Here is a 57,671-nt window from a genome sequence, read left to right on the forward strand (position 1 = left end):
CAAACGCTGGGGAGCTGATTGGTGAGACGGTGCTGGCCCTGGAAATGGGGGCCGATGCTGAAGATATCGGCTTAACCATACACCCCCACCCAACTCTGAATGAGACCATCTGTTTTGCAGCAGAAATGGCCGAGGGCAGCATTACAGATCTGATGCCACCAAGAAAGCGCTAATTTCTGGAAAACCAGTTTGGACAGGGTGACAGCCGCCGTTCGGGCCTTTTATGAGGCCCATCCCTACCCGTCGGGTAACAAGCCCTTCTGTGACGGTTACCATGGACGGCTGCTGTTGAGCTATATCGAACGACCTCAGGGTATCCCACAATATCTCCATATTCTTGAGGCGGGCTGCGGACGGGGAGTCAACCTTACTGCTGTGGCGGCAAAGGAGAGTCGGGATCAGTTCATTGGCATCGATATCAATCGTGTGGCCATTGAAGAGGCATCAGCAAGGGCAAAAGCTCATCGCCTATCCAATCTCAACTTCCAGGTGGCGGACCTTCTCGATAGCACAACCCTGCCAGAGAAGGGGAGAGGGTTCGATGTCATACTCTCCTATGGCGTCCTGCACCATCTCAACGATCCACTAAAGGGGCTACAGCGGCTCACTGAATATCTGGCACCTCATGGGGTGATAGGGTTTATGGTTGATGGCAGCTACGGTCGACAACCGCTGGATCGCTATCTTCAAGCACTGGATATTATCTCACCAGATGCAGAGAGAGATCGCGATCGCCACGCCAATGCAAAGGCCCTTGCCCAAGTTGCAGAAGAGGGTGTTTTCAAGGGGAACTGCTGGCAAGGAACTGCTTTCGTGGATGAGGTGGAGTTTGCTGATCGCTGTTTGCATGTCCATGAGCAAAGCTATGATATCAATGGCTTATGGGATCTGCTCGAGGCAGCAGGATTGCGCTTTATACGCTGGCATGAGACTTTGGATTGGTCTGTTGCGGCTATGACTGACGATGCGGATCTCTCTACGCAACTGAGAGCACTTGGTCCGAGGGAGCGTTATCAGGTGGTTGAACGGTTGGCTTACCGGCCTAAGTTGACTCTGGTGGCGTCACGTATAGGGGATGAGCCTCGTAAACCACTGAAGAGAGCAGAACTGATGGCAACTAAATTTGCTCTAAACCCTCAGCTGCAACCTACTGAAGATGAGAGTGGAAAGGTGAATTGGTCTCTTCGAGGACGTTCACTGCCGATCAACAATGATCGACTAACGGATCGACTGATTTCGCTGGCGTCAGAATCGGGAGCCACATTCACCTATCAAGAAATTCTGCAACGTCTTGGTGATCAACAAGTCACTGAAGCGCAAGCTCTGGAACTGTTCACTCAGATGTTGGCTTGTGAATGCTTCTACGCTCCCCATGGGATAGATCCAGGATTAGCATGAGTAAAGATCCACTGCTCTACTACAGGGATTTGGGTGATAAAAGCGGACCTGTCCTTTGTCTCATGCATGGCCTGTTCGGTTCATCAAGCAATTGGATGGGCATAGTTCGCAGGCTTCAGAACGACTACAGAATCATTGTGCCTGATCTGCGTAATCATGGCAGATCCCCTCATCGGGATGAGATGAACTATCCAGTGATGGTTGAGGATCTGATGCAGCTGCTCGATACCCTTGAGCTGCCCAGTCTATCCCTGCTGGGTCACAGTATGGGGGGTAAAGTTGCGATGTGGGCAGCCCTCACCCATCCGGAACGGATCGATAGGCTGGTGGTCGCTGATATTGCTCCAGTTGCCTATGGTAACCGTTTTGCCTCTATCTTTAAGGGATTGGATGAGATGCCTCTGCAGCAACTTCAAAATCGTGAGGAGGCAGACAGTCATCTTTCAAAATCTGTTGTGGATCGAGGGGTGCGACAATATCTATTACAAAATCTGCTAAAACAGGAGCAGGATTGGGTCTGGCGGTTTAATCTGCAGGTATTGCAGAGCGCTTTGCCCGCCCTCTCAGGTTTTCCCGTGATTGGAGAAAGTGTCTATCCTGGTGATGTACTATTTATTCATGGTGAAAGATCCGATTATGTAAACAGTGACGCACTAAAAGTGATTCAACACTGTTTTCCTCACAATCGACAACGAATGATACATGGCGCCGGGCATTGGCTTTACGCTGAACAACCTGATCAGTTTGCTCAGGCAGTGAGCAATTTTTTGAAATGAACTGACTATCGATGGTAGGTATCGATTGAATCAGATAATAGCGAATTATTAAAAAATGAATGTAATTGGAGGAAGCATGAAAAAGGTTCTTGGACTCGGTCTGTTGCTATTGCCGTTGCTCAGTGTCAGCGCTGAGCAACAATTCATCAGTATTGGAACAGGTGGTCTTACCGGGGTTTACTATCCCACTGGTGGTGCGATCTGTCGGCTGCTGAACAAAGGCCGGAAAACGCACGGTATTAGATGCTCTGTTGAATCCACTGGGGGTTCGATCTTCAACCTCAATACGATCGCAGCGAAGGAACTCGATTTTGGTGTTGCCCAATCCGATTGGCAATATCATGCCTATAATGGCAGCTCAAAATTTACCAAACAGGGCGAGAATAAGAGTCTGAGAGCGGTTTTTTCCATCCATAGTGAACCCTTTACAGTGATGGCTCGCAAAGAGAGTGGTATCGAGGCGTTTACAGATCTTAAGGATAAAAGGGTCAATATTGGCAATCCAGGATCGGGTCAACGGGGCACAATGGAAGTTTTAATGGAAAAACATGGCTGGAGCAAGCAAGCGTTCAAACTTGCCTCAGAGTTGAAGGCGACCGAGCAGGCCAGAGCCTTATGCGATAATAAGATAGATGCCATGGTCTATGTGGTGGGGCATCCCAATGCCTCGATTAAGGAAGCTGCGACCGCCTGCGATACCCGACTTGTCTCAGTTAAGAGTGAATTAGTTGAAAAGCTGATTGAAACCACACCATATTATGCACCGGCTTCCATACCTGGAGGGATGTATCAAGGGAGTGAATCTGATACCCCCACCTTTGGTGTCAAGGCAACCCTGGTCTCATCTGAGCATGTGGATGATGAGGTGGTCTATCAACTTGTAAAGACGGTGTTTGATAACCTGGATAAATTCCGCAAACTCCATCCGGCTTTTGAGCATCTTCAGGCCGAGGATATGTTGCAGGGTAATAGCGCCCCTTTTCATGATGGCGCAATACGTTATTACAAAGAAAAAGGGTGGTTGTAGTAGAGGGAATCGCAGGGTTAAGGTGACTCTCCTTAAACCTGCTAGCGCGGCAGGGTGCGGCCCTGCCGCACCACACTCATATCTGCCATATCAATGATAGATGATAGGTGAAATCGTTTTTCTCCTGCTCATCACTTGCGCTGCTGTCGTATTCGTTTTTCAATCCGAGCTTAATCGCCAGATTGCGTGCTTCAGACATTTTCATGGCCCAGTTTATTGTTGTCAGGTTTCTGTACTCTCCAGTCTCGTCAAGGTCGGGATAGAAGGCATTTGAAAATTCGAATCTCTCGTGTTCTGAGATGATCCAACCCAGGTCGAGGCCAAGTAACAGTTCTGGTGTAGAGATATCCTCACCGTCACCCCGGCTGATAAAGCCACCCAAACCAGCTCGGCTGGCAATATCCCAGCTTTCATTCTTGATGTGTTGATAGCCGATACCACTGGAGGCTGATATACGATCATCCCAATCCTTGAACTGATTCCAGTCATACCGACCTTGCATGTAGGAGAACCAGGGGATACCAGGCCAGATCCACTCTCTTTTCAGATCTGCAAAGAAGCGATTGGCAGAAACATCTCCATCACTTTTTGCGCGGTCATAAGCTGTTGAAAAGTTCCAGGCTTTTTCCAGATCAGTGTATTCGGTACTAAACCCAAGATGAATATTCATGGTATCGCTGTTTCCAGATGCGCCGTTTAAGCCCATTTCCAGCTGATGTTTCCAGGGCTTGGCGGCTGTTTCATCAGCGATGGCGGTCTGACTCAATACTGAGCTGATTAAGAGTGTTAGAGTAGAAGCAAGTGATTTGAATCGCATTGTTTAGATTAGCTGTGAGTTGCAGAGATATGGTGCAGAAGAATAACCCAAATCAGCTGGAAATGGTCGAGGCTGTTGAATATGGTGGGAGGCGTCCCACAGGATTGACCAAAAAAATAGTCATGGGGACAGCGTTGAGTTGGGCACTGTTTCAGCTTTGGGTTGCCTCCCCCTTGCCTTTCAGTATTGGGTTTGGTGTATTTAATGACACAGAAACCCGCTCAATACATCTGGCATTTGCGATCTTTTTAGCCTATCTCTTTTTTCCCTTCAGACGCCATATCAGCCACGAAATCCCTTTAATTGACTGGTTGCTTGCGATCGCTTCTGCCTTCTGTGCGGCCTATCTGTTCCTCTTCTATGAAGCCTTGGCAGAGCGTGCTGGTGCCCCGTTATCGGTCGATGTCGGGGTTGCTGTGTTGGGTGTGTTACTACTGCTGGAAGCAACTCGTAGGGCCTTGGGTTGGCCATTGATGCTGATCGGAACCTGTTTTCTCGCCTACACCTTTGCTGGCCCCTGGCTGCCTGACCTATTGGCACATAAAGGTGCATCTTTGGAGCGGGTAGCTTCCCACCAATGGCTCTCAACCGAAGGGGTTTTTGGTGTTGCTGTCGGGGTCTCGGCAGGATTTGTCTTTCTTTTTGTCGTATTTGGCAGTCTGTTGGAGCAGGCTGGAGGAGGGCACTATTTTATTCGAGTTGCCTATGCGCTTGTGGGGCACCGAAAAGGGGGGCCGGCCAAAGCAGCGGTTCTGGCTTCCGGTTTAACCGGGATGGTTTCAGGCTCTTCCATTGCAAATGTTGTCACCACGGGCACCTTTACCATTCCTTTGATGAAAAGGATAGGCTTCTCCGCTGAAAAATCCGGGGCAATAGAGGTGGCGGCTTCAACCAATGGACAGATCATGCCTCCAGTGATGGGGGCAGCAGCTTTTCTCATGGTGGAGTATCTCAATCTCTCCTATCTGGAAGTGATCAAACATGCCTTTTTACCCGCCGTGCTGAGTTACATTGCTCTGCTCTACCTGGTCCACCTGGAAGCTGTCAAAGCCGGTATGCCTGCCGGGACTAAAGTGCATCAAGGCGGCATAGGTTCCCGCTTGCTGCGATGGGGGCTTACCCTTTCCGGTGTCGCTATCTTTTTCATGTTTGCCTATTGGCTGATCGGGATGGTTGATCAGCTGTTTGGTGAATATAGTTTCTGGGTAAGCAGTCTATTAATCCTGCTGTTTTATGGGCTGTTGATCTACGGCGAAGTGCGATTTGGATTGCGCCATAAGGATCAGGAATCATTTGAAGGCTTTACTCCAGGTCAGGCAGTGTTGGGTGGATTGCACTTCCTACTGCCTATTCTGGTGTTGGTCTGGTGTTTGATGCTGTTACGTCTCTCGCCCGCTACAGCGGTTTTTTACGCCATATGTTTGATGATGGTGATACAGCTCACTCAGCAAGCTCTGCGAGCACTCTATCGGGGTGGCGCTGTGGTGCAGGGGCTGAGGGAAGGCTCTATTTCACTGATTACCGGATTACAGAACAGTGCTAGAAATATGATTGGCATTGGTGTCGCCACAGCCACTGCAGGTATTGTTGTGGGTACAGTCAGTCTGACCGGCATTGGTCAGGTGCTGGGGGAGTTGGTTGAGGTTCTCTCTCTGGGATCGGTGACACTGATGTTACTACTCACCGCATTGATCTGCATGATTCTCGGCATGGGATTACCGACAACAGCCAACTATATTGTTGTGTCGACTCTAATGGCTCCTGTGATTGTTCAATTGTCTGCTTCCCATGGGCTTGATATTCCACTGGTTGCGGTGCATATGTTTGTCTTCTACTTTGGAATACTGGCAGATGACACGCCACCAGTTGGATTGGCAGCCTATGCCGCTGCAGGTATCTCAGGTGGTGATCCTATCCATACCGGATTACGCTCATTCTTCTACGATATCCGTACCGCCATTCTGCCCTTTATGTTTATTTTCAATACCGAGCTGTTGCTGATTGGTGTGGAAGGTGTTGTGGGTATTGTTATGATCGCTCTGCAGGGGATGATAGCCATACTGCTCTTTGTTTCCGCAACCCAAGGGTGGATGATAGTTCGAAATCGCTGGTGGGAGAGTCTGCTGCTGTTAGTGATTGCGTTCTCTCTGTTCCGCCCCGACTACTGGCAGGGGCAGTTTTTCCCTCAAGCGGTATGGCAACCGGCAAAAGATATTGAGCACTACATTGAAGATCTGCCTCAAGGTGAGAGAGTGAGCCTGCAGGTCGAGATTGAAGAGGAGAGTGGGACGCTTATCTCCAGGGATGTGGTTTTGACTCTACCAGAGCGGGGTGATGAAAGGCCTCTGCAAGCCTTGGGATTTGATACCGAGATTGAGGGTGATAGTCTCAGAGTGGTGGACATAGGTTTTATGAGTCCTGCTGAATCAGCCGGCCTTGAGGCGGGTTACACACATCAAATACAAGGCTTCTATAAACCACAGAAACAACCTGATCGGGCATGGTTCCTGATATTTCCTTTGGTTCTGCTGGCCTTTGTCTGGCTGGGTCAACAGCGGCGAAAAGGGGCTTCTTGATGCAAACCGGACAAGCGATTAAGGTGCCGGATAGACAACAGTAAGGGAAATATAGATGTCATTCAGTTTTTATTGGCATGACTATGAGACCTGGGGTGCTGATCCACGTCGGGACAGGGCCTCTCAGTTTGCCGGAGTACGTACCGATGAGGCGTTCAACCCGATTGGAGAGCCTCTAGTCATCTACTCTAAACCCAGTGATGATATGTTGCCTCAACCGGAGGCATGTATGATCACCGGGATTACGCCTCAATATGCTCAACAGCGGGGCTTGATCGAAGCAGAATTTATCCGCGCCATCCATCATGAGTTGGCGGCGCCGGGTAGCTGTGGCGTCGGCTATAACAGCCTACGTTTTGATGACGAAGTTACCCGGAATACCCTCTATCGGAATCTATACGATCCCTACGCAAGGGAGTGGCAGAATGGCGCTTCCCGCTGGGATATTATCGATATGGTGCGCGTGACCCATGCCTTGCGACCAGAAGGTATTGAGTGGCCGAAAAACGATCAGGGTGTCACCAGTTTTCGTCTTGAGGTGCTTAGTGCTGCGAATGGTATCGAGCATACTTCAGCCCATGATGCGCTGTCCGATGTCTATGCCACCATTGGTATGGCAAAACTGATTAAACAGCGTCAACCTAAGCTCTATGACTACCTGTTTCAGAGTCGTTCCAAGCAGGTGATTGCCGAGCGTTTAAATTTGCAGAGTCGTCAGGCTGTACTGCATGTTTCCTCCATGTACCCGGCAATACAGGGGTGTATTGCAATGGTAATGCCGTTACTGAGACATCCAACCAATCCGAATGGCGTCATTGTCTACGACTTACGCTTCGATCCTGAGCCTCTTCTCGCTCTAAGTGCCGATGAGTTGTATGAGCGTCTCTTCACCCCTAAAGAGCAGCTCCCGGAGGGTGTGGACCGGCTGCCATTAAAAACCATACACATCAATAAATGTCCGGTCGTTGTTCCATTGAATACTTTGACACCAGAGGCGGCTGAGCGCTGGCAGATCGATTTAACCCAAGGGGAGTTGTACAGACAACAACTGCTTATAGCGGATGAGTTAATAAAAAAGATCGAACAGATCCATAGTCGACGTGAGTTCGATCCAATTACAGATCCTGACCTGGCGCTCTACTCCGGTGGATTCTTTTCCAGAGATGACCGACAACGAATGGATAGGATCATCGGCAGTGATCCATCTGAATTGTCCACTTTCCCATTGCTGTTTGATGATCCCAGACTAGAGGAGATGTTGTTTCGCTATCGGGCAAGAAACTGGCCTGAACTACTGAATGAAGAGGAGCGAAGTCGTTGGGATGAGTACCGTCAAGATCGTCTATTGTCGGAGGAGGGAGGGGGTAGCATCATTCTGGAAGAGTATCTGCAGATACTCGACAGACTGGAGTCGGATTCGGAGTTGCCTGCGGATAAAAAGGCACTGGTGCCACAATTGTTGGCCTGGGCTGAGCAGGTTGCTCCACTATAGCCAATGGTCGGATCAGTGAATTGTCGTGGAGTCAGGAGCTGAATATTCCAGTTCACAGCCGTCGACATGTAAAATACCACCACGTCCATGTTCTGTTTTACTTCGATACATCGCTTTGTCGACAGATTCGATCACTGATTCCAGATCTCTGCCATGATCGGGATACTTACCCATTCCGATGGTGATACTGAAGTCGATCTTACTCTTCCTGGCATAGTCATCAATCGCCTGGCGGATACGTTGGGCCACCAGTTCACCACCTTGATTTGTAGTATCTGGAAGCAGCAGCAGGAACTCATCACCGCCATAGCGTGCCACCAAATCTTCGCTACGTAATATGCTTGCAATGCTGTCTGCTACCGCCGCCAGTACTTGATCGCCAATATTGTGACCATGGGTATCGTTGATGGCTTTGAAGCCGTCCAGGTCGGCGAATAAGACAACTACCCCATTCCCAAGCTCATCAGATTGGAATAGAGATGCAGAGCGCTCAATGAGGGCGCGCCTGTTAAGTAGCCCGGTCAAGGCGTCGATGTTGCGTTCGTGGGCAAGTTTGGTACGGGCAACCTCTATCTTTGCTGTCAGCGAGTAGGAGTAGAGCACAATGATCGCAAAGAAGAGAAGAAAAAAGATGGCACTGACTGAAAACAGGTTCACATAGTCAAATAAGCGTAGACTGACCACCACTATTGCCGCACTGAGGCTGCCCACTACAGCTTCACCGAATAGTCTCAGGCCATAGCGCATGCCATTGCCCAGGATGACCATCAGATAGACCAGAAAACCTGGTGAGCTGATCGTGGTGTCAGCCAGAACAGCAAAAGAAGCCATGGCAATATCCACCCACATAGTAAGGCGTTGGCGCCAGGGTGCGTGAGGTTCCCGTGAGGCGTGGTGCATGAAGTAGAGAATCTCCAGGCTAAACAGCCCGAAAACCAGATTGACCACCGTAAGGTTGGTCCAGTCGCGTATCTGCTCCTCGCCGCCAAAATTGAAATAGAGCACCGCCAGGAGACAAAACAGCAGTCGAGTCCAATATTGGGTGCGCTGGTCCTCCCAGGACATCCAGTTTTCAGTATTGCGTCGGTCTATCTGGTCTCTGCGACGCTCAATACCGGAGCGGCGATTATTTGCAGTCTGACCTCTATTAGTCTGGTTCACACCCTTACCTTATATTGCTTCTCCATGCGCTGTGCCACGACTATGAGTTTAGTCGCCATGAAGTGAAAGTCCAAAATAGATGAGGAGTTCAAGATTCTTGCAATCATACATCTACAAAACAGACAACAGAGAAAACCATCAATTCAAGGTGTTACTGTCTGCTACTGTTCTTGGAAAAATGGCTGAATGGCCCCGGATTCCTGATGCATTGGAGGAGGATGTACTCAGTCGCTATTAAGAGCGCCGAACCCACTGAACATCTGTGTGATTATGAGAACTGGCGGAGCTCTTTCATAGATTGCCAAACCGACCTGGGTCCGGTTTGGCAATGGTTGCGTTCTTGAATACTGAATTATCGATAAGTAGGGCGCAGCTGACAGCAGATCGCCCCAATAATCGTCCAGGATCTACGCTTCAGACCACTTTTGCAACGCATCAATAATGCCTTTTGCCTGATCTTTGCTGGAGATATTGAACTTGCTCTTCTGCATATATTCACCGTTACGTTTTTGGTAGCGGCGGATGGTGTATTTATCTGCGCTGTACTTTTCCTTGGCCCGGTCCCAATCTTGAAAACGGAAGATAATCGTGGTCCAAGCTCCTTTGGAGAGTACAACTTTGTCTAACTCTTTAACCACATCGATGCCGTCTTCTGTGTAGTTGATTGTCAGCTCTTCAGGTGTTGATGCCATAGTAGTGCGTAAATCCCATAAGTTATTGAAATAAAATGAATCCGTTAGCGACTCTCAGGGGCGCCAAACTGTTTTAGAATTCTAATGATGTCCTGGTTGTCTCGCTTTATTGCTAATTCCAGAGGCGTCAGTCCATCCTGGTTGGTGATCTCCAGACTAGCTCCTCTGTTGATCAGGTACTTTGCGGTAACCCGCTGTTCATTGAGAATCGCTGAATGGAGCGGAGTATTACCCTTATCATCAAGATTGTCGAGGGATGCACCATGTTTGATTAAAAAACTGATTACCTCCCGATCGGCGCTACCCAGCGCAGCAGTTATATGAAGTGCGTTGTCTGGATCCAGTTTGGCACCGCTCTTCAGCAAATACTCCGCTATGATTGGGTTTCGTGCGATCAGCGCATAGATGAGGGGGGTATGTCCCTGCTCATCAAGTGCTTCCAGGTTGGCCTGATGTTTGACCAGGATTCGACTCATCACCAGGCTGCCTTTTCGGGCGGCAATATGGAGCGGGGTCAAACCATCTGCACCCGCCTGGTTAACATCGGATCCCCAATAGAGATTTCGCTCCAATTGATCGATATCGCCTATATGTACAGCGCGGGAAATATTGATTGTCGGCTCCGGCTGCTTGCTGCAACCGAACAACAGAATCAAACAGAGACTAAAAATAGTTGGGAATTTATATAACATATCTATGGATAGTAAATCCTTCACCACTTAAGCTGCAAGCATCGTGATTATATTCAGTTTGAGATCTGCCATCACTGTACTCACTATCGTTAATCATTTAGGATCGGTTAACAACGTGTTCTGGGTAAGGCTTTTTTAGCCTGATATCCAGAATCGACGACTAACCTGGATCTCTAAAACGACCAATTGCTGAATAGACCATATATATGAATCCCGATTGTGTTTAGCAAGATACTACTGACACTGGCAGTGATAGGCGTGGCGTGGCTTGTGATACGCCAGCGCCAGCAACGAATGTCGGATATTCCTCAGCACTCTCCTCCAGCTCTCATGCCCGGGTCATCGAATAGGCCGATCAAATGGCTGAGCTATGGGGTTTTGGCGCTGATGCTGAGCGCAAGTCTCATATATTTTGGTTTGGATATCCAGCAGGGTTACCGACTTGTAACTGTTAAAGTCATCGATGCTCAATCTGGCAGAAGCGTGAGCTACATTGCGAGACGCAAAGATGTGGACGATCGCTATTTCATAACACAGGATGGTCGCGAGATCCTGGTGGCAGAGGGTGAACGTATTGAGCTTTCGCCCCTTGATGGTGAACACCTTCCCTGACTCTTTGACGCTGCAGTCTCCAGGATTTAGCTTCTCTGCCGATAGATCCAGAGAACAGATTCTTTACCCTTGGTGGAATTTTCAGCGCTTATGTCCTTTGCTCATCAAGTCATAAAATATTGCTATATTCTAGAAGATTCAAGCCGTTATAAAAACCTCAAAAGCGCGGTATTCAATCTTCTGCAGAATCCCAGGGCACCGATTCGCCCCTATTTCGATATTTTTATGATTATGCTGGTTCTGCTGAGTGTCTGGCTGTTGATCTATGAGGTTAAAAACGACCTGGGTAACCTGGGTGACATGATTGAGATCGGGGCGGTCACTATATTCGTCATTGAATATCTGTTGCGATTCTGGATATACAACGACAGCCATCGGGTGATTATCGAACGTTATGAGCGGGCAGAGTTCATCAACGAGCCCTTTCATGTCGGGTCTGCAATTCGGCATGCTGTACTCGGTAAGTTGAGGTACGCCATCCAGCCACTGGCGATTATCGATCTATTGGCGATCATTCCAAGTTATCGTCCCCTCAGATTCCTGAGAATCTTTCTACTGTTCAGATTGTTCAAACTGTTTCGCTACACCCGTAGTATCAGTGAATTCGTAAAGGTTCTGTCTGAAAAACGAATTGAGTTGGTGACCCTATTCATTTTTATGGCGTTCATCACCTTCACCGCCGCTACAGCGATCTTTTTCTTTGAGGCTGATCATGAAGGTACTCAAATCGAGGGCTTTTTTGACAGTGTCTATTGGGCATTGGTTACCATGTCGACTGTGGGGTATGGTGATATCACGCCGCACACCACAGAAGGTCGGGTAATTTCTCTGGTTTTAATCATCGCCGGTCTGGGGGTGATCTCATTTTTTACATCAATCATCGTTTCGGCATTTGGTGAGAAGATTCATGAGATACGGGCTCACCGGGTCTACTCAGAAGTGGAACGGAAGCATGTTGATACCCTGGTCTGTGGTTTTGGCCGTGTGGGACAGGTCGTTGCCGAGCGGCTGGCGGAGGATAAGCGATCCTTTGTGGTTGTGGATCCGCTTGAAGAGAATATCAGACTTGCCAAGCAGCGCGGTTATTTAGCAGTGCTTGGGAATGGAGAGGATAACGATCTTCTATTGAGTGTGGGTATAGATACCCGCATCAAAAGACTCCTCTGCTTAACCGGGGATGATGTTGTGAATGTCTACATTACCCTGATTGCACGACAGGCCAATCCCGAAATTGAGATTGTCTCCCGCTCAAATCACCGGGAAAACGTGAATAAGCTCTATCGCGCAGGGGCAACTCACTGTGTTGCGCCCTATGAGGTCTTTGGTTTGATTGCAGCTGAATATGCAGGTCAACCGGTAGCTTTTGAAGCGGTATATGGGTTACTGACCAGACAGACCAGTGAGGGCATCGAAGCAGTACGCATCAAGCCGACGAGTTCCCTGGTTGGACAACGTATGGATGAGATCGATTTCAAGCAGAGAAAACTTACCCCATTTGGTGTGATTCGCGAGGGTGAGTGTGAGACTGATGAGGCGTTGGGTCATTTCAATTTGAAGGGGCGTGGCTTTTACTTTAATCCTAAAGGTGATTTCACTCTTATGGCTGATGATCTATTGGTATTGATCGGCCATGAATATAGCGTTATTCATCTGCGTGAATGTCTGGAACGGGGGGTCTTGTAGTGGGAAGACGAGATACCTTGATATTCGGTTGCAGTGCTTTGGGTCATGAGGTGGCGATGCAGTTATCCGATCGTGACATAGAGGTCTACCTCTACAGTAATAACCTGGATGAGGTTGGTTCACTGCTGGCGAAAGGATTGCAGGCAGGTGTGATCGACTATACGGATGACGAAAAGCTGTTGGGTATCGGCATTGGGGATTGGGTGAAAACAATTTTTTGTCTCTTTGCCGAAGAACCAAACAACCTATTTTTGACTCTATCGGCTCGGGCACTCGATCCCGATTTGAAGATTGTATCTGTGTCGGAATCTGTTGAATCCAGTAAACGACTATTGGCTGCAGGGGCAACAAAGGTGATAGACCCCTATGAAATCAGTGGCCAGCGGGTGCATGAAATCATTGAGCGACCCTATCTGGTTGAGGTGCTTGAAAACACGCTATTTGGTAAAGCAATCGATATTGCAGAAATTGAGATTCCTGAGAAATCGGTGCTTTCCGGTATGCAGTTGAGCGATTTACAATTGGAGAAACGCTATAACCTGATTGTGCTGGGTGTGGTTGATCTGGAGTTGGGGAATCAGCTGATCTTTTCCAATAGTGGTGTTGACCACCGGCTTGATGCTGGTGATATCCTGGTTGTCATAGGCCATGTGAATGAGATCAGCCGCTTAAGAGAGGGGGTGTTAGGCAATCAGCCGGAACCCTTAAGCGGTTTAGATGATCAATAGGTATGTGGCGAGCAGGTATAGAACTTACCACTAGATCAGGCTGGTGCACTTGCCAGTAGATTAGCTAGCGGCTTGGTAACTTGCGCTAATTGAGCTTCAGCGGCCGATTCTGGTGAACTGGTAATCTGTTGTACCAGCGTATCCAACAGCGAACGTGCCTGCTGTGGTGTGGAGATGGCGGCAGCTGATGCAGTGCGGGATGTTTCCATTTCATAGAGCTGGCGTGCATTGTCGATATCAACGGTGGATCGGCTACTGGTTGAAGCCTGGGTCTCTTGTACGGACTCTCTGCTGCTTCCTACCTGTTCCGATTTTGTCTCGGCACTGGACTGGCTGGATCTATCTGTCGCGGTTTGAATGGTTTTTTCGCTGTTGACAGGGTTTATCATGACTTTTAATCCTCTCGAGACAAAAAATTGACGCTTAATGCTCTGGTTTACTAAGTTATGCACTATTCTGCGAGAAACGTGCCAACAGGGCTTTGTCGAGTATAGTCAATGAGGGGGCGGCAAACACACCAGGGGATGATTCTGCGAATTGAAGCCCTATTTATGACCTTGATACTTTGGGGGACGAGCGCCGTAGTTGGGGCTGCAAGTCAACCTATGCTTGGCGAAAACCTGGAGTACACGCTGAAGTTCCGTGGCCTGATAACTGGCTATGTGGAGCTGGATATCGCCAAAATGACCTTAGAGGTCGAACAGGATATGGGTGAGGTGTTTGATTCTCCAGCCTATATCACTAATCTGCAAGTCACGACTGAACCCTATTCGAAAGCTGAGATGCTCTATCCAGTTCGACTCAAATACCGGAGTTGGTTGGATGCTCATAAACTGCATCCCTTAATCGCAGTCAAAACTCTAAAAGCAAGGGTCGAGCGAGAGGAGTTTTTCTTGTTCGACCGGAAATCGGGACAGGCCTTTCACTATCAGACAGGTGAGGATGAGGTGGTTGAGCCGGAAATTCCCCCGCTACAACTGCGACCGGTAACCACACTCACTCAAACAGAGTGGAGCGCCCTGACACAGACTCAAGCCATCGAGATGAAGGGAGAAGATGCTTTAGACTACATGGGATTGATACATCGTTTGCGAGGCATGCCACTTGAGAGTGGGAGTCCAATAGAGTTTTCCACATACAACGGCAAGGAGATCGAGTGGTTCCGAATTGATGTGAGTCGTGAACGTCTACTGCGGGCGGGTTGGGATCGAGAGACCTTCAAGCTTAAGTTAAGGGAGATCGACCCGGAAAATGGGGATCTAGGTGAGGCGGTGCACCTTTGGATGAGTGATGATGATCAACGCCTGCTGTTGCGTTTTTATGCTGAGCGAACCTTTGGCGCCATGGAGGGTATCCTGGAAACAGGTCGTCCTGTGGATCAACAGCAGTCCGAAGGGCTCTCCGATGCTACCAAGTCATCAATGGAGACCTATCTGGATTTCTGAGCCGATGGCTAGTCTTCTGATATCTTAAATTGTGCCTTTCCCTGGCTCTCTTTCTCATCCCCTTCGATAATCTTCAGATGATCCAGATTGGGTATAGGGGCAGCCTCCACTGGGGTTTGGCAATCCTCCAGGCTACCCTGATTGGCGGCTGAGAGTGAGAGATCGTTGGTGTCGATGATTGGCGGCTCAGGCGGTGTCTGGTCGTCCAGATTGTCATCTGAGCTATCCAGTTCCAGGGCAGTTGTGTCTATTTCGAGGGGTTCTGGCTCCTCTGTTTCATCCAGTAGAGCGCCTGGCTTGGTCAGGTCGAGAGCGCTGATATCGGGTATCTTCTGGGGGGCGGTCTCGGTTGTACAATCTGACAGGTCGAAACCCTCATTTGAGGAGAGGGGGTAGTCCGGAGCAATGATCTCCCTATGAGGGGGCTCTTCAGGAACCTCAAGCGGGCCATCTGCCAGGGTGAGTGTCTCCGTTGTAGCTGCAGTGGGGGCGGTCTGAGTCTGCTGAGGACGAGCAGCTGCTGGCGGTTTAGGGAGTGGTGCAGGTTGACCTGCGGGTACGATATCCACGAGTCCTCCAGCATCCCGGAAGGCAACACGGAATTTTATTGCCCGATCCATGTCGACGCCCCGTTTAATCGGCATAGGCTTACCGCTGAAAAGACGCTCCAACCGATCCCCTTCCAGTTTGAACATGGCGCCGATCTTGCGCTTGACCTTTTCTGGATCACTGTCTTTGAGCAGTGCACCCGAAAAGTAGACGTCATAGGTCTCTAAACTCACTGACTATCTCCTTGGTTTGGCCAGGATCTATCTTGAATATTATACTCGTCACTTCCCTGGTGATCCTTTAGAAAAGGTAGTCTCAGCATACCAGGCAATTTTGTGATCAGGTTTGGGTTCTGCAAAGATCCAACCCCGATTTTCATCTGTTGATGACCAAGCTGAGGCTGCGCGATATAGGTGCCCATGAGTCGATCCCAGATAGATAGGTTAAATCCAAAATTGCTGTTGGTCTCCTTTGGGATAACCGAGTGGTGAACTCTATGCATATCCGGTGTCACAACCAGCCAGCGTAAGATCCGGTCGAGTCGTGCTGGAAGGGATACATTGCCATGGTTGAACATCGCCATACTGTTTAAAACCACTTCAAAGATCAACACCGCTATCACAGAAGGGCCCAGCGCTGCGATGGTGGTGATTTTGATCAACATTGAGAGCACTATTTCAATTGGGTGAAAACGGGCGCCTGTCGTCAGATCGTAGTCTGGATCGGCATGGTGTACTCGATGTAGACGCCACAAAGCGGGAATGGCGTGCACCATCACATGTTGCAGATAGATCACCAGATCCATCAGAATAACTGCAATCACCACACTCAGCCAGAGCGGAAGGTTGACCTCATTCAGCAGTCCCCAGCCCTTTTCCTCGATGAATGCGGCAAACCCTACCGCAGCAGCAGGAAAGAGAAGACGCAGTAAAAGAGTGTTGAGGATAACAATGCCGAGGTTTGAGCTCCAGCGGCGGCTTCGGGTAAAGATAAGCTGGCGACAGGGTATGAAAAACTCCCAAACTGCCATGGCTGCAAAGATAGCAACAAAGATACTCAGGCGAATTGTCAGTTCATACTCGAGAATGAAGTCAGTCATGGTCTATTAATTATATATGAGACATTAGCAGTGAATGACTGTAGTAGAAAATCAGGCATTGCCTTTATCCTTCATACCGATACCTTGTTGAGCTGCGAAGTCGAGCATGCGTTGTATGGGGATGACAGCCTGTTCACGTAGCTCAGGATCTATCTCAATCTGATTTGCACCAGAGTCCAGAACCCGATTGAGGTTCTGTAGTGCATTCATGCCCATCCAGGGGCAGTGTGCACAGCTGACACAGGTCGCTCCTTCACCGGCGGTTGGTGCTTCGATGAGCGTCTTCTCCGGAGCCATCTGCTGCATTTTGTAGAAGATGCCCCCGTCAGTGGCAACGATGAACTCCTTGTTATCCATATCGGATACCGCTTTGATCAGAGCTGTCGTCGAACCGATCACATCGGCTTGTTGAATTACATTTTCCGGAGATTCCGGATGCACCAATACAGCAGCATCGGGATGCAGACGCCGAATACGTTCCAATGCAACAGCCTTGAACTCTTCATGTACAACACAGGAGCCTGGCCACATCAGCATATCTGCACCTGAAACACGCTGCACATAGCTACCCAGATGGCGATCAGGGCCCCAGAGAATCTTTTTGCCCTGGGATGCCAGATGCTTGACGATTGGCATTGCTATACCAGAGGTAACCACCCAGTCGGAGCGAGCCTTGACCTCTGCGCTGGTATTGGCGTAAACCACCACGGTATGTTCGGGGTGAGCATCGCAGAAGGCACTGAACTGATCTGCAGGGCAGCCTTCATCCAGTGAACAGGTTGCATTCAAGTCGGGCATGATAACCCGCTTTTCCGGATTGAGTATCTTGGAGGTCTCACCCATGAAGCGAACCCCGCAGACGACCAATGTTTCCGCATCCTGGGCTGCACCGAACCGGGCCATTTCCAGAGAGTCGGCGACACAACCTCCACTCTCTTCGGCTAGCGCCTGAAGGTCAGCATCGGTGTAGTAGTGCGCAACCAGAACCGCATTTTGCTGGCTCAGTTTCTCTTTAATCTGAGCTTTGAGCTGCAGTTTTTCCTGCTCTGTCAGAGTTGGCCACTGAGGGTGTTCAGGGACCTTGATATCAGGCAGTTTCAAAGATTCAACATTCATGAAAATCTCGTTATCTATTTGATGATCTCAACCTGTGTCGGGTTGATGACTTGGTAGTTTTTTGCAGGACGATGATTTCCCAGGCGGGAATATTCACCTGTCTCACGGATAATGTTACGGGCAAGAATGCCTTTACGAAAATTTCGTTTATCCAGGTTTTCGTTCAACAGGACTTCATAGACAGACTGCAGCTGGCTCAGTGTAAAGCTATCCGGGAGCATCTGAAATGCAATCGTAGTGTAGCCCAGCTTGGCAATCAGGCGTTTTCTTGCCCTATCGATAATGTCAGCGTGATCAAATGCCAGGTCAGGTAGCTTGTTGATGGGGAACCATGCGGTTTTGGCTGCATCGCTGGATGCCTTAGGGCTCAGATGATCTGAAGGAGTTAGGGCAAAGTAGGTAACGCTGATTACTCTTTCCCGTGGATCTCTAAGCGGGGCACCGAAAGTACCGAGCTGCTCCAGGTAGACGCCTTCAATACCGGTCTCCTCGTTTAACTCACGTTTAGCACAAGCTTCCAGGTCTTCGTCGATATCAAGAAAGCCACCCGGTAGGGCCCACATACCCTGAAAGGGGGGGTTTTTCCTCTCTATCAGCAGTACAGACAGGATATTCATCTGGATGGTGAATAGTACAACATCAGTAGTCACTGCTGGATGTGGGTAATCGTAGTTGTATCTCTTCTGCAGATTCATCTCAAAACTGTGTCGCGAAAAAATTGACCTTGCTCTGTTTTAGGTCAGATAAGGAGTCTCACAAAGGGGGCTGATATGGAGAAATGGTACACTTGTTAGTGTATTAAGTACACCATCACAGAATTGAAAGCCTTAGTTAAATAGAGGGTTAAAGATCAAGCTTTTGTCGCCGCTAGAAGTGTAAGGATGAAACGACTACTTCAACCCTGACTATTACTATAAATCTATGCAAACGGCCCAACAAGCGAAAGAACAGATTCTAAAGCTGCAGCATCTGCCACCACTTTCAGCGACTGCTACTCGCCTGCTTACTCTATTGAGTGAAGAGGATCTGGCGCTGAATAAGCTGGCCGAGGTCATCAATCAGGATCCGGGATTGGCTGCCAGGATTCTGGGGCTTGCAAACTCTGCCTATTTTGGACAGCAAAATCCTGTGCTCAAGGTTGAGGATGCCATAATCCGCGTATTGGGGCTGAACATGGTAAAAAGTCTATCTTTCAGCATTGCGGTGAGCGGCGCCTTCGATATTTCCGGCTGTCACCATTTTGATTTAAAACGCTACTGGCGTGATTCCCTCTATTTGGCCACCCTTGCCAGGCAGCTCTCACTCAAGAGCACTATGGATGATCGTTCAGACCCGGATGCAGTCTACTTGGCAGGACTACTATTAAATATTGGTGTTTTGGTGCTGGTACACGTTTTTCCTGAGCTATATGGCAAAGTCATACAGATTTCGCGTCAGCAAGGTAGTGATGCAGATATTATTGCGCTGGAAAATGAACATATAGGCATCAATCACTGTGAGGCTGGTGCCTGGTTAGCTGATAGATGGCATTTGCCAAGTCTGATTGTGGCTGTGATTTCACAGATGAGTCAACAGGTTAGGGATGAACATAGTAAAGAGGTTATCCTGGTCGGCGCTGTCTCCTGCTGGCTAAACCACACTGATGAAGATGGAGCACTGGTTAAGCAGTGTAGATCAATACTATCTGATTGTTGTGGATTGTCAGCAGAATCGCTAGACCATATCAAGGCAGGTTTTTTGGACAAGGAAGATGAGATCAAATTAATTGCCAATTTGTTGGCGAGTTGACAGGAGCGTCAGATGGATCTTTCGTTTAACCAGACCTCGATGGACTTAAGAGAGCGCTTCTTCAGCTTACTGGATTCCCTATCTGCCCTGAGGGCACTTTCTCAAATAAATATTGAACGAGTCACTGAAGACGAGTTGCTGGCTAAGGCCTTGGATGAGCTGGTGCGGTACCAGAATATCGACAACTGCTCAGTATTTCGATTGGAAGATGGGGTGCTGAATTGTGTGGTCGGGCGAAGCATGGTTGAGTCCCATGCTGAGATCATCGGCACAGCGAATGCTAAATCTCAGCAACAAACTATGCAGTTCAAGTCGGGTGAGGGCATAGTTGGGGTAGCTTATGCCACAGGGCAATTGCAATACTGCAGGGATTGTGGCCAGAGTCATGATTTTATAGCTCACAGACATCAGGGATCTGAAATGCCCGGCTCATTGATCAGTGCGCCGATAAAGATGGGGGAGTTGGTTCTTGGTGTGCTCAATGCTTCACATCCGATGCCGGAGTATTTTGAACCTTGGCAGCAGCATACTTTAAGTCTGTTTAGTAGCTGCTTGGGGCAGATTATATACAACCACCGTATGCTGCATGAGCTGGAGTTGCTGGTTGATCAGCGAACAGATGATCTTGCTAAGGCTCTCGATGAGGCCAACAGACTGCGCAAGCGTTATCAGCAGCTTTCAATGGTTGATGAGTTGACCGGTTTAAATAACCGACGCTACTTCTTTAATGAAGCTGAAGCGCAATTGTCACGGGCTATTCGCTCGGAGCAACCTTGTAGTCTGATGCTGATAGATGTCGACCACTTTAAGCGAGTCAATGATCAGTGGGGGCATTTGGTTGGTGATCAGGTTTTGGCTGCTATATCGAGGATATTGTTAGAGGAGGCTCGAGGTGGTGATCTGGTTGCCAGGGTTGGTGGTGAAGAGTTTGTGATCCTTTTGCCAGAGGCAGGGATCGAAGGCGCAGATCTGATGGCGCAGCGAATTCAAGAGCGCTTGACTAACCTTGAGACCGGTGGCGTTCGCCCTAATGTTAATTTAACGGTCAGTATCGGTATCACAGGGTTGCCGAAAGATCCTGATCAAGCATTAACCCCTGGCCAACTGGTAGACCAACTCTACTCTCAGGCGGATCAAGCCATGTATGACTGCAAGCGTGATGGACGTAACCAGAGAAAGCGCTTTCAGGGTTGATATTACTGATTCAGCGATGATAGCGAACCGAAGATGATACCCTCACTGGTGTCATAGTGTGTTTCGGTTGGCCCTAAAAAGAGAATCCAGGTGGCACCCTTATTGTTGCCGCCACTATCATCCAAACGGGCACCCACTGCCAGATCCGTATGGTCATCACCATTGAGATCACCAAGATTGGCTAAAGCACCGCCAAACTGATCCCCATCATTGAGGCTACCATCAAAATCCCCTTCAGTGTCTGAGATTTTCGATGCAGAGACAATTTCACCGTCGCCTTGCATGAACAGTACCCATGCAGCGCCGCGATCACTTCCACCATCGTCACTCTGTTTTGCGCCGACGATAAGATCATCGTAGTTATCATTGTTGAGGTCACCGATGTTCACCAGGGCACTGCCAAATTGATCGCCGTTACTGAGTTGATCCTCAAAGCCCCCGCGGTTATGCGAAATTCTTTTTAATGAATCGACAGTACCATCGCTGTTCAAGAGGAGAATCCATACTGCACCGCGATCACTGCCACCATCATCGTTTCCACTGATACCAACTGCAAGGTCTGTCACGCCGTCACCATCGAGGTCACCGATGGCAGAAACAGCACTGCCAAAATGGTCCCCATCCTCTGGATCCCGCTCGAGGTTTCCTTCTTCTGAAGAGATTTTCTGGGTTGCACTGACAGTGCCGTCGCTATTCATGAAGAGAATCCACACCGCGCCCCGGTCAGTGCCGCCATCGTCATCATTGGGTACGCCGACAGCGAGATCATCTATGCCATCATTGTTGAGATCTCCGATATTGGCCAGTGCGTGACCGAATTGGTCATCGGTATCAAGATTTCCTGTGAATTGACCTGCATCTTCTGAGATCTTCTGATGGGATTCCACGCTACCGTCGTCTTTCAGAAACAGCACCCATAGCGCACCATGGTTTGTGCCGCCATCGTCGTCCATAGGGGCGCTGACAACAATATCTTTGAAACCATCATTATTCAGATCGCCAACTGCCGCAATAGCGCTGCCGAACTGATCATTATCATCCAGGTCGCCATCAAAATCCCCCTTGTCACTGGAGATCTTTTGCTGGTAATCGACTTGACCATCATCGTCCAGAAAAAGCACCCAGACAGCACCGCGATCTTGGCCATCGTCATCATCGTAGGGGGCGCCAACAGCGAGATCGATGACGCCATCGCTCTCCAGGTCACCAATATTGGCGACAGCAGCTCCGAATTGATCTCCATCATCGAGATCCCCAGAGAATTGACCGCTGCGATCAGAAATTTTCTGATCAGATTCGACTTCCTTGGTATATGTCTCTTTGCAACCGGAAAGGATTATTATCAACCCAAGGGCCATAGCAAAGAGGGTAGGTAGAGGATATTGTTTCATATCGTTCAGAAGCCATTCAGTTCCATTGTAGTTTCATCATAGACTCTATCACGATGAGCGCAGTTCGTAAGCAATATAAGAACTGTGCGAAGCGTCACGATTATAGATGAGAGGGTTGCAGCTCCATCGTAACGAACACAGACAAAGCTACCAACACAAAGGGTGTCCGGGCTACACCCTTTGCATGGCATGAAAAGAGATCTGTCAGGCAGAGCCCGTTGGGTTCTCTTGTGGTGTTTCACTCGCAGTCATTGTCTCTTCCTGGGACTCTGCAGCAAGGAGCTTCTCACTGCCTGAAGGATTGGTAAATTGATCATTCAGGGTCTGGATATAGGTATCGGTTGTCTGCACTACATCTTGCAACTGTTTGCGGGATTTTCTTCCCCAGCCAGCTGGCTTTTTACTGAAAATAGAACGCCAGGGTTTTGTGCTACGAATAAAAGCGCCGACCGGATTACTCTTTAAACCCAGCTGAGATGCCTTAGCCCGAAGACCCTTCAGTAGCGATCGAGATGCAAGGCCACGAATGGTGAAATGGATTGCGCCTAAAGCAATCACCAGCAAAGCCAGGAGTGCCCAGGGGAGGATTTTATTGGCGTCAGCAGCGAGCCAGGGTGGCTGAAAACTGAAGCCCTGCCAATACCCAGCATTGATCGAGTAGATCAGCAGCGCAAAAAATAGGCCGCCCATGATAACTGCATCACCGATAAGAACCCTTTTTCTCCATTTGTCGAGTGTGGCGGAGATCAGGGGTACACATCGTTCTTCAATATCTCTGGCGGTCTTCTCAAGTGCGCCTACAATACGATAGGCGCGTTCGATCTCAACCTCCTCCATGCGGCTGTGGATTTCACTCAGATCGATATCCCGTTTTGTCTCATATCGTTGACGAAGTGCTTCGTCTTCAATAGGCACAGCAGCATCAGGATTATAGACAGCATAGAAGCGGCCGGCAGTCAGGCCTCGCTCGCCAAGCGCCCTTTGCCAGGCGGCAATTACATCCTCAGGATTGTTCTCCCTTGCGGTGGTATCTATCTGATTCAGTATATAGAGGAATTTCCCCGTATCATTACGATGAATGGTTCGCTCTATGAGATGGCTCAGGGTGTCTTGCATAGCCCCCGGTTCAGGGTGGCGGGCATCAAAAAAGACCAGCACCAAGTCAGATAAGTCGATGATATGGTCGGTGATACGCAGCGTGGATGTACGCTGGGCATCTGCATCGAATCCGGGGGAATCGATCAGTATTTTGCCCCGAAGTTTCTGACTGGGGCAGGTTTTGAGCTGTAGATAGGCATCAATTCTATCCCCTTCACCTTTGGCAACCTTTTCTATCTCATCCGACATCTGATAGAAGGGAAATCTTGGATCAGAATCCAGGGCAACGCCAGGCAGTGCGTGTGCCGTGGCCTCTTTGCTGTAACAGATGACTGTGAACTTGTCATCCACGGCCTGGTTCCCTGATCGCTGAATCTTGTCGCCAATATAGTGATTGATAAAAGTTGATTTTCCCGCCGAAAAGGTTCCGAGGATCGAAATCAGAGGCCACCAGGGGATCTGGGTTGCAAAAGAGCTGTCACCCTCCATAAGCCCCATACGGAAAGCGACTGCGTCGAGTACTCTAAAGCTTTGCACTGTGCTGAGGAGAATAGGGTTTTCCTGTTCCAGGTGGGTTTCAAGGTGTTTGAGACGTGCCTCTATGACCTGTCCTGCTGGATGCATGTTTTTCTTGCTCCTCTATAACGAATGTAGATTTTATCCGGCAACATCAATTGTTTCGATCAGCAATAATCTGTCAGAAACCAGAGAATTATTCTCTATTCAATACTATCAAAATGTCAGCTGCTTCAAGAATATAGTTACTTTGCAATATGTGGATAGACAAGAATAGCCGGTAGTGGCGGCATATTCTTTACCGACAACATTCGTGAAGCCTTACTAATCAGACCTTGTGAATATTGTCCGAGCCTATGAAACGTCGAATAGTATAAAACACAACACCAGCTTAGACTAAGTTGACTTTCCTGGTGAGGATATCTTAAGGCTGATATCGACAGATGTATGATTATTCTCCCGAGATGCTTGTTGTTTAAATCTGCCGGCTCTAAAGAATTAATACTATTGAAAAGATGTCTCTCTAGAATAGTGACAAATTAGTTAAATTTAGGGCTGATAGAAGCATGATATCTCGTTGATTTGAAATGGTATATAATCAAATTCTAATATATTTAACCAAATGATATATAGGGCTTTCTTACTAAAATCCCCGGTTGCATTGCCCGATCCCTTCAGAGATACTGGGAGGTTCTCAAATAGGGTTAGGTTTCGCCCATAACATAAAAAAATAAGTCAGAGAAATTTGTGGAGGTTGTAATGGCTGAATTGTTCTCGGATGGTTGGATGAGTGAGTTTGCGACCCATTGGAATGCTGAGCCGGATTTATCCGATGCTTTGTCTCAAATCGGTTTCAGCAGTGTCATTGGGTATGGATTTGATGGTGATGGTGAACCCAAAGGTGTGTTGACCATTGAAAATGGGAAAGCAGTTTCTGGTGAAGCATTCAACGGACAGACTCTAAACTGGGATATACGTGCTACTGAAGATCAGTGGCGCAAGTGGATGGCTAAGCCACCAGGAATGATGGGCTTGGGTATGGCATTTACCTCCAGAAAAATGAAATTCGTTATTGGCGACTACTCGTCAATGATTAAAGATCCACGCATGGCTGGCCCCTTCATCAAGAGTTTCTCTGTGATGGGGCGTGTCTGAAAACTGTTATAAATGTCAATCTTCCTTCCTTTCGCGTGTAACAACACTAGGTAGTAGTGAAATATGGGCTTTAAAATTAAGGCGATGTTACTGACAGTGGGTTTGTCTGCTTGCTTGGCTGCGGGGGGTGTTCAGTCCCAGCCAAATATGGCTGACAGCGCTTTCTTTGTTGTACAGCAGACTCAAGGGGTTCCCCATGTCTCATTGGGGGGTACAGTAGTCCCTTACAAAGAGGTGACCCTCTCCGCTCAATTGCCTGGCCGGGTCAACTACCTGGCAGGTATTGAGGGGGATACGTTTAAGGAAGAGGATCGACTGGTTGAACTGGATGTTAATGAGCTAGAAGCAAAGCGTGAAGCTGCTCAAGCCCAATTGGCGAATGCTGATGCACAGCTGCGTAATGCGGGCGTACAGTATAACCGGGAGCTCTGGTCACCTAAGTCGAAATCTTCGATGGGTGGTATGGGTATGCCTAACCTGTTCGATCAGATGTTCACCAGGCCGATGGAAGATACTTTCGGAGATAGGGATCAAGGCGCAGAGCGTAGTGCGGATATTTTCTCATCACGTACCAATATTCAACAGGCTCAGAACACCATATATCGGGTGCAGGCTGAGATCCGCGCAATTGATGCAAAGATACGGGATGCTAAAAGTGTTGCGCCGTTCAATGGTGTAATCATGAAAAAATTCGTCGAGGTCGGGGATACAGTTCAGCCTGGTCAGCCGCTACTCAAATTTGCAGATGTCGAATACCTTCAGATTGTGGTCGACGTGCCCGGTCGACTCCGTCCAGGGTTGAATGAGGGAATGATGTTGCGCGCCGAGCTTGATGTGGGTGACCGGGAAGTGCCAGTTCGGGTCGCGCAGATATTTCCTATGGCAGATGCTCAGCGCCATACAGTGACTATTAAGTTTGATCTGCCCCAGGGGGTATCGGCACCTGGAATGTATGCCAAGGTTCTAGTGCCAGATTTTAATGCGCCGGCGAGATCCAATCCGATCATCCCCAATTCGGCTATTCGTTACAATGGCAGTCTGCCCGGGGTCTATGTGGAAGGTGAGGACGGGAAGCCAGCGTTGAGGTTGATCCGTGTTGGCGAGAAGTTGCCAGGCGGTGGTTTCACAACCGTATTGTCCGGACTTCAAGCCGGAGAGCGGATATTGAGAAACCCGCCGTTGGATATCAGTACGGGTTGGACGACGCCGCAGCAATAGAATAAATCAGGAAGAGCTGAATCGTGCTGGTCAGGTTGGTGGGGGATCAGTACAGACTCTTCCGAGTAAATCTTTCTTCTTTAGGGTTAAGGTCAAGTGTGGTGTTTCACTGCTCTAGCCTAGGCCTGGTACTACAATTTCGGGATCAAATATGAGCCAGAACGACGACAAACTCGATCAGCTCCACTCAATGGACCCAAATTATGAGGCTCACCTGGGGATAGCCGGAAGAACCGCAAGGTTCTTTATTGAATCTCCTCTATCGCCACTCTTTTTCCTGGCTATGATGCTAATGGGGCTGCTTGGCCTGATTATCACGCCACGTCAGGAAGATCCTCAGATTTCTGTGCCGATGGTGGATATATTTGTCCAATATCCTGGTGCAGCCGCTGACCAGGTAGCCGCACTGGCGATCGAGCCCCTCGAACGGATCATGTCTGAAATTCCCGATGTCAAACATGTCTACTCCGCCTCTCAACGGAGTGGTGGTGTGGTGACCATCGAGTTTGAGGTAGGTGAAGAGATGGGGCCGTCGTTGGTCAAGGTCAACGATAAAATCGATTCCAATATGGATCTGATCCCCCCCGGCGTGATGCCACCTCTGGTAAAGGCTAAAGGCATAGATGATGTGCCGGTGGTTACCCTGACCCTCTGGTCCAAGGATCTTGACCGGGATGGTAGACCCGATGTGGATGATGGTCAGCTGCGAATGCTGGGCCACGATGTGCTGCAGACGCTGAAAGAGCTGCCAGACACGGGTAATGGTTTCGTCGTTGGTGGTCGCCGTGAACAGGTTACTATCGAAGTATTTCCTGAGCGACTTGCTGGTTACGGTATAAGTCTTGATCAGGTGGCCAATACCATTCGTACTGCCAATGCAGAGCAGTTGGCGGGGGGCGTTGAGGCCGGCAGCACTCACTTTTCGGTTGTCACCGGATCCTTTCTGAAGAATGTCGAGGATATTAATCGCCTGGTTGTGGGTACCCACAACGAAGTTCCTGTCTATGTGCATGATATTGCCCGGGTGAAACAGGGCCCTGAAGATGCGCAGCATTTGGTGGGGTTCTATACCGGTGCTGCCAGTGATCTGGATATTAAAGCTGACGGGGTACCAGCTATCACCCTGGCAATTGCTAAAAAAGAGGGCTCGAATGGTGTTACGGTAGCTAACTCAATCAAGGAGCGGATTGAAGTTATCAAAGGCACCCTGATTCCAGAGAACGTAGTGGTCTCTGTTACCAGGAACTATGGTAAAACGGCTGACGACAAGGTCAGTGAACTGATCTTCAAGCTGTTTGTCGCAACAGGCTTTGTGTTCCTGCTGGTGCTTGCGGCATTCCGTGCATTCCGGCCCGCGATAGTTGTGGTATTGGTTATCCCGGTGGTACTGCTGATGACCATCTTCAGCGCCTGGGTGATGGGCTACACCATCGACCGGGTGAGTCTCTTCGCCTTGATCTTCTCCATCGGTATCCTTGTGGATGACGCCATTGTTGTAGTTGAGAATATCTACCGGCGATGGTTGGAAGAGGGCTCCACCGATATTGTCACTGCCGTGGATGCGGTTCGTGAGGTCGGTAACCCAACCATATTGGCGACATTTACCGTTATCGCCGCCCTGCTGCCGATGGGATTCGTGACCGGTATGATGGGTCCTTACATGGAGCCCATTCCTGCTCTGGGTTCAGTGGCAATGTTAATCTCGCTGTTTGCCGCTTTTGTATTTACCCCTTATCTGACCGTCTCACGCTGGTTGAGACCCTCCATGCGCTATCTGGAGGTTGCGGGAGAGAGGGAGCACAAAGAGGCCGAGTGGCTTGAAGGTCTGTTCAAGGGCGCACTTATGCCATTGATCGAATCTCCCAGAAAGGCAAGGATATTCAAGCTGGTTATGTGGGGTAGCTTCCTCGTGGCCTGCTCGTTTTTCTACTTCAAGTGGGTGGCAGTGAAGATGCTGCCACTGGACAACAAGCCTGAGTTTGCGGTTGTGCTGGACATGCCTGAAGGTACAGCGCTGCCTGTGACTGCCAACCTGGCCCATCGGATGGCAGAAAAGGTCCGGGTGATGCCTGAAGTGACCGCTGTTCAGGTCTATGCAGGCACTGCAAGGCCCTTTGATTTCAATGGCATGGTACGCCACTACTATCTACGAAGTGATCCCTGGCAGGCAGAGGTGCAGGTGCAGCTGTTGGATAAAACCGAGCGTAAACGCACCAGTCATGAGATTGCAGTTCAGACCAGAGAGATGCTGGCAAAGCTTACCGAAGGTAGTGGCGCCAAGGTGGCAGTTGTAGAGATGCCACCAGGTCCGCCTGTGTTGCAATCGGTGGTCGCTGAGGTGCATGGTCCGAGTAGTGAAGTCAGGAGAAAAGTGGCTCAGGATCTGACCAATATCTTCAGTCAGACTGAGAGTCTGCGCGATGTGGACAACTATATGCGCGACCCTTATCAGTATTGGCGATTTACTGTGGATACTGAAAAGTCAGTTCGCAGAGGCATCTCTGTAGACACAATCAATCGCAATCTTGGCATGGCCCTCGGTGGCTCCCCACTGGGTGACGTCAAACAACGTGCAGGTCATGAATCGGTCAATATCGTTATGCAGGTGCCGATGGCGGAACGCTCTGAGATTACCCGTCTCGGGGATCTTCCGATTCAATCCAGCACTGGTGTGACAATTCCTCTGCGTGAGTTGGGTCGTTTTGAACAGGTTTTGGAAGACCCGATCATCTACCACAAAGATCTGCGTGATGTGGAGTATGTGGTAGCCGAGGTTGGTGGGAAACTGGCAGCACCGGTCTATGGCATGATGCAGGTACAGGATCTGCTGGATAATGAGGTCTATGTCGCCCCTGACAATGTACCGATTGATGCACATTGGCTGGGTGCCCCAAAGAACGATACTCGTACAGCCATCGAATGGGCGGGAGAGTGGACAGTCACCTTCGAAACCTTTCGTGATATGGGTGCCGCCTTTGCAGTGGCGTTGGTGCTGATCTACATACTGGTGGTTTGGGAATTTGGCAATTTCAGAATTCCTGCGCTTATTATGGCGCCGATTCCGCTTACGCTTTTAGGTATCATTCCTGCCCATTTTATCTTCTTTCAAGCAGGATGGGGTGGTGAATTTACCGCTACTTCAATGATTGGCTGGATTGCACTGGCGGGTATTATCGTACGTAACTCCATACTTCTGGTGGACTTTTCCATCCATCAAGTGCAGCAGGGGGTTTCAGTCGTCGATTCTGTCATCATGGCGTGTAAAACCAGAACCCGTCCGATCATGATCACTGCCTTTGCCTTGGTTTGTGGTTCATCGGTTATCTTTTTCGATCCCATCTTTCAGGGGATGGCGATCTCCCTGGCATCCGGTGTGATGGTCTCAACAGTTCTGACCCTGATCGTTATTCCGCTGGGGTGTATTACTGCCAGTAAGGATATCCTCGAGGTGGCCGCTGCAACGGCTCCGGAAGGTAGTAAGCTGCTGACGCAGGAGTCTGATAGTTCACCTCAGGAGATTGAGCCAGAGCCTGTTGCTGCTGTAGAGAAGCCTGAGTCTGAGGGTGATCAGAAGCGCTCTTTGGGGATGGTGGTTTGGGCCAAGATTGTTGCTCTCTTTACCATGATCTTCTATCTGTTCAAGGGGATATTTTTACTCCTTGGACAACTCTTCAAGGGTTTGAGGAAAAAAGGTAAAGAGTCGACACCCACAGCAGAGAAGCCAGACTCCGCTGGAGGAGGCTCTTCAGGCAGTGATCCTGATACAGGAGGATTCGTGCCGGATAGTGGGACGCCAACATCCGGAGCGACAGAACCACCAATTGCAGCAGCACCTGCGACAGAAGAGAAGCAGCCTGCGGTAGCAGCAGAAGCATCGACACAATCCGATGCTCTCTTGGAAGAGACGAAGCTATCAGAGACCAGTCAGACCTCTTCTGTAGCTGAAGCCGAGGGATCTGAAAAAGAACCCAAGCAAAGCGCTGAAGGATCGCAAGCAGCAGCAGGTGAAGCAGCGGCTAAGAAGCCTCAGGCGAGGCAGGAGAAGGCTGCTCAAAAACCTGAAGCTGTTCATGCCAAGCCGAAAAAGCGTCCTTCAACTTTGAAAAAGCAGGTTTCCAAGAAAAAGGCGGCTGTAGCGGCTAAAAAGGGGAATGGAGAGAGTAAGGCTCAATCTTCCACAACGGAGCCCCGTAAGAAGGCTGTTTCCAATGTGGCCAACTTTCCTCTAAGAAAGAAGGCGGCTCGTCGAGGTATACGGCTTAAGTAGCAAGGATTGAGCACTGTAATCTGCTGTTTGAGATGTTTGGATTGATAAGGTGATTCTGAAGTTACTGGCCTGAGGTGCACCTGCTTAATGGTCTATAATGACCTATTCGGATGCACTGGTTAGTAACTATTCAGGGTCTGGAGTCTGGTTACCTTCTCTAGTGGGCCGCGCGGTAAGTTTGGTAACTCTCTGCCGGTCCACATGCGATCTTTTCGTCAGGTAATTGTTAGAGATCCGAGAGCTACGCCAAGCTTGTCGTGGAGTGAGCAGGTTTGCAATTCAAAATGTTATTTCGGCTGTTCTGGCTCATCTCCCTGTTGGGGCCGACAACTCTGCTGGCTGAGCAGCAGATTTATCCGTTTTCACCCTCCTATTCTAAAACTCCCCAGAGCAATTTTGAACGCCAGCACTACTACTGGCGACCCTTGAATCAAGAGGATGAGTATAGAGTTATACCTGGGAATAACTGGCAGGCACCTGTCGAACAGGAAACCCTGGGAGTTAGAGACGAGTCAGATAGCTCTTTCTCCAATTGGAGCCACTGGCAGATACCCCAAACTCAAGGAGCCATACCCTATGGCCGAGGGTTTAGGTTTCGTCCTCTGAATGAGAGAGAGCAGGATCGTCACCAGCGCCGAAACAGTTCAGACCAATCAATTCAATTTCGTCCCTCAAATTCAGCAACAGATAGGGCTTTCGGTTTCTCGATGGAAAACCAATATCGATTTCGTCCCGATAGCCGCCTTGAGAGGGATTCCAGGAGTGCCCCGCGACGCTACTCCCTGGAACCGCCGTTGCATATGCTCTACCCGACACCATAGTGGGAGAATCCTAGGGCCAGTTAAGGGTAAAAGTCTGTAGAGTTTGAATAAATCCCTTCTTGTTCATCTACTGAAAGCGATAAGAGAAGGCATGGAAATATTAGATTTTGAAGAGAAAAATATCTTAAACAGTTTTTTAGAGGCCTATTTACCGCTAAACTGTCGTGACATAGCTCAATTCTATTTTTTAGGTTTGAGTTATCGAGCTATACAATAGGGCTTTTTCTGATATTCGGGTGCAACTTTCAAGTTGCAAATTAGTTTCGGTAAATATCAGAACGATATTTGTTCGTACCATAATCCGTTGGGTGGGTATCCCAATCTTACGAGATTAAAATAAGGAAACAGGTAACCTGATGAAAATTGCAGCGTTCGCTTTACTGCTTTCTGGCGTCATTACAACAACCATGGTTCCGTTTGCCTCTGCAACGGCAGGGGGTAACTATGCTCCCGGACAGAATCAGGGGTATTGGCCTGCTTATGGTGGGACATTAAGTTACAAACCTAGCCGATACGCACCCAACCAAAGAGTTGGGCAGGGTCAGATGGGGCAAGGCTGGCCTGCTTCGGGTACGCCTTCTAACTATCGATTCCGGCCCTGGTCTGGTAAGACTCAGCCGGCTTGGAGGGCGCCAGCGAATCCAGCATGGAGACAGCCCCCTGTAGCGGTGAATCATCCTGCTGCACAAATCAGCCCGGCAAGGTATGCACACTCACCGCAGATGCGAACCCCAAACAGGTATCGCTTCCGACCCTTGCCTCAAGGTGGTCAGCAGCCTCAATTTGCTGCGACAGAGGTGGCTTATCGTCCATCCAATATCAAAATACCAGATCACTATGTCTATCGGCCTCTCAATCCGGTGAAAAAGGTTCAGCGACATCCGTCTCCTCATCACTACACCCCGACCTATTCACCAGCGCCTGCTTACGGTTTTCCCCCGCCTGCGCCGATGAGATTTAGTGCACCAGTTCCCAACCGCTCTGTTCCAATAGCTCGATCTCTACCTGGGCCCCGCTATGCCTATCGTGGACAGCCATATCCTGATTTCAGGTTTCGACCAACTACAAGCGCTTATGGGCCTCCCGGGTACCCTATGGCTGGTTCGTATATGAACCGAGCACCTCGGTATGCGGCTCGCTGGCCCGAACGGCCGAGATTTAGGCCTGCTCCCCGGTTCCGAGCTCCAGTTCCCGCATATGTCGATCCATTTTATGGCTATCCACCAGGCTATGCTCACCCTGCAATGGCCTATAACTGGCCAAGTGAGAGGTGGGGAAGATATAGGCCATCCTATCCACAGCCCAATCCATCATCATGGCAAGCTGCGCCTGATACCTATGATGATATTGCCGATAGGAGAGTCGATTGGTACGACGGTCGTGCTGATGGAGAGGGGGCATGGTATAAACTCACACAGCAACAGGATTGGCCTCGCGTGTCTCACAACTGGAGAGAGGAGAGCAACCACTACTCAAGGCCTTCAGAGTAGCGTGAAAATTGGCTTGTGATGGATGAAATGACCCGGTCTTAGAACAAAGGCGCTAGTGAATTGACGTGTGGTGTGCACCTGATTCAATGCTTGTTTTATGTGCCTAAATTCTCAGGCCAAACCAAAATAATAAAGGGGAGTTTATGATAACGGTAATCGGTAGTCTGAAAGGAGGGTCCGGTAAAAGCACGGTAACCTTCAATCTGGCTGTTTGGTTGGAGATGGCAGAGGCTGAAGTACTGGTCATTGATGCAGATCCGCAGGCAACATTGAGTGATGTTTCTGAAGTACGAACAGAGGAGGGTTTCGAGCCCTTTCTGAACATAAAGAGTGGCTCAGCCCTCACACGTAAAAAACTGGCTGGTTATGATGAAGTTCTGATCGATGTGGGTGCTTCAGATATTGAATCGATGAAGCAGGCACTGGCACTGGCTGATCGGGTTATCATACCGGTTCCACCTTCCCAGGCTGATATCTGGTCGACGCAAAGGTTTTTGAATTTTCTTGATCAAGCCGTTGATGGAGAAAGACCAGAGCTGTTGGCGTTTATCAACCGTGCAGATACACACCATGCTATCCGGGAGTCCGATGAGGCTGCAGCGGCACTTGTCTCCTTACCGGATGTGCGATTTATTAAACACCGTCTCTGTCAGAGAACGGTTTTTCGCCGCTCTTTCAGTGAAGGTTTGGCGGTTTACGAGCTCGACCCAAGAGGGAAGGGGAGTAAAGAGTTCTATGCGCTGACTGCGGCTCTTTATCCAAAATATGTCTCACAGTGAATCACCCAATAGTCCATTTGCATTGATCCCAATAGGGCTGAGGCTGTGATGCAACTTACTGTTTGTTAGGAAATTTATACCAGATTGAGCCGGTTTTTACAGGTTCAATCAGTGCTAGTGGGCCGCTCGGCAAGTCAGTCACTGAGCGACCAGTTTAAAAAAGATAATTTGATTGTTGGAGAGAGAGATGGGGATGTTAAGAAATCTGTTTGCATTGATTGGATTACTGGTGGTGATTGGTGCCGTAGCCTTCTATGCAAAATTCAATAGTGCAGTGGATGGATTCGATCCTGGTGCGGGAAAAGTTTTTAAGGAGTTTGCTCAGTCGCTGGTCGAAACAAAGAGTGCCGCTGAAGCGAGTATCTGGAAGATTCCTGTAGAGGATGGATTGACGGCTGAAGAGGTTGAAGAGACCATGAAGTTCGTCGCAAATGAACACAATATGTCTAATGTTGGTGAGCTGCCCCTTTCTCTCGATATTGAGGCAAAGATGGGTAGTGAATACCGCTTTGTAAAGATCTACCTCTTCTGTAACTCGTTGACTGCTGCGGAGATGCTCGATTATTCCGATGCCTATGCAGCCTATCTACCCTGTCGGATCACTCTTATCGAGGATAAAGCGGGTAAATTATGGCTGATCACTCTGAACATGGATATGATGATCTATGGCGGCGAGCCACTCCCACCTGCGCTCAAGGAGGAGGCGATCAAGGTTAAAGAGTATATTCTCGACATCATGAATCGTGGAGCAACTGGCGACTTCTAGTGGAGTCAGATTAAATCTCCAGTAATTCCATATAATATTTGTGGTATCTCCGGGGCTGTTGCAGAAACAGACCCCGGGTCATTTACCCACTCGATTCGATTTCGCAGACCTATCAGGGTGTTTATTAATAACCCTTTGTATTTTAATGGTTATTTGCGTGATTCTATTTTGATCAATGGTCTAAAACGGCTTTGCCCCGATCTTAATATCCCTGATCGTTAAGTGCTTACCACCAGCAGAAAATAGAATTTTCTCGAAAAAGTCTATTAGCATATAAAGAGACTTTTATTGTGATAAATAATTGTTATGCTAAAATTTCAAGACTACGTAATGGGTAGGTAACAGTCAGGTTCATTGAAGCATGACAGATAAAAATGACGATAAATTACTAAACGATCGTTCAGGAGAAGCAGATATCGGCCAGGAAGTCAGGGATGGTCAATCCTCCATGGATCGTCTTTCTCAAGCATTTGAGACAAGTGCAAGACGTTGGGAACTCATTGTTTACCCATCTCTGTTTGCGTTTATTCTACTTGCGGCCTACGGGTTTTATTTGATTTTCAGCCTCGCAAAGGATGTTCATTTTCTTGCGTTGAGTGTTGATTCCAATATGAATGTCATGTCGAGTAACCTTATGACAATGACAGATAGTGTTGGTCAACTTTCAGCTAATGTTCGTACTATGGCTGTTAGTGTGGAGTCTATGGCGCAGGATGTCAGAGCGTTGGAACCCATGTTGACCAGTATGGACTCCATGAATGAGTCGATGAAAAATATTACCCACTCTACCTACAGCATGCAGCGCGGAATGCACAGCATGAATAACAACATGCATGATGTCTCCCGACCGATGACATTCTGGAACTCTTTCATGCCCTGGTAAATTGGCTAGCAGACCAATATGACGAGGTTTCAGGGGATGCTGATTTCAACCGGAAGAGTTTTACCCAAACTGAATCGTTCTGATTCACCGGTTCGCTACTTAAGCCAGTAGCATTTTAAGCAGTTATTAGTGGTGCCCTTAAGGTATCAATCGCTATTGAAGTCATAGTCGATGGATACAGATGGCTCCTGGATAAAATACCCACGTATGTAGTTGACTCCGATAGACCAGAGTATTGCCAGGCTTCCTGCCTCTTCAACACCCGAGGCGATGGTTTTGATATCTTCAGCCTGAACCAGTTCATTCAAATGGTTCAACTTGTCCTGTTTATCCTGATTTTCAGACAAATCACTCAGGAATGAGCTGTGGAACTGAATAAAGTCCAGGGGGAAACTGCTGAGGATGGCTTCCGGCATTTTTGCCAGGCCAAAATGGTCGATGCAGGTTTTACATTTGATCTTTTTCAAACCTTCAGCAAATTTCTGCAGTTTTTGCAGATGGGTTCTGGCATCGGTGTCATCGAATTGAAATGTTACCCATGATCCCTTGGCTTCGTAATCCCTTAGGCAGTCGCAGACAAATAGTAGTAAGGTATCATCATCCAGCGACGAGCCAGATATGTTGATCAGGAAGGTGATCTTTTTGCCCTTTTTTCGCTGCTTGGCCAGCTCCTCTATCGCATGCCGGATTACCCATCGATCCATCTCGGGTGTCCTACCCATCTCTTCTATTTGACTCAGGAAATGGTCTGGGTGAATCTCCTCTTTTTTCTCATCAAGCAGGCGTATGGTGACGGCATAGTTTTCGCGTGTATCACCATGCAGGCTGACGATAGGTTGATAAGCCAACTGAAATGTATCGTTATCAAAGGCATATCTAATCAAGGCTGACAGATTGGCCTCACCAGAAGTGCCTGTTTCTGACGCTGGTACAGTTGCATCAGCAATATAGTAGCTGTTGCCACCTTGAGATCTTGCCTGCTCACACGCTTGATACGCATGGGTGATATAGTCATTCCCACTGGAGAAATTCTCTGATGAGAATGCAACGCCGATGCTGCAGGTCGCCTGGATCTCCTGGTCGTTATTCTCTATTGCGCTACAGATCTGTTTGGCAGTCTTTTCTGCATTTTTCCGCTCTTTTTCACTAGTCAGTATGGTGAAGGTATGATCCCCGAAACGGGCCAGAACCTCCTGATTCGATACCGTGCTGCGCAGCAGGCCGGCGATTTGAAGCAGTAGTGCGTCACTCGTTTTTATTCCTGTCTGGCTGCGGATTCCGGTAAAGTTATCGAGGGTGATATAGAACAAGGTACTACGTTTGCCTCCAGAAGCGCTGTAGCGTTTAACCTCCTCCTCCAGCTGGGTGATAAAGTACTGCCGGTTGTAGAGTCCAGTCTGGACATCTTGTGTACTGAGCAGACGTAGTTTCTCTTCAACCTCTCGAGTGATCGATTGATCACGAAAAACCACTTGTGTGCAGGGCTCGCCATCGATGCTGGCCGGAGTAAAGTGAAGCTCAGCACTGAATTCAGTTTCATCGCTGCGTACACAGGTGGTCTTCATCTCACTGGAGTGTTCACTATCAGCACTCAGTTTCCGCAGTAGCTTTTTAAATCCAGCATGTTCGGAAGAGGCGATCATATCCATGATTGGAAGTCCCTCGATCTCTTCCTCACTGGCCAGGCCAAACAGCTCTAGATAGGCGCGGTTGGCGGTGACATGCATGCCTTCATGGACATAGGCTATTGCATCACGAGAGCTTTCAGTCAGTGCGTCACAGCGCTCTTCAGCCTCTTCAAGTTGATGTTCAATATGCTGAAGGCGACGTGAGGTTTTGAGGTTTTTATACTCTCTCAGGATGACCTGTACTAAGTGGTCGAAGTTTTTTCGCTCCACAAGGTCGGTAACACCCTGTCGCATCAGATCGATTCGCATCTCATCACTGGGCTCTTCGTCGACAGCAATGACAGGGGTTGATGGACTGATAGCGACAAGCAAAGCGAGTAGTTGATTGATCTCCAGAGCGTCGTTGTCCAGAGTGTAAATCAGTAGATCCAGGGGGTGCTTTTTCTTCAGTTCCGCGCCCAGCTGATCAGCATCGTGATCGATTCGTATAGCGTGAGCCGCTGTACCGCTATTGCGGAGGGTGTCCAGGCATGTTTCTACTTCAGGGGTTGTATTTCCTAAAACCAGTAACTCAATCGCTTCTTCGGGCATGCCGTACTATCCTGTTACACTTGCTTAGTATTGCTTCTTATCATTGGTTATAGCTGCCAATCAAAACCTTTCAATCCTTGATAAGCGATTAACCTTCAGCATGCTCAAGTAATTAAACGGCATTTTTTCGTCTCAGCCTTACCGCTTCCGCCAAGGTTTCCAGCAGCGGTACGCTGTCATCCCAGCCAATGCAGGCATCAGTAATACTCTGTCCGTAGGTAAGGGTCTCGCCTTCAACTCTATCCTGCCTTCCGGCAGTGAGGAAGCTTTCGATCATCGCACCCATGATGCGATCATCACCTCTGGCGATCTGGCTTGCAACATCCCGTCCAACCAGCAGCTGGCGAGGATGCTGTTTTCTGCTGTTGGCGTGGCTGAAATCGACCATCATACGAGGTTTGAGTCCATTGCTTTCCATCTCATCTGAAGCAATGTTGATACTTTCAGAATCATAGTTTGGGCGACTGCCACCTCTGAGAATCACATGGCAATCGGGATTGCCATGGGTGGAGAAGATGGCTGAATTGCCCTCTTTGGTCACCGATAGGAAGTGGTGCGGGCGTGATGAGGAGCGTATCGCATCCAGCGCCACCCTCATGCTTCCATTGGTCGCATTCTTGAATCCAACAGGGCAGGAGAGACCAGAGGCGAGTTCGCGGTGAGCCTGGCTCTCAGTGGTGCGTGCACCGATCGCACCCCAGCTGATCAGGTCGGCGATATATTGCGGACTGATCAGATCAAGATACTCGGTACCAGCCGGTATGCCCATGTCATTGATATCAAGCAGCAGCTTGCGCGCAAGGCGAAGCCCGCTATTGATCTCGAATCGATCGTCCAGAGTTGGGTCATTGATCAATCCTTTCCAGCCTACCGTTGTGCGTGGTTTTTCGAAATAGACCCGCATCACGATCTCAAGGTCATCTTTCAGGGACTCTCTTACCAGTTGAAGTCGTTGGGCATAGTCCAGAGCGGCCTCAGGATCATGTACTGAACAGGGGCCGATAATCACCAGTAGACGGTCATCTTCACCATGCAGAATTTGGTGTATCTGCTGACGGGTGTTAAAAACTGTATTTGAGGCCTTTTCAGTAAGGGGCAGTTCCTGATGGATTTGAGCCGGGGGAGTAAGTTCCTTGATGGCCTTGATACGAAGATCGTCAGTTTGTTTCATTGCGCTGGAAGCCGGTATCTTATTGAGTCGAAAAACAAATGATTATACATGCATAAGTTGAATCGGTGATATCTGTTTTATTCTGTTTTTTTGGGAATCCAGTAGAAGGTTATTATTACCGAAACGGATAAATATTATGGGGTGTGCTGAGTCAACCGGTGCAGAGGCATGCAGCCAAGAAGAGCAGTAGGAGAAGGCGCTTTGATACTTTGCCCCTCCCTTCGCTATATGCAGATGTTATCTGGTCAGGGCCATAAACAGTTTTGGAAGCTGTTCCGGTAACCGTTCTACCCGATCGATAACCGTATATTGACGTCCGAAGATATCCCGGACGTAGCTATCTGCATTGGGATCCAGGTTGATGCAGTAGGTATAGATGCCATCCTGATCGGCTTCCTGTACCGCTTTGCGGCTGTCCTCTATGAGCAAACGGTCGTCGTGCACATCGATATCAGCCGGCTCGCCGTCTGTTAGAATCAATAACAGCTTTTTATCAGCAGGCCTTGCCCCCAGATAGTGGGCGGAGTGACGAATTGCCGCCCCCATTCGGGTCGACCAGCCAGCCTGCATGCTTGCCAGACGTCCCTTCACCTCATCGTTCCAGCGCTCACCGTACCCCTTGATATGTTGATAGCGTACCTCATGCCTGGTATTCGATGAGAAACCGGCAATAGCAAAGCTGTCACCTAGTTGTTCAATAGCCCATCCCAACAGGGATACTGCTTCCTGGCTGAGTTGCAGAATGGATTGCTGGCAGCCTTCAGGGATTTGATCCACCGATTCTGAGAGATCAATCAGCAACATTACAGCAATATCACGGCCATCGTTTCGATGACTCATGTTGATTCTGGGGTCGGGATTAGTACCGCTTTTGAATTCGATCAGCGACCGAATGGCTACATCCAGGTCGAGTTCACTACCCTCTTCCTGATAACGAATACGCACATAGTGTTGCGGTTTTAGAAGATCCAGCATGCGTTTCAACTGCTTTGCCAAGGCCTGGTGCTTATGTAGCAGTGCATCGATGAAGCCAGGGTCTCCCTGGGGGTGTAAGCTCTCATAGAGGCTGACCCAGTCTGGGTTATAAGTCTTGCTCTGATAGTCCCATTCAGGATAGTGGCGAGGGGGTAGTCCCTGAACCTCTTCTTCCAGTTGTTTCTGCTTCTGCTCAGAGTTGAACATCTCTTCTTCATCGCCCTCTTCGATGAAGACCCACATATGCCGGTTATCGTCACGGTAGCTTACTTCAGTATCAGTGAAGTAGACATTTGCTGAGAGATCAGCCTGTCTGCGGGTACGGGCAATGTAGGATATTGCCAGGCTGGCCATCTCCTGAGTGGTTGATAAACCTGCCTGCAATGCGTCATGGAAACGTCCCAGAAACTCCAGTAGGTCCGGATTGGTATAGCCATGGTTCGGGTTCAGGGTAGCGTAGGAGAACATCGCCAGGCGATGGCGTATGCATGACTCTTTTTCCGGGTCACAATCCTCTTCTCGAGGAGCGGGGTGCAGCTTTAACAAGGTTGAACGCAAGCCAGGGTATTTGCGGATGGCAAGCAGATCGATACGGGCATCTTCGAAGATTTCGATAGCTACCCGCTGAAAAGGGCTGTAGTTATCAGCCACAATAGGGGTGGTCCAGCTTTGATGGGCTGCGATATGGGCCAGCAGTATTCGATAGCGGTCGATACCTGAAACACTATGTTGGTCGTCATAAACATCCGGTACCCGAATGCCCAGGGAGTCAAAGTAGGGCATGGGTTTACGCATCTCATCAAACCCTTCTGAATAGGGCACGAAATGGGCTTTACTGCGCCACATGGATTTCAGATAGAGATCGAGTTTACGTTCGTTGTCGGCGAACAGGGTGCCGTGGCGTTCCCTCTGGAGAATGGCGCGACTATCAGCAGATTGCAGGCTGAAATAGTCGATCTGCCGTTGTGGATGAGTACGGTAGTTACGAACTCCGTAGTCGATCCAGTTGTTCAAACCTTCAAAAGAGAGCTGACTCAACAGATAGGGAAGTTTATGCAACAGGTCAGGGAGCGATGGGCTGGGTATGGTGGAGTGGAATCCATGAATCGAGCCAGAGGTCTGCGCCATCATATCCAGTATCATCTGGATGAAATGCTCCATGAGATCCGTACTACTGAGTCTGCGGCTTGCTTCAGGCAACATCTGCAAGAAAGGGAGAATCGCCTTGCCGTTGGGGCTACGGGATATATTCCACACTGTCTGGGAAACTAGTGGTATGACCTGTTCACCTACCCGGGTTGCCATTTCAGGCATCTCTTCGAGAAACACGATTACAGGTTCCACGCCCCGACCAATCTTGCAGGTGAGGGATGCCCCTGCCAGTAGTGCTTCAACCCCGCTGGGCGTCAGTAACTGTTCTGCCTGCTCCATACAATCAGGAAAGATCGGGTCGATCTGTTCAAAACCGCAACTGAGTGTTTCCCGGTAGGCTGTTAATTGCGAATCATTCATTGTGCCAATGGCGTCATCTGCTACGGGTTAACCAAAAACTGCTTCGATAGCGTGATCCAGGGTGGCAACAATATCCTGATCGTCAGTGATGGGCCTGACCAGAGCCATACGACAGGCCGCTCTGGGGCTGATGCCACGATTGATCAATCTTGCTGCATAGACCAAGAGGCGGGTGGAGATACCTTCATCCAAACCATGTCCCTTAAGGTTTCGGGCGGTTTCACCAATCTTAACCAGCTTAGTGGCGTTCTCCTCATCGATGCCTGTCTCTTTAGCGATGATTGCTGATTCCAGTGCGGTTGGTGCGTAGTCGAAGTCGAGCGCTGAGAAGCGTTGTTTGGTGGATTGCTTTAGATCTTTCATCAGGCTCTGGTAACCAGGGTTGTAGGAGATCACCAGTTGGAAGTCGTCGTGTGCATTGACTACTTCGCCTTTTTTATCCAACGGCAGAGTACGTCGATGGTCGGTTAGGGGATGGATTACCACGGTGGTATCCTGACGCGCCTCAACCACTTCATCCAGATAGCAGATTGCGCCGATACGGGCAGCAATGGTCAATGGGCCATCCAGCCACCGGGTTCCTTCTGCATCGAGAAGATATCTTCCCACCAGGTCTGATGCGGTCATGTCTTCATTGCAGGCGACAGTAATCAGCGGTTTGCCCAGTCGCCAGGCCATATGTTCGACGAAACGGGATTTGCCACATCCCGTTGGCCCCTTGATCATGACGGGTAATCTCTCGGCGTAGGCTGCCATATAGAGTTCGACTTCGTCTTCCTGAGGTTGATAGTAAGGCTCCTGGCTGATCAGGTACTGGTCGATCTCGCTACTCATTACGGACTCCAAATATGATGCTCACTACTTCAGGCTCGGTGAGTCATAGATGACACGTCCAATGAACCTGTTCCTTCCGCCCTATGGTATCGGATGTTGTCTGGCTAATACACTACAACAGAAATAATAGGGTTATATCCTCAATCCAGAGCAAGATGCAGCGACTCATAGTGCTCTGCCTCTCCAGTCAGCAATTATTTGTTGCTGTCTGTTTGCAATCGATTGTATTTATAACATTTATTTGGAGTCGGGAGAGGTCAATGCAAGGACTTGGGAATAGCTTGAAAGTGGAGTATCGTAGCGGTCTGTATAGTCGGATACATGAGTATGTTCCTGATTGATCCCTCTACCTGGGCCAGTTGAGGTAAGGGCTTTTTCTGCATGGAAATATCCATTTTTTAACAAGAGCGCGCACCCTATGCGACTGATAAAGACGACCATAAAAAATACCATTGCCTACTTTTTATACTATTCAGGGCTGTTGTCACTTGTTAAAAACAGAAAGCTCCGTAATAAAGCTTTTGTACTTGCCTACCATCGTATTTTGCCAGAGAAGATGCTGGAAAAAATAAACTCGACTGCCGGGATTATTACCGATAGCGATCTTTTTCGCAGGCAGTTGAGTTGGTTGAAAAGTGAATTTCATATTATTGGTATTGATGAGGTACAGGATCTCTTGCTTAATGGCAGAGAGATGGTTTCGAATGGCTGTCTGGTGACTTTCGATGATGGTTGGCAGGATAATTATGAATATGCCAAAGCGCCATTAGCAGAAGAGGGGGTTCCAGCAACCATATTCCTTCCTTATAACTATATCGGTGAAGAACAGGTATTTTGGCAGGAAGAGATGCTGGCCCGGTTTTCCCAATTGAATAGCAGTGAGGATGATGCGGATAGAGCGCTTCTCAAACAACTTACCGGAATTGAAGCGGTGTCGGACACACATACCTTGCGCAGTGCAGTTACCGCGATGAAAAGCAGGGATTATGCAGAAATTTACGATACCTTGGATAGATTGAGAGAGCACCAGAAAGAGAAGTTGGTTAATCTGAAATATGACACCTATATGACTTGGCTGCAGGTAGAGAAGATGGCTGCGTCGAACATCAACTTTGGCTCACATGCATTGAGTCACCGGATTCTTACTCAGATTGAGCCTGATGATGCCCGATATGAAATCTCAGAGTCGAAAAAACTTATCGAAGAGAAGATTGGTACTGAAGTCAATGCAATTGCCTATCCAAACGGAAATTGTGACACTACCATCGAGAAAATTGTCGCTGAGTCCGGTTTCCAGATGGGATTCATCATGGGAGGAGGGTATGTTTCGCAAGACTCGAATCCGATGGCGCTGCCGAGAATTAATGTCCATACCAATAATTCCCGCAACAAGCCTGTTTTTTTATGTACCATCCTGAATATTTTCTAAGCATCTTCTGAATAGGCCATGGATCGATACCTCATCACTAGATGCTGTTTCTGCATTGTGGATCTTCACAATGGTGGAGCGTTGTATGGGGTTCGTGCCTCGAATGAAGAGCCCATGGGGTGTGGCTTTAATCGACGTTTTAGGGTCGACAATCTATTTGGTCAAGAGTTGCTCAGAGGTTCCTTGAGATGAATGTTCTTGTAACAGACGGGTATGCCCGGGCTGCGCTTGCGGTTACCCGATCCCTTGGATCCACAGGACATAAGATTTTTGTTGCTTCCGAATCTGAAACCTCATTGGCTTCCTCCTCTAAGTATTGCTATCAGGGGCTGGCCTACCCCAGTCCAAGAGAAGCCCCAGAAGCCTTTTTGGATTTTCTGGTTCAGGTGGTAGAGGAGCAACAGATTCAGGTATTGATGCCTGTGACTGACGTCTGTCTGTTGCTGGTTTCGAAGCATAGGCATAGGTTTCCTGAGAGTTGTGTAATACCGATAGCAGATGACTCAGCAATCAATGCGGCAGCAGATAAAAACCATATATTGGAACTGGCAAAATCCATTGGTATGCCAGTACCCGCCTCTTTGGTTATATCCGCCAAAGAGGAAATAGAAGAGAAGCTGGCGGGAGATGAACTGAGCTACCCTGTAGTACTGAAGCCGGTGCGCTCGAGAGTCAAGTCAGGTAATCGATGGGTCTCCACCGCCGTCGACTACGCCAAAGATAGAGTGGAGCTTGAATCGAAATTGATGAGTTATGTGGCAGAAGTCTATCCGATAATATTACAGGAACGAGTTTCCGGTGTCGGTTATGGGGCGTTCTACTGCTTTGATTCAGGTAAGTGTATCGCTAAGTTCGCCCACTCTCGTATTCGGGAAAAACCACCATCAGGTGGGGTGAGCGTGTTGCGTGAAAGCAAGCATATAGATCCGGTAGTTGATGATTACAGTCAGAAGTTGTTGAGCGCTTTGGGTTGGCATGGTGTGGCTATGGTCGAGTTCAAATATGATGAACAGAGCGGCAATGCCTATATTATGGAGATCAATGGTCGTTTCTGGGGATCTCTGCAATTGGCAATTGATGCTGGTGTGGATTTCCCACAAATTTTGCTCTCCCTTGCTTCAGATGAGAGTCGATCTGAGCCTCCCGAGTATAAAGCGGGTGTTAAAACAAGATGGTTTTGGGGCGATATCGATCTACTTCTGATCTATCTTCTGAAAAAAGGAGAGGTATTGAAACTACCGAAAGGACACCCTGGGAGATTGAAGTCGATACTCTCCATTCTGTTACCCTGGAGCAGGGGGCAGAGATTCGAGATATTGCGCCTATCTGATATAGGGCCGTGGTTTTATGAAACAAAAAAGTGGTTGAATGCCAATATCCTCAATAGAGGGGCCTGAAGGCAGACTGCTCAGCCAGGCTTATAGCCAATTTAAGTTGTGTAAGTTTCAGAATTTTCGAACCTTTTTTACTGGGACAGCCTCCAGGGGCTCCACTGCCTCTGCCACTTCACGCGATACCATTCTGTGCATACCAATGGTCAGGCCCATAAGCAGAAAGAGATGTGGGTAGAGATAGCCGGTCAGGAAGGCGGCGCAAACACTCCAGGCGAGTGTGGACCAGATCAGGCTTTGTGGCCATATTGGTGTGATATCTATTCTATCCTGGTTTTGCCGGATTAAACTCAAACTGTTCATGTTGACTTTAATGGTATGCCAGATAGTCAGTAAGTAGATGATTAGGCCAGGAAATCCATACTCTGCGATAACCTTGAAATAGACGCTGTGTGTCGATATCCATCTGACGGGGTCATCAGGTTTTCTATATATTCTGCCATATGCAGAGTTAAAACTACCCGCACCCACACCAAGAATAGGATGATCTATCGCCATCTCTGTAGCAGTACCCCAGGCTTTGATTCTGCCCATTGCAGAAGTATCCTCTTCGTAGTTGGCCAGGGTGCCCATCCTCGAGAAATAGTCGGCTGGTGAAAATAGTAGAACACCAAGGACAATAAGGCCTAACAGCGAGAAACCAGCGAGCTTTTTGCTGGAGATAAAGATGAGGTAGTAGAGAAGCCCTGTTCCAAGAGCCAGGGAGGAACCCCGTGACTGGGTACCAATAATGCCTATTACAATGATACCGGCCAAGCCAAAGTAGAGGTATTTATAGAGGGTGCTTTTGGTGGTTGAGGCAAGATGTAGGGCGAGTGGGAAGGCCAAATTCATCGACCAGCCGAAGTCATTTCCATCCCCCAGGAAAAAGCCTGCCAGGTAGTGTCCAACCCGTTCGGCACCCAGCTTATCCACATTGATGATGACCAGCGCTGCATGGGCGATAGTAAATACCAGAGTGAAGGTTCTAAAGCTCTTTTTATCACTGATCAGGTAGGCACAGATTATGGTGTAGATGAAATAGCCAATTTGAACCTTAAATGGCTCAACAGCACTGCTTCTTACAAAGCCATGAAACATGGCAAACCCGGTCAATAAGACGAAAACCAGGGTATAACTGGCAGGTTTATATTTGAAAAAATCGGAAATTTTGTTTTTGCTGACAACGGCCAACAGTAGCAGTGCTGCCAATCCCAGTGTAATAGGAAGCTTGCTGTAGATCGGCAAGTAGTGGCCGATTCCAACATATTCGCTTGTAATCAAAAATAGAAAAATAAAAAAAAGCATGGTGTTGCTGACTGCTCGACTCGGGTGAGTTGCAACTGCTGCAACTGATGATTGGCTGGAGAACGCATTGTGCTTTCAGCCAGTCATTATATTTCCTAGGGTTACTCTGATCAATTCGTGATTTGGTGCAGCTTGACAGAAAGGCTCAAGCTCTGCATGAAAAGCTTCAAGGAGTGGGGGGATTAAGTGCGTTTTTGGCATTGAATCTGGGTTTTATCTCACTACACACTCGATTCAGAACCAATCAAAGCTTGTTTCTCGAAAAGTGATTAAATCATGAGTGTAGTGATTAAGTCAGCTATCCATCTGGAGAACGGGACGATTGGGCCATTTTTCTACAGGGGGGTAACGCTATGGGTAGGCAACTCTGGTAATATGAGTTCTATGTAAGAGAGCGCGCTTCAGGCGATAAGCGGCACGGTAGTGTCATATTCACTTGACATGAAGAGGGTGAAATAGCTCAACTGGATCTGGTCTGGGTTGATCCAGTAGAGTGGGTAGTGATGACACTTAAGGGATACTTCCGTAGTAATATCGGCGGATACAAAATTTTTCGGATCAGGTGAAATGTCAGATATTAAGTTATTGTCGAGTACATTGGAAAGCAGGCAGATATGGAATGACTATCTGAACAGGGCCACCGAAGCCAATTTTTACCAGAGATTTGAATGGCAGGAGTTGAATGAAACCCATTTTGGGCATCAGGTCTATTCGATAGCGTCGCAAGATAGTAAACAGGTAGATGGGGTGCTGCCCCTGGTTTTGATAGAGAGCCGACTTTTTGGCAAGATTTTGTGTTCCATGCCCTTTGTTAACTTTGGCGGCGCCTGCGCAGACTCAATCGAAACCGAAAAAGCGTTGATAGAACATGCAATTTCACTCGCTGACCAGCATCAGGTGGATTATCTGGAATTGAGGACGACGAAGAGTTCACCTCTGGGACTGCCTGAATCGACTAAAAAAGTCTCCATGTCGATCAAGCTGGAAGATGATCATGAAAAGCTCTGGTCGGCTTTCAAATCGAAGCATCGAACCAATATTAGAAGGGTCTATAAGAATGACATTCGTGTGGTTTCAGGCCATGCCGAATTACTGGAAGACTTCTACCAGGTAATGAGTCATTCCTGGCGAGACCTCGGTACGCCATTCTATAAAAAAGGCTACTTTCAGAAACTGCTCGATCTTTTCTCAAAAGATGATATCAAGATCTTTGTTACCTATCTGGGAGACAAGCCGATCTGTGTGGCGTTGAATGGCTACTACAAAAAGACGGTTGAGGGGATGTGGATGGGTACTGTACAGGAGTTCCGCAAACTTCAGCCAACCTACGCCTTATACTGGGAGATGATCAAGGACAGCTGTGAGATGGGATGTGTTGATTACCATCTTGGCAGATCTACAGCCGATTCAACAGGTGAGGCATTCAAAAAGAAATGGAATGCTGAAATGAAGCAGCTCTACTGGCAATACCACATGCCACAGGGCGGTGAGATGCCTCAGCTGAATGTGGATAATAGAAAATATAAGATAGCCATTGATGTGTGGAAAAAACTGCCACTACCTGTCGTAAGTATGATCGGCCCCCTTATCTCTAAGAGTATTCCCTAGAACCTCATATGTTGAAACACCTCTCTCCTACTGGCTCACCAATTAAACTATTTGAACTGGTTAGCTGGTTCTATTCTGCACTCAGTGGTTCTGGAGATAGGGCCAAGCTCCAGAATATGGTCAAGAGGTTGCTGAATAGGGAGTACAGTTTTCTCTATTCGACAGGTCGAGGCGCGATGACTGAGCTGCTTTCAGTTGTCAAGGCGCTTCACGGTAAGCATGGAGAGCGAAATGAGGTCATCCTGCCGGCATATACCTGCTACTCTGTGGCAAGCTCAGCCATAAACGCAGGGTTAAAAATCAGGCTGTGTGATATCGATCCGCAGACACTCTCCTATGACCTGCAAAAGCTGCGTGAAATAGATTTTTCAAGGGTAGCTGCAATTGTTAGTGCCAATCTATACGGCCTGCCGAATGATTTGGGGGCGCTTGAGAGAGTTGCTATGGAACATGGGGTGCTATTGATTGACGATGCTGCGCAATCACTCAATTCAAAGATAGATGGGCGCCATGTGGGGACTTATGGATATGCGGGTATACTGAGTTTAGACAAGGGCAAGAATGTCACCTCAATGCAGGGTGGATTGATTGTGACGAATGATAGTGAGCTTGCTGAATATCTGGATAAGGCCTCAGAGCAGCTTTCCGATCTGAGCAGCAAAAGCAAATTTATAGAGTTTGTGAAAGTCTTTGTCTATTTTCTGTTTCTCAATCCTTATGCTTACAAAATACCTGCAAATATCAGTTTTTCCGGGCTGGGTGAGACAAGGTTTGAAACTGAGGTTGAAGTCAAGGCCTATCCAGAGTTTCTCTCATCCTTGGCGATTGCTCAATTTGACAGAGTGGAGCTGATTACTGAATCACGTGTTTCACGCGGCGAATTCTACGAACAGACCCTTAATCCGGGTAGCGGCGTATCTAAAATAGCCAAACTGGAATCCACAGAGCCAGTTTATCTTAGATATCCAATACTGGTTCATGATGGTGATCTGCGTTCAGATTTGTTAACACAGTATCGTCAGTATGGTATATCAGCCTCATATCCGGAACCTTTGAATCTCTTATCCGAAATAGAGGCGCATCTGGTAACCAGAGAGGCATGTCCAGGTGCTGAACGTGTGGCACGAGAGATCGTAACACTACCTACCCATGCCTTTGTCACAGACAATGATGCAAAGCGTATTTGTGAGATTGTGAATAAGCTGTAGTTATAAACGGCTCATTGGATTTAAAATGGAAAAGAGCAGGATAATAAAAAACCTATTCTCGAATTGGTCCGGTCTATTAATCTCAATAGTCGTCTCTTTCTTTCTTGCACCTTTCGTTGTGCACAATTTAGGCAATGAATTATATGGTGTGTGGACCATTATCAATCAGTTTACAGGCTATATGTATCTGTTTGATTTTGGTGTTCGTGAATCGGTCATTCGATATACATCTCATTCAATAGCCAAGAAAGACCCTAAGATATTGGAAGAGGTGTTGAGTGTCTCTTTTATTATCTACTTTTTCATATCCATTGGAACAATTCTTGTCTCAATAGTGCTGTCACTCTATTTTTCTGAGATTTTTGGTGTTGATGAATCTATAGCAAAAGTGGCATCGATCACCGTTTTATTGGTTGGAGCGACAATCGCACAATTCTTTATCTTCAATATTTTTTCAGGGGTATTGATGGGGTTGCAGCGTTATGACATTTTCAATGTTGTAAATATTCTGACAACACTCGCGAAAGCGGCAGCTTTTGTGATACTGCTGAAGCTTGGGTATACGATTGTGGCAATGGCAGCCAGTCAAATGATCCTCGGCTTTTTGGGTGGGCTCTATCTGCTCCACTCTGCAAAATCTGCTGCCAGCAAGCATGATGTGCAATTTAAACTCAGATTCAGACTTGATGCAGGATTACGCAAAGTTGCCAGGAAGGTGGTGAATTATAGCGCTTTTGTCTTGATCAATAATCTGGGCCAGAAAATTGTATTTATGACTGACGCTATCGTTATTGGTATTTTTATGCCGGTTGCCTCAGTCACCTTTTATGCAATCGCCGGGACTTTAATCGAATATTTGAGAAAGCTGGTTGTCGTTACAGCTCAGGTACTGATGCCTATGGTAGCCCACTATAGTGCATTGGATGACCAGGAGCGTATTAAGAAGACTGTTGTCGACGGCTCTAAACTGACCCTGTTTATCTCATTTCCTGTTGCCTTGGTATTCATCGTGCTCGGTGGTGAATTCATCGCACTTTGGATGGGTGAAGAGTTTAGAGAGTTGTCTGGATTGGTGTTAATGATACTTGCTGTGTCACAAATATTTTCCGCACCCCACCAAACACTCTCCAGCGTTTTGTATGGGATGGATAAACACAAAATGCTTGCATTTTTTAGAATTGGTGAAGCTATAACCAATCTGATTCTGAGTATTGTACTTTTGCAGATCTACGGTATTGCGGGTGTAGCATTGGGTACAACCATTCCACATATAATATTAACAGCCATTATATTGCCTATTTACACGACTAGAGTGATAGGTATGGATCTGCTGAAATATTACCTATTGGGCTATATCAGGCCAATCATTGCTGCAATACCTTTCTTGGGAATGGTTTTGTATGTTAAACATTATCTTCAATTTGACAGTTTGGCTGTTTTCTTTGCAGTTGTCGCAGGGGCATCATTGATCTATTTGGCTATCTCCTTCTGGATTATATTTACTGCCAGTGAAAGGCAGGGTATATACGATAAAATCAAACCGTTACTGAAGAGAGTGCAAAATTGAAAAAGACAAAAATAGTCTATTTGGAACATTGCATTGATCATACTATCGGTGGATCACACTACTGTTTACTGGAAATATGTCGTGCGCTTGATAAAGAGCGTTATGATGCCACTGTGGTTTTCTACGAAGAGAATGATCTGGTTTCAGAGTTCAGGGATACAGGGTTTAAGGTAAGAATTGAAAAGCCGTTCCAGGCTTCTCAGTTTGGCGAGAATTTGCCTGCGCCACTTCGAAGAGTTTTTAGACTGCCAGTGAACTATTTCAATATGATGGTATTGAGAGTATTCAAATGGCGAAAAATTCTGCAGCAGGAAAATGCAGATATATTGCATCTGAATAATACATTTTCCACAGATCATGACGCTTTGATAGCAGCGAAATCTTTAAAAATTGCTGTGGTTTCACATGTGCGTGGTATTGAACCAAGAATCAATAAGCTCGGGCTTCTGTTCAGTCGCTCGCTAGATAGAATCATTGCAATATCAAAAGCGGTAAAACAGAACCTGCTTAATCAAGGTGTTTCAGATGAAAATATAACGCTGATTTACGATGGAATTAATGAAAACAGAATTACAGATGGGGTTAAAGAGAACTATCTGAACTCCAAGTATGATCTAAAACAAGAGCAGACGATATTTGGTGTTGTTGGAAATATCAAACCCTGGAAGGGTCAAAAACTGCTGGTTGAGGCAGTCGCTTTGCTGAAGGAAAAACATGAAGATTTCAGCTGTTTTCTAATTGGATCCATCACAGATTCATCCTATCGGGATGAAATAGAGCGATTGATTGAAAAGCATCAGTTACAAAATCATATTGTCATAACCGGGTATCAAAAAAATGTACCTGATTACGTTAACTCATTTGATATTTTTGTCCATACTTCGGTGGAGCCGGAACCTTTCGGAATCGTCATCATTGAGGCACTCGCTTTAAAGAAGGCGGTCATTGTTTCGAATATCGGTGCGCCACAGGAGATTATTGTAGATGGTGAATCCGGGTTGTTGTTTGATATAGAGTCGGTCGAGGATTTGGCCGCAAAATTAGATTCTCTGATTCGGGATGATGTGCGCAGAAAAATGCTCGGTGAGGCAGGCTACACGAGGTTCCGGGATAATTTTACAATTCATATAAATGTTGATGGTATCTGTGGCGTCTATGATGAGGTCATTAAATCGTAGATTTACAAAATCGTCGTAAGGGTTAAAATGAAAGGACGGATTTAAACAACTAAGTTATTCTTTGTGGGAATAAAATTCGGGAAGAATGTGCAAATAATGCAAGATAAAGTTGTTGTACTGGATATTAGAGATTCTCCCTGGTGTGATGGTCCAGGGAGGACAATAATTGAAGTAGCACGGGGTTTAAAGGAACAAGGGATCGAGATCAAAATTGCAAGTTTTGTCTCAGATAATCGTCGTGAGTCAGATTACCTTGATAAGGCAAGAGAAGATGGTCTCGACTGTCTGGAGATAGAGGAGTCCAAAACCCTGGATTTCACCATCATCGGTCAGATTCTTGAATATAATAAGCAGACCCCGATCGACATTATTCATACTCATGATCTGAGATCGAATCTGTATGGGTTGTTTGCTGCAAAAAAATTAAAAGTGCCCATTATCACAACTGCTCATGGATGGGTTGCCAATACCTTATTGCGAAAAATTGAAATATTTGCCGATAAGCTCCTGTTGTCCTATTTTTTCGACACGGTGATTACTGTTTCCGACCAGACACAGAAAAAACTAAGAAAATTTCGTCCGAACAGTACTCGCCTGGTTACTGTTCATAACACACTTGAAACTCAAAACTATCATATTGAAGATTCCGGTAAGATCAGGAAATCTTTGAATATTACGAACAAAACGCCACTGATTGCGAAGATTGGCAGGTTAAGTCCAGAAAAGCGCCAGGAGCTGCTGTTAGCAGCTGTCAAACAACTTGTCGATGAGGGGTATGACTTTCGTTTGCTTCTGATCGGTATTGGTCCAGATGAGAATCATCTCAGAAAGCTGACAGAGTCACTGGGGTTGGGTAATGTGGTAGAATTTAAAGGGTTTATTCGGGATATGCTGCCTGTTTACAGTGAGCTCGATTTGGTGATTCAAACCTCATCAACTGAGGGTATGCCAAATGTTGTTCTCGAATCGATGCTGATGCGGGTACCTGTAATAGCTACAGATGTGGGAGGTACCGCTGAGATAATCAACAGTCAGGATGTGGGTACCTTGATCGAAGCCGATAACAAGTCGCAGCTTGTCGATGAGTTAAGATCATTTCTGGATAATCCTATGAAATATCAGCAAAAAGTAGATATGGGTGAGCAGCGTATCAGAGAAAAATTTGACTCTTCGGTACGTTTGGAAAAGATGGCCTCTATCTACAACAAGATGGTCTGAAACAGCTTCCAATTAGAGTTTGAATAAAACCTTAAATATCGAGATGCTCCTGCCTAGGAAGTAGAAGTAGAATATTATACTGTTGATCAGGATCAGTTTAGGTTTAGGGCCAAACTTGTAGAGTGCAGATGCAAGCAGTAGTAAAACGATGGATATGAGGATGACAACTGAGAGCAGACTCAGTTGCATACTGGCAGTGAAGATTAAGCTGAGATGTAAGATCAGAAAAATATTGGTTGCGAATTGAACATTCGAGCAGCAGATTACATCGAAAAACTTTCTGGTTCTTGTACCATGCCAAGCCTCCCTCTTAACAAAGGTATAGAGGTCATTCGGATAGCCGTGGTGTAAGACCTTCAATTTCTGGTTATTGATGATTCTGGCGTTTTGAGTGGTTTTTGCTCTTATTGAAAGATCTGTATCTTCCCCTGTAACCAGGTCAGGATTGAACCCATTTATGTTGTCAAAGAGTTCCTTGTGAATGATAAGGTGACCACTATTGATGTAGTTTCCTGACTCTCCCTGACTGGAGGAGAACCAATATTTTTCAAGAAAGTTCTCTTCGTTTGCAATACTGCATTTTGATCCGGTGATAATATTTCTATCCTCTTCGAGCATCTTGCGTGTTACAGGAAACTCTTCAGACCACTCCTGAGTTAACTCTACATCGCCATCAAGAAAGATATAGATAGTTCCACTGCTATTAGTGGCGCCTGCATTCCGAAGGCCGGCGATGTTCAATTCTGGCTCGAACAAAACAGTGGCGCCTTTTTCTTCGGCTATTGACCTGGTTCTATCAGTTGATCCGTTGTCCACAACTATCACTTCGTGAGCAATATGCTTGTTGTGTAGATGGATTGAGTCTATCAGTCGCCCGATATTCTCCTCTTCATTCATTGTGGGGATAATGAACGAAAGCGCTATATTCTTATCGTGAGAGTCGGCAGTGGATTCCATGATTGATATTATAACTTTGGCTCAGGTTAAATCGCTCTTCTACCGAGCAAGGTATAAGCTGCACGAGGCTTAGGTGGTGCCGTGTAAGCTATTCTATTACTGATCTCCTATTTGAGGCAAATTACCTGCAACGCAGATGGGATTACTTAAAGTGAGATTGAGAGCAGGTCAGGTTCTACCTGATTACTGCTAAGGGAGATAACTGCTGCAGTATACGTCGCCCAATCAGGTGATTGTTCAAGCTTCTCCAGATAGCAAAAGGTTATTACATAATGAGCTTAGAAATGTCATAATCGCCAAGACAATATAAACTTTTTATATATACAGAGTTATTATGGAATTTGTGCTTTGGGGCTCATTCTTCGTGGTTTTCTATGCCTATTTTGGGTACCCGATTCTGTTGTCCTTAGTCAATGCTTTGAGTAGTAAAATTGACTATAAATCCCTTGATTATCCAGCAGATATATCTGTTTCTCTGATTATTCCTGTGCATAATGAACAGGCGGTTATCTCGCGAAAGCTCGATAATACGCGAGAGTTGGATTTTTCTGGTGATTTGCAGGTGGTGATCATCTCCGATGGATCAACGGACGATACGGCGAAGATCGTGCATGGCTATGAAGGGCTAAAGAAGATAACCTTCATTGAACTGGAGGAGAGAAAAGGCAAAGCGAATGGACTGAATGCAGGATTGGAAGCGGCTACTGGAGATGTTGTTGTCTTTTCAGATGCCTCTATCATGCTAGATTCAAGGGCGATTACCGAACTGGTACGACCTTTTGCTGTAGCAGAAATCGGCTGTGTTTCTGGAGAGGATATCATCGAAGGAGATAGCGGTGAGGGGTTGTATGGCAAATATGAACTGTTCCTGCGAAGACAGGAGTCTGCGACAGGTTCTATTGTTGGGGCCAGTGGATCTCTCTATGCCCAGAGACGAGAGATAGTCACGCCATTTATAGAGGGTGTGGCCCCCGATTTTTATTCGGTTCTCAATACTGTGGAACAAGACTACAGGGCAATTTCAATATCCGAATCATTTGGGTATATGAAAGCTGCAAAATCACAGAAAGATGAGTTTAACCGTAAGGTACGTACCTTCATAAGGGGCATTACTGCTCTTTTCAAAAAAGCCAATCTGTTAAACCCCTTTAGATATCCCCGTTTCTCCCTATATCTGATATCCCATAAACTGATCAGATGGCTGGTACCCTTTTTCCTGATTTCCTTGTTGGTCAGCAATATCTTTCTGCTAGGCGATGGTTTTTATGGGTTTCTGTTTATCCTGCAGATTGCTTTCTATGGGATCGCTGCGGTAGCAGCAATGAATGAGTCAGTTTTAAAGGCACTACCGATAACCAAGGTTCCACTCTTTTTTGTCTCAGTGAACATATCGATACTGACAGCCTGGGTAAAGTATCTCTCTGGAACCCGGCAAGAGATTTGGGCGCCAACCAAGCGCTCTTAAAGCTGGATAATCGAAGTCTCAATAGATCCTAGGGTTTATCAGATGAAATATGTTGGTGCGCACGTCAGTGCATCCGGGGGAGTTCAGAATGCACCCCTCAATGCTCAGTCGATAGGTGCCAGAGCTTTTGCTCTATTTACAAAAAATCAGCGCCAATGGAGAGCAAAGCCATTGAGCGAAGAGTCGATAGAGGCGTTCAACACGAACCTTAAGCGTGTCGGTATATTAAGCCGGCATGTGCTTCCACATGATAGTTATTTAATCAATCTAGGGCATCCTGAAAAGGAGGGGCTGGAGAAATCCAGATCTGCTTTTCTGGAAGAGATGCAGCGATGTGAGCAGTTGGGGCTGCCACTGCTCAATTTTCACCCTGGGGCAACCTTAAGAAAAATTAGTGAGCAGGAGAGTTTGCAACGGGTTGCCGATTCGATCAATTGGTGTCTGGATCAGACTCATGGGGTGACGGCAGTTATTGAAAACACAGCTGGTCAGGGTAGCACTTTAGGTTATGATTTCGGGCACCTCGCGACCATTATTGATGGGATTGAGGATAAGAGCCGAATTGGTGTCTGTCTCGATACCTGTCATACCTTTGTGGCAGGCTATGATCTACGTACGGCTGCAGCCTGTGAAAAGACATTTAAGGAATTTGACCTTACCGTCGGGTTTAAATACCTGTGTGGTATGCATCTCAATGACAGCAAGCCGGAGTTGGGGGCACGAGTAGACCGTCACCATAGTCTTGGAGCGGGGAAGATTGGTTGGGAACTGTTCCGTTATATTATGCAGGATGAGCGTTTTGACGATATTCCTTTGATCCTGGAGACCATAGATGACACGCTATGGGCGGATGAGATTGCAACCCTCTATGGATTTCAGAATTAGATTCTTAATAATTTAATTTGGTTTGTGAGGTGGTTTCTCGATAGAATATGCGCTACAGAAGAACCTTGGAATAGGGAAGTTAGAGGACTCTGCCATGTCACTTTTGGAAAAATTAAAAGAGGAAGCCCGCAAACAGCAAGAAGCTGAGGGCGCCAATTGCGAAGCGACCAGACTTGAAGAGCTCTACCAGTCGCGTTTCAAATCCCCAATGCGATCCATCATGAAGTATCTCTCCGAGCTGACCGATCAGTTGAAGATACTTGAACATGAGGTGAGGCACGATTACTCCCTGCCCGGGCTAGGTCAGGTAACAGGTTTACTGAATTCCGACTATGTCGTGAATGCAGATAGTTCAGAGAATACAAGGGTTGTTCGATTACGATTCAATTGTATTTCTGACAATGAACTGACTTTTGCGATTACACCCAAATCGAAGGCGGATGAGGCTTGCGCTTTTCTGGATGCCCAGACAATGCGTTATACTGAGTGGCCAATACGTGATCATGAACAGCGGGTTGTTGGTCTGAATTTACAACTGAGTGTAAAGGTCAAGGTGAACTTTCTGTTTCAGGCCGATCCTGAGTTGGGTTCCATACGAATGTTCGTCTCCAATTTCAATGGTTTTAAGGTGGAGAAGAGTCTCATTCAGCCGGAAAAGGTGGATGAAGCCTGGCTCGATACTCTGGGTAATTATCTTCTGCGCAATCGCGCAAATATGGTTGACCTGGAGATAGATGAGTCTCAAAGAAACTCCATTCGTCAACGCCTGGAGGAGGCTAAACTTCAGCGTGAAGCCGAGTTGCAGGAAGCCTTGATTCGTGAGCAAATTGAGCGTGAGCAGATTCACGAAAAATCGTTGATCGGTAAGTTGAAATCGTTAACAGATCGACGTTGACGCGATTGACCCGGTGAGCAAATAGTTTGTTACAGGGTTTCCTGCATACCAATCGGCAGCTTTGCTGAACTGTGGTGACAATCCCAGGCAGTTGTACACTTTGGCATCTCGCCACTATCAATAAGTGGCTGATAGCTTGTCAGAATCAGCTTTTTCACATACTCTCAGTGAATGACCATTTTCGGTGATTCATTCCGCTACCTGTTTTTCTTTGGGTTACTATCGCTACAGTTATGCTGCTCTTCACTGGTATATGCCGATACTGTCCGTATCGGTGTGCTTAGCCATCGAGGGGATCAGGCGACGCTGAGGATGTGGGGTCCAACAGCAGAGTATCTAAGTGCCAGCATTCCCTTACACGATTTTATTATCAGGCCCTTGAAATTTGATGAGGTCAATCCTGTTGTCGCTGCTGGGGAGGTGGACTTTGTTCTGGTCAATCCAGGGATATATGTCAATCTTGAAGTGAAATACAGGGTGTCGCGTATTGCCACGCTCTACAATCGACGAAACGATGTGCCCTACAAGATTTTTGGGGGGGTAATCTTCACCCGCCATGATCACTCTGAAATCAATACCCTTGATGATATTCGCGGACATACCATGATGGCAGTCTATACCACCTCACTGGGTGGATTTCAGA

Annotated in this window: 50 protein-coding genes (2 of these 50 cut by a window edge); 32 read left to right on the plus strand and 18 right to left on the minus strand. The window is 47.7% G+C overall.

Going from position 1 to position 57,671, the window contains the following annotated elements; all coding sequences use genetic code 11:
* The 4 genes in view from lpdA to AC4IFB_RS15975 are tightly spaced (at most 55 nt apart) and all read left to right on the plus strand, a layout consistent with a single transcriptional unit that may run on beyond the window.
* Positions 1 to 173, plus strand: partial view of a dihydrolipoyl dehydrogenase gene (lpdA, locus tag AC4IFB_RS15960; protein WP_490780695.1) — the final stretch only. Its footprint begins 1,552 nt before the window's first position; only the last 173 of its 1,725 coding nucleotides appear in the window; its start codon lies beyond the left edge, outside the window; it ends in the stop codon at positions 171 to 173.
* A 25-nt stretch (positions 174 to 198) separates the two neighbouring features.
* Complete coding sequence (locus AC4IFB_RS15965) at positions 199 to 1,398, plus strand: class I SAM-dependent methyltransferase (protein WP_490780726.1); 1,200 nt, start codon at positions 199 to 201, stop codon at positions 1,396 to 1,398.
* On the plus strand, positions 1,395 to 2,174 hold the full coding sequence (locus AC4IFB_RS15970; protein WP_490780696.1) for an alpha/beta fold hydrolase: 780 nt from the start codon (positions 1,395 to 1,397) through the stop codon (positions 2,172 to 2,174). Before AC4IFB_RS15965 ends, AC4IFB_RS15970 begins: the two co-directional genes overlap by 4 nt.
* A 55-nt stretch (positions 2,175 to 2,229) precedes the next feature.
* Positions 2,230 to 3,201 (plus strand): TAXI family TRAP transporter solute-binding subunit, encoded by a 972-nt coding sequence (locus AC4IFB_RS15975; protein ID WP_490776606.1) that lies wholly within the window; start codon positions 2,230 to 2,232, stop codon positions 3,199 to 3,201.
* 76 nt (positions 3,202 to 3,277) lie between these two features.
* Here AC4IFB_RS15975 and AC4IFB_RS15980 read toward each other — a convergent pair whose 3' ends face one another.
* Positions 3,278 to 4,018, minus strand: a complete 741-nt coding sequence (locus AC4IFB_RS15980; RefSeq protein ID WP_490780697.1) for a DUF481 domain-containing protein — start codon at positions 4,016 to 4,018, stop codon at positions 3,278 to 3,280.
* Between the two features lie 14 nt (positions 4,019 to 4,032).
* Between AC4IFB_RS15980 and AC4IFB_RS15985 the strand changes: the two genes are divergently transcribed.
* Together AC4IFB_RS15985 and sbcB are read left to right on the plus strand one after the other, a co-directional pair.
* Entirely contained in the window at positions 4,033 to 6,594 is a 2,562-nt protein-coding gene (locus AC4IFB_RS15985; protein ID WP_490780698.1) for a TRAP transporter permease, read from the plus strand.
* 55 nt (positions 6,595 to 6,649) lie between these two features.
* Entirely contained in the window at positions 6,650 to 8,086 is a 1,437-nt protein-coding gene (sbcB, locus tag AC4IFB_RS15990) for an exodeoxyribonuclease I (protein WP_490776609.1), read from the plus strand.
* Positions 8,087 to 8,098: 12 nt separating this feature from the next.
* Here sbcB and AC4IFB_RS15995 read toward each other — a convergent pair whose 3' ends face one another.
* A complete protein-coding gene (locus tag AC4IFB_RS15995) occupies positions 8,099 to 9,247 on the minus strand; it encodes a GGDEF domain-containing protein (protein ID WP_490776610.1) in 1,149 nt (382 codons plus the stop codon).
* Between the two features lie 97 nt (positions 9,248 to 9,344).
* Between AC4IFB_RS15995 and AC4IFB_RS16000 the strand changes: the two genes are divergently transcribed.
* Positions 9,345 to 9,485 carry a hypothetical protein gene (locus tag AC4IFB_RS16000; RefSeq protein WP_490776611.1) on the plus strand — a complete coding sequence of 47 codons (141 nt, stop codon included), beginning with the start codon at positions 9,345 to 9,347 and terminating at the stop codon, positions 9,483 to 9,485.
* A gap of 169 nt (positions 9,486 to 9,654) precedes the next feature.
* Here AC4IFB_RS16000 and AC4IFB_RS16005 read toward each other — a convergent pair whose 3' ends face one another.
* Complete coding sequence (locus tag AC4IFB_RS16005) at positions 9,655 to 9,939, minus strand: hypothetical protein (RefSeq protein WP_490776612.1); 285 nt, start codon at positions 9,937 to 9,939, stop codon at positions 9,655 to 9,657.
* Between the two features lie 44 nt (positions 9,940 to 9,983).
* Positions 9,984 to 10,631, minus strand: coding sequence for an ankyrin repeat domain-containing protein (locus tag AC4IFB_RS16010; protein WP_490776613.1), 648 nt, complete (start codon positions 10,629 to 10,631; stop codon positions 9,984 to 9,986).
* A 219-nt stretch (positions 10,632 to 10,850) separates the two neighbouring features.
* Here AC4IFB_RS16010 and AC4IFB_RS16015 point away from each other — a divergent pair, with 219 nt between their 5' ends.
* From AC4IFB_RS16015 to AC4IFB_RS16025, 3 genes are all read left to right on the plus strand, one after another.
* Positions 10,851 to 11,243, plus strand: a complete 393-nt coding sequence (locus AC4IFB_RS16015; RefSeq protein ID WP_490776614.1) for a hypothetical protein — start codon at positions 10,851 to 10,853, stop codon at positions 11,241 to 11,243.
* A gap of 90 nt (positions 11,244 to 11,333) precedes the next feature.
* Positions 11,334 to 12,926: an NAD-binding protein gene (locus AC4IFB_RS16020; protein WP_490776615.1), complete on the plus strand. Its 1,593-nt coding sequence runs from the start codon at positions 11,334 to 11,336 to the stop codon at positions 12,924 to 12,926.
* On the plus strand, positions 12,926 to 13,654 hold the full coding sequence (locus tag AC4IFB_RS16025; RefSeq protein ID WP_490780699.1) for a potassium channel family protein: 729 nt from the start codon (positions 12,926 to 12,928) through the stop codon (positions 13,652 to 13,654). The genes AC4IFB_RS16020 and AC4IFB_RS16025 overlap by 1 nt, the downstream gene beginning before the upstream one ends.
* Positions 13,655 to 13,689: 35 nt before the next feature.
* Here the strand turns inward: AC4IFB_RS16025 and AC4IFB_RS16030 are convergent, their stop codons facing one another.
* On the minus strand, positions 13,690 to 14,043 hold the full coding sequence (locus AC4IFB_RS16030; RefSeq protein WP_490776617.1) for a hypothetical protein: 354 nt from the start codon (positions 14,041 to 14,043) through the stop codon (positions 13,690 to 13,692).
* A 135-nt stretch (positions 14,044 to 14,178) separates the two neighbouring features.
* On the opposite strand from AC4IFB_RS16030, the gene AC4IFB_RS16035 reads away from it, so the two are divergent.
* Complete coding sequence (locus tag AC4IFB_RS16035; RefSeq protein WP_490780700.1) at positions 14,179 to 15,099, plus strand: DUF3108 domain-containing protein; 921 nt, start codon at positions 14,179 to 14,181, stop codon at positions 15,097 to 15,099.
* 8 nt (positions 15,100 to 15,107) lie between these two features.
* Here the strand turns inward: AC4IFB_RS16035 and AC4IFB_RS16040 are convergent, their stop codons facing one another.
* Genes AC4IFB_RS16040 through AC4IFB_RS16055 form a run of 4 tightly spaced genes read right to left on the minus strand, consistent with a single transcriptional unit; the run spans position 15,108 to position 18,558 of the window.
* The gene (locus tag AC4IFB_RS16040; RefSeq protein ID WP_490776619.1) at positions 15,108 to 15,881 is read right to left on the minus strand and encodes a hypothetical protein; all 774 of its coding nucleotides are present in this window, start codon (positions 15,879 to 15,881) and stop codon (positions 15,108 to 15,110) included.
* The gene (locus AC4IFB_RS16045; protein WP_490780701.1) at positions 15,878 to 16,747 is read right to left on the minus strand and encodes a sterol desaturase family protein; all 870 of its coding nucleotides are present in this window, start codon (positions 16,745 to 16,747) and stop codon (positions 15,878 to 15,880) included. Before AC4IFB_RS16045 ends, AC4IFB_RS16040 begins: the two co-directional genes overlap by 4 nt.
* Positions 16,748 to 16,798: 51 nt before the next feature.
* Complete coding sequence (gene nadA, locus AC4IFB_RS16050; protein ID WP_490776621.1) at positions 16,799 to 17,863, minus strand: quinolinate synthase NadA; 1,065 nt, start codon at positions 17,861 to 17,863, stop codon at positions 16,799 to 16,801.
* A 14-nt stretch (positions 17,864 to 17,877) separates the two neighbouring features.
* Positions 17,878 to 18,558, minus strand: a complete 681-nt coding sequence (locus AC4IFB_RS16055; protein ID WP_490776622.1) for an NUDIX hydrolase — start codon at positions 18,556 to 18,558, stop codon at positions 17,878 to 17,880.
* A gap of 226 nt (positions 18,559 to 18,784) precedes the next feature.
* Here AC4IFB_RS16055 and AC4IFB_RS16060 point away from each other — a divergent pair, with 226 nt between their 5' ends.
* Entirely contained in the window at positions 18,785 to 19,651 is an 867-nt protein-coding gene (locus AC4IFB_RS16060; protein ID WP_490780702.1) for an HDOD domain-containing protein, read from the plus strand.
* 12 nt (positions 19,652 to 19,663) lie between these two features.
* A complete protein-coding gene (locus AC4IFB_RS16065) occupies positions 19,664 to 20,845 on the plus strand; it encodes a sensor domain-containing diguanylate cyclase (RefSeq protein WP_490780703.1) in 1,182 nt (393 codons plus the stop codon).
* A gap of 2 nt (positions 20,846 to 20,847) precedes the next feature.
* Here the strand turns inward: AC4IFB_RS16065 and AC4IFB_RS16070 are convergent, their stop codons facing one another.
* Positions 20,848 to 22,236: an integrin alpha gene (locus AC4IFB_RS16070; RefSeq protein WP_490780704.1), complete on the minus strand. Its 1,389-nt coding sequence runs from the start codon at positions 22,234 to 22,236 to the stop codon at positions 20,848 to 20,850.
* A 204-nt stretch (positions 22,237 to 22,440) separates the two neighbouring features.
* The gene (locus AC4IFB_RS16075; protein WP_490776626.1) at positions 22,441 to 23,958 is read right to left on the minus strand and encodes a dynamin family protein; all 1,518 of its coding nucleotides are present in this window, start codon (positions 23,956 to 23,958) and stop codon (positions 22,441 to 22,443) included.
* Positions 23,959 to 24,609: 651 nt separating this feature from the next.
* On the opposite strand from AC4IFB_RS16075, the gene AC4IFB_RS16080 reads away from it, so the two are divergent.
* From AC4IFB_RS16080 to AC4IFB_RS16115, 8 genes are all read left to right on the plus strand, one after another.
* Positions 24,610 to 25,005, plus strand: coding sequence for an SCP-2 sterol transfer family protein (locus AC4IFB_RS16080; protein WP_490776627.1), 396 nt, complete (start codon positions 24,610 to 24,612; stop codon positions 25,003 to 25,005).
* 147 nt (positions 25,006 to 25,152) lie between these two features.
* Positions 25,153 to 26,223 carry an efflux RND transporter periplasmic adaptor subunit gene (locus tag AC4IFB_RS16085; RefSeq protein ID WP_490780727.1) on the plus strand — a complete coding sequence of 357 codons (1,071 nt, stop codon included), beginning with the start codon at positions 25,153 to 25,155 and terminating at the stop codon, positions 26,221 to 26,223.
* Between the two features lie 151 nt (positions 26,224 to 26,374).
* Positions 26,375 to 30,490 carry an efflux RND transporter permease subunit gene (locus tag AC4IFB_RS16090; protein ID WP_490780705.1) on the plus strand — a complete coding sequence of 1,372 codons (4,116 nt, stop codon included), beginning with the start codon at positions 26,375 to 26,377 and terminating at the stop codon, positions 30,488 to 30,490.
* A 284-nt stretch (positions 30,491 to 30,774) separates the two neighbouring features.
* Positions 30,775 to 31,311, plus strand: coding sequence for a hypothetical protein (locus tag AC4IFB_RS16095; RefSeq protein WP_490780706.1), 537 nt, complete (start codon positions 30,775 to 30,777; stop codon positions 31,309 to 31,311).
* A gap of 356 nt (positions 31,312 to 31,667) precedes the next feature.
* Positions 31,668 to 32,801 carry a hypothetical protein gene (locus AC4IFB_RS16100; RefSeq protein ID WP_490780707.1) on the plus strand — a complete coding sequence of 378 codons (1,134 nt, stop codon included), beginning with the start codon at positions 31,668 to 31,670 and terminating at the stop codon, positions 32,799 to 32,801.
* Positions 32,802 to 32,944: 143 nt separating this feature from the next.
* Positions 32,945 to 33,580: an AAA family ATPase gene (locus tag AC4IFB_RS16105; RefSeq protein WP_490776631.1), complete on the plus strand. Its 636-nt coding sequence runs from the start codon at positions 32,945 to 32,947 to the stop codon at positions 33,578 to 33,580.
* 187 nt (positions 33,581 to 33,767) lie between these two features.
* Positions 33,768 to 34,346, plus strand: a complete 579-nt coding sequence (locus AC4IFB_RS16110; protein ID WP_490776632.1) for a DUF302 domain-containing protein — start codon at positions 33,768 to 33,770, stop codon at positions 34,344 to 34,346.
* Positions 34,347 to 34,794: 448 nt separating this feature from the next.
* A complete protein-coding gene (locus AC4IFB_RS16115; protein WP_490776655.1) occupies positions 34,795 to 35,229 on the plus strand; it encodes a hypothetical protein in 435 nt (144 codons plus the stop codon).
* A gap of 146 nt (positions 35,230 to 35,375) precedes the next feature.
* On the opposite strand, the gene AC4IFB_RS16120 is transcribed toward AC4IFB_RS16115, so the two are convergent.
* The 4 genes from AC4IFB_RS16120 to AC4IFB_RS16135 form a co-directional block, all read right to left on the minus strand.
* Positions 35,376 to 37,448, minus strand: a complete 2,073-nt coding sequence (locus AC4IFB_RS16120) for an EAL domain-containing protein (RefSeq protein ID WP_490776633.1) — start codon at positions 37,446 to 37,448, stop codon at positions 35,376 to 35,378.
* Positions 37,449 to 37,560: 112 nt separating this feature from the next.
* The gene (aroG, locus tag AC4IFB_RS16125) at positions 37,561 to 38,619 is read right to left on the minus strand and encodes a 3-deoxy-7-phosphoheptulonate synthase AroG (protein WP_490776634.1); all 1,059 of its coding nucleotides are present in this window, start codon (positions 38,617 to 38,619) and stop codon (positions 37,561 to 37,563) included.
* A 237-nt stretch (positions 38,620 to 38,856) separates the two neighbouring features.
* Entirely contained in the window at positions 38,857 to 41,106 is a 2,250-nt protein-coding gene (locus AC4IFB_RS16130; RefSeq protein WP_490780708.1) for a nitric oxide reductase activation protein NorD, read from the minus strand.
* A 27-nt stretch (positions 41,107 to 41,133) separates the two neighbouring features.
* Positions 41,134 to 41,940, minus strand: a complete 807-nt coding sequence (locus AC4IFB_RS16135) for a CbbQ/NirQ/NorQ/GpvN family protein (RefSeq protein WP_490780709.1) — start codon at positions 41,938 to 41,940, stop codon at positions 41,134 to 41,136.
* 418 nt (positions 41,941 to 42,358) lie between these two features.
* Between AC4IFB_RS16135 and AC4IFB_RS16140 the strand changes: the two genes are divergently transcribed.
* Both AC4IFB_RS16140 and AC4IFB_RS16145 read left to right on the plus strand, forming a co-directional pair.
* Positions 42,359 to 43,369 carry a polysaccharide deacetylase family protein gene (locus AC4IFB_RS16140; protein ID WP_490780710.1) on the plus strand — a complete coding sequence of 337 codons (1,011 nt, stop codon included), beginning with the start codon at positions 42,359 to 42,361 and terminating at the stop codon, positions 43,367 to 43,369.
* 188 nt (positions 43,370 to 43,557) lie between these two features.
* On the plus strand, positions 43,558 to 44,766 hold the full coding sequence (locus AC4IFB_RS16145) for a carboxylate--amine ligase (protein ID WP_490780711.1): 1,209 nt from the start codon (positions 43,558 to 43,560) through the stop codon (positions 44,764 to 44,766).
* 48 nt (positions 44,767 to 44,814) lie between these two features.
* Here the strand turns inward: AC4IFB_RS16145 and AC4IFB_RS16150 are convergent, their stop codons facing one another.
* The gene (locus AC4IFB_RS16150; RefSeq protein ID WP_490776639.1) at positions 44,815 to 46,047 is read right to left on the minus strand and encodes an O-antigen ligase family protein; all 1,233 of its coding nucleotides are present in this window, start codon (positions 46,045 to 46,047) and stop codon (positions 44,815 to 44,817) included.
* A 567-nt stretch (positions 46,048 to 46,614) separates the two neighbouring features.
* Here AC4IFB_RS16150 and AC4IFB_RS16155 point away from each other — a divergent pair.
* The 5 genes from AC4IFB_RS16155 to AC4IFB_RS16175 all read left to right on the plus strand — a co-directional run bounded on the left by AC4IFB_RS16155 (position 46,615) and on the right by AC4IFB_RS16175 (position 52,826).
* On the plus strand, positions 46,615 to 47,655 hold the full coding sequence (locus AC4IFB_RS16155) for a FemAB family XrtA/PEP-CTERM system-associated protein (RefSeq protein WP_490780712.1): 1,041 nt from the start codon (positions 46,615 to 46,617) through the stop codon (positions 47,653 to 47,655).
* Positions 47,656 to 47,663: 8 nt separating this feature from the next.
* Positions 47,664 to 48,863 (plus strand): DegT/DnrJ/EryC1/StrS family aminotransferase, encoded by a 1,200-nt coding sequence (locus AC4IFB_RS16160; RefSeq protein WP_490780713.1) that lies wholly within the window; start codon positions 47,664 to 47,666, stop codon positions 48,861 to 48,863.
* Positions 48,864 to 48,888: 25 nt separating this feature from the next.
* Positions 48,889 to 50,430 (plus strand): lipopolysaccharide biosynthesis protein, encoded by a 1,542-nt coding sequence (locus tag AC4IFB_RS16165; RefSeq protein ID WP_490776642.1) that lies wholly within the window; start codon positions 48,889 to 48,891, stop codon positions 50,428 to 50,430.
* On the plus strand, positions 50,427 to 51,608 hold the full coding sequence (locus AC4IFB_RS16170; protein WP_490780714.1) for a glycosyltransferase family 4 protein: 1,182 nt from the start codon (positions 50,427 to 50,429) through the stop codon (positions 51,606 to 51,608). The genes AC4IFB_RS16165 and AC4IFB_RS16170 overlap by 4 nt, the downstream gene beginning before the upstream one ends.
* 96 nt (positions 51,609 to 51,704) lie before the next feature.
* On the plus strand, positions 51,705 to 52,826 hold the full coding sequence (locus AC4IFB_RS16175; protein WP_490780715.1) for a glycosyltransferase family 4 protein: 1,122 nt from the start codon (positions 51,705 to 51,707) through the stop codon (positions 52,824 to 52,826).
* Positions 52,827 to 52,838: 12 nt separating this feature from the next.
* Here AC4IFB_RS16175 and AC4IFB_RS16180 read toward each other — a convergent pair whose 3' ends face one another.
* Positions 52,839 to 53,783 carry a glycosyltransferase gene (locus tag AC4IFB_RS16180; protein WP_490776645.1) on the minus strand — a complete coding sequence of 315 codons (945 nt, stop codon included), beginning with the start codon at positions 53,781 to 53,783 and terminating at the stop codon, positions 52,839 to 52,841.
* A 334-nt stretch (positions 53,784 to 54,117) separates the two neighbouring features.
* Between AC4IFB_RS16180 and AC4IFB_RS16185 the strand changes: the two genes are divergently transcribed.
* From AC4IFB_RS16185 to AC4IFB_RS16195, 3 genes are all read left to right on the plus strand, one after another.
* Positions 54,118 to 55,248 carry a glycosyltransferase gene (locus AC4IFB_RS16185; RefSeq protein ID WP_490776646.1) on the plus strand — a complete coding sequence of 377 codons (1,131 nt, stop codon included), beginning with the start codon at positions 54,118 to 54,120 and terminating at the stop codon, positions 55,246 to 55,248.
* Positions 55,249 to 55,290: 42 nt separating this feature from the next.
* Complete coding sequence (gene nfo / locus AC4IFB_RS16190) at positions 55,291 to 56,133, plus strand: deoxyribonuclease IV (protein WP_490780716.1); 843 nt, start codon at positions 55,291 to 55,293, stop codon at positions 56,131 to 56,133.
* A 94-nt stretch (positions 56,134 to 56,227) separates the two neighbouring features.
* Positions 56,228 to 57,028 carry a hypothetical protein gene (locus AC4IFB_RS16195; RefSeq protein ID WP_490776648.1) on the plus strand — a complete coding sequence of 267 codons (801 nt, stop codon included), beginning with the start codon at positions 56,228 to 56,230 and terminating at the stop codon, positions 57,026 to 57,028.
* Positions 57,029 to 57,057: 29 nt separating this feature from the next.
* On the opposite strand, the gene AC4IFB_RS16200 is transcribed toward AC4IFB_RS16195, so the two are convergent.
* Positions 57,058 to 57,186, minus strand: coding sequence for a hypothetical protein (locus AC4IFB_RS16200; protein WP_490776649.1), 129 nt, complete (start codon positions 57,184 to 57,186; stop codon positions 57,058 to 57,060).
* 13 nt (positions 57,187 to 57,199) lie between these two features.
* Between AC4IFB_RS16200 and AC4IFB_RS16205 the strand changes: the two genes are divergently transcribed.
* Positions 57,200 to 57,671 carry the 5' end (the start) of a PhnD/SsuA/transferrin family substrate-binding protein gene (locus tag AC4IFB_RS16205; RefSeq protein ID WP_490776650.1) on the plus strand. Its footprint extends 1,691 nt past the window's final position, so the window shows 472 of its 2,163 coding nt (coding positions 1-472); its start codon is at positions 57,200 to 57,202; its stop codon lies beyond the right edge, outside the window.

The sequence above is a fragment of the Candidatus Thiodiazotropha sp. AKIB8 genome (genome assembly GCF_058244675.1).

Bases quoted from the DNA above. Each gene is read 5' to 3' on its own strand.
- AC4IFB_RS15970 (WP_490780696.1), top strand. From the start codon at position 1,395: ATGAGTAAAGATCCACTGCTCTACTACAGGGATTTGGGTGATAAAAGC.
- AC4IFB_RS15975 (WP_490776606.1), top strand. From the start codon at position 2,230: ATGAATGTAATTGGAGGAAGCATGAAAAAGGTTCTTGGACTCGGTCTG.
- AC4IFB_RS15980 (WP_490780697.1), bottom strand. From the start codon at position 4,018: ATGCGATTCAAATCACTTGCTTCTACTCTAACACTCTTAATCAGCTCA.
- sbcB (WP_490776609.1), top strand. From the start codon at position 6,650: ATGTCATTCAGTTTTTATTGGCATGACTATGAGACCTGGGGTGCTGAT.
- AC4IFB_RS16005 (WP_490776612.1), bottom strand. From the start codon at position 9,939: ATGGCATCAACACCTGAAGAGCTGACAATCAACTACACAGAAGACGGC.
- AC4IFB_RS16010 (WP_490776613.1), bottom strand. From the start codon at position 10,631: ATGTTATATAAATTCCCAACTATTTTTAGTCTCTGTTTGATTCTGTTG.
- AC4IFB_RS16020 (WP_490776615.1), top strand. From the start codon at position 11,334: ATGTCCTTTGCTCATCAAGTCATAAAATATTGCTATATTCTAGAAGAT.
- AC4IFB_RS16030 (WP_490776617.1), bottom strand. From the start codon at position 14,043: ATGATAAACCCTGTCAACAGCGAAAAAACCATTCAAACCGCGACAGAT.
- AC4IFB_RS16035 (WP_490780700.1), top strand. From the start codon at position 14,179: ATGATTCTGCGAATTGAAGCCCTATTTATGACCTTGATACTTTGGGGG.
- AC4IFB_RS16045 (WP_490780701.1), bottom strand. From the start codon at position 16,747: ATGACTGACTTCATTCTCGAGTATGAACTGACAATTCGCCTGAGTATC.
- nadA (WP_490776621.1), bottom strand. From the start codon at position 17,863: ATGAATGTTGAATCTTTGAAACTGCCTGATATCAAGGTCCCTGAACAC.
- AC4IFB_RS16055 (WP_490776622.1), bottom strand. From the start codon at position 18,558: ATGAATCTGCAGAAGAGATACAACTACGATTACCCACATCCAGCAGTG.
- AC4IFB_RS16060 (WP_490780702.1), top strand. From the start codon at position 18,785: ATGCAAACGGCCCAACAAGCGAAAGAACAGATTCTAAAGCTGCAGCAT.
- AC4IFB_RS16065 (WP_490780703.1), top strand. From the start codon at position 19,664: ATGGATCTTTCGTTTAACCAGACCTCGATGGACTTAAGAGAGCGCTTC.
- AC4IFB_RS16070 (WP_490780704.1), bottom strand. From the start codon at position 22,236: ATGAAACAATATCCTCTACCTACCCTCTTTGCTATGGCCCTTGGGTTG.
- AC4IFB_RS16075 (WP_490776626.1), bottom strand. From the start codon at position 23,958: ATGCATCCAGCAGGACAGGTCATAGAGGCACGTCTCAAACACCTTGAA.
- AC4IFB_RS16080 (WP_490776627.1), top strand. From the start codon at position 24,610: ATGGCTGAATTGTTCTCGGATGGTTGGATGAGTGAGTTTGCGACCCAT.
- AC4IFB_RS16085 (WP_490780727.1), top strand. From the start codon at position 25,153: ATGGCTGACAGCGCTTTCTTTGTTGTACAGCAGACTCAAGGGGTTCCC.
- AC4IFB_RS16090 (WP_490780705.1), top strand. From the start codon at position 26,375: ATGAGCCAGAACGACGACAAACTCGATCAGCTCCACTCAATGGACCCA.
- AC4IFB_RS16095 (WP_490780706.1), top strand. From the start codon at position 30,775: ATGTTATTTCGGCTGTTCTGGCTCATCTCCCTGTTGGGGCCGACAACT.
- AC4IFB_RS16100 (WP_490780707.1), top strand. From the start codon at position 31,668: ATGAAAATTGCAGCGTTCGCTTTACTGCTTTCTGGCGTCATTACAACA.
- AC4IFB_RS16105 (WP_490776631.1), top strand. From the start codon at position 32,945: ATGATAACGGTAATCGGTAGTCTGAAAGGAGGGTCCGGTAAAAGCACG.
- AC4IFB_RS16110 (WP_490776632.1), top strand. From the start codon at position 33,768: ATGGGGATGTTAAGAAATCTGTTTGCATTGATTGGATTACTGGTGGTG.
- AC4IFB_RS16115 (WP_490776655.1), top strand. From the start codon at position 34,795: ATGGATCGTCTTTCTCAAGCATTTGAGACAAGTGCAAGACGTTGGGAA.
- AC4IFB_RS16120 (WP_490776633.1), bottom strand. From the start codon at position 37,448: ATGCCCGAAGAAGCGATTGAGTTACTGGTTTTAGGAAATACAACCCCT.
- aroG (WP_490776634.1), bottom strand. From the start codon at position 38,619: ATGAAACAAACTGACGATCTTCGTATCAAGGCCATCAAGGAACTTACT.
- AC4IFB_RS16130 (WP_490780708.1), bottom strand. From the start codon at position 41,106: ATGAATGATTCGCAATTAACAGCCTACCGGGAAACACTCAGTTGCGGT.
- AC4IFB_RS16135 (WP_490780709.1), bottom strand. From the start codon at position 41,940: ATGAGTAGCGAGATCGACCAGTACCTGATCAGCCAGGAGCCTTACTAT.
- AC4IFB_RS16140 (WP_490780710.1), top strand. From the start codon at position 42,359: ATGCGACTGATAAAGACGACCATAAAAAATACCATTGCCTACTTTTTA.
- AC4IFB_RS16145 (WP_490780711.1), top strand. From the start codon at position 43,558: ATGAATGTTCTTGTAACAGACGGGTATGCCCGGGCTGCGCTTGCGGTT.
- AC4IFB_RS16150 (WP_490776639.1), bottom strand. From the start codon at position 46,047: ATGCTTTTTTTTATTTTTCTATTTTTGATTACAAGCGAATATGTTGGA.
- AC4IFB_RS16155 (WP_490780712.1), top strand. From the start codon at position 46,615: ATGTCAGATATTAAGTTATTGTCGAGTACATTGGAAAGCAGGCAGATA.
- AC4IFB_RS16160 (WP_490780713.1), top strand. From the start codon at position 47,664: ATGTTGAAACACCTCTCTCCTACTGGCTCACCAATTAAACTATTTGAA.
- AC4IFB_RS16165 (WP_490776642.1), top strand. From the start codon at position 48,889: ATGGAAAAGAGCAGGATAATAAAAAACCTATTCTCGAATTGGTCCGGT.
- AC4IFB_RS16175 (WP_490780715.1), top strand. From the start codon at position 51,705: ATGCAAGATAAAGTTGTTGTACTGGATATTAGAGATTCTCCCTGGTGT.
- AC4IFB_RS16180 (WP_490776645.1), bottom strand. From the start codon at position 53,783: ATGGAATCCACTGCCGACTCTCACGATAAGAATATAGCGCTTTCGTTC.
- AC4IFB_RS16185 (WP_490776646.1), top strand. From the start codon at position 54,118: ATGGAATTTGTGCTTTGGGGCTCATTCTTCGTGGTTTTCTATGCCTAT.
- nfo (WP_490780716.1), top strand. From the start codon at position 55,291: ATGAAATATGTTGGTGCGCACGTCAGTGCATCCGGGGGAGTTCAGAAT.
- AC4IFB_RS16195 (WP_490776648.1), top strand. From the start codon at position 56,228: ATGTCACTTTTGGAAAAATTAAAAGAGGAAGCCCGCAAACAGCAAGAA.